The organism is Archaeoglobus veneficus SNP6 (genome assembly GCF_000194625.1).
In the GTDB taxonomy this organism is placed as follows: Archaea; Halobacteriota; Archaeoglobi; order Archaeoglobales; family Archaeoglobaceae; genus Archaeoglobus_C; species Archaeoglobus_C veneficus.
Genome location: NC_015320.1, coordinates 385833 through 439573, shown reverse-complemented (window position 1 = coordinate 439573; position 53741 = coordinate 385833). Strand labels below are relative to the sequence as shown.

70 protein-coding genes, 1 tRNA gene and 1 pseudogene (2 of these 72 cut by a window edge) are annotated in these 53741 nt (G+C 46.3%); 25 read left to right on the top strand and 47 right to left on the bottom strand.

The features are described from left to right. The 3 genes from ARCVE_RS02535 to ARCVE_RS02525 all read right to left on the bottom strand — a co-directional run. On the bottom strand, position 1 holds a 1-nt sliver of the coding sequence (locus ARCVE_RS02535; RefSeq protein WP_013683213.1) for an amino acid permease. 2240 nt of this gene lie to the left of the window's left edge; only 1 of the gene's 2241 nt is visible here; the start codon is cut by the window's left edge — 1 of its three bases falls inside, at position 1; its stop codon lies off the left edge, out of view. A gap of 117 nt (positions 2 to 118) precedes the next feature. Further along, on the bottom strand, positions 119 to 481 hold the full coding sequence (locus ARCVE_RS02530; RefSeq protein ID WP_013683212.1) for a NifB/NifX family molybdenum-iron cluster-binding protein: 363 nt from the start codon (positions 479 to 481) through the stop codon (positions 119 to 121). Then, a complete protein-coding gene (locus ARCVE_RS02525; protein WP_013683211.1) occupies positions 478 to 1335 on the bottom strand; it encodes an Mrp/NBP35 family ATP-binding protein in 858 nt (285 codons plus the stop codon). Before ARCVE_RS02525 ends, ARCVE_RS02530 begins: the two co-directional genes overlap by 4 nt. A gap of 308 nt (positions 1336 to 1643) precedes the next feature. Here ARCVE_RS02525 and ARCVE_RS02520 point away from each other — a divergent pair, with 308 nt between their 5' ends. Next, positions 1644 to 3125 carry a sodium:solute symporter family protein gene (locus ARCVE_RS02520; protein ID WP_013683210.1) on the top strand — a complete coding sequence of 494 codons (1482 nt, stop codon included), beginning with the start codon at positions 1644 to 1646 and terminating at the stop codon, positions 3123 to 3125. Between the two features lie 14 nt (positions 3126 to 3139). Here ARCVE_RS02520 and ARCVE_RS02515 read toward each other — a convergent pair whose 3' ends face one another. From ARCVE_RS02515 to ARCVE_RS02465, 11 genes are all read right to left on the bottom strand, one after another. After that, positions 3140 to 5014, bottom strand: a complete 1875-nt coding sequence (locus tag ARCVE_RS02515) for a DUF460 domain-containing protein (protein ID WP_013683209.1) — start codon at positions 5012 to 5014, stop codon at positions 3140 to 3142. Continuing rightward, the gene (locus tag ARCVE_RS02510; RefSeq protein WP_156785995.1) at positions 5011 to 5862 is read right to left on the bottom strand and encodes an RIO1 family regulatory kinase/ATPase domain-containing protein; all 852 of its coding nucleotides are present in this window, start codon (positions 5860 to 5862) and stop codon (positions 5011 to 5013) included. Before ARCVE_RS02510 ends, ARCVE_RS02515 begins: the two co-directional genes overlap by 4 nt. Before the next feature lie 23 nt (positions 5863 to 5885). Then, a complete protein-coding gene (cobA, locus tag ARCVE_RS02505; RefSeq protein WP_013683207.1) occupies positions 5886 to 6632 on the bottom strand; it encodes a uroporphyrinogen-III C-methyltransferase in 747 nt (248 codons plus the stop codon). After that, positions 6625 to 7515 (bottom strand): hydroxymethylbilane synthase, encoded by an 891-nt coding sequence (hemC, locus tag ARCVE_RS02500; RefSeq protein ID WP_013683206.1) that lies wholly within the window; start codon positions 7513 to 7515, stop codon positions 6625 to 6627. The genes cobA and hemC overlap by 8 nt, the downstream gene beginning before the upstream one ends. Then, positions 7497 to 8768 (bottom strand): glutamate-1-semialdehyde 2,1-aminomutase, encoded by a 1272-nt coding sequence (gene hemL, locus ARCVE_RS02495; protein WP_013683205.1) that lies wholly within the window; start codon positions 8766 to 8768, stop codon positions 7497 to 7499. The genes hemC and hemL overlap by 19 nt, the downstream gene beginning before the upstream one ends. A gap of 94 nt (positions 8769 to 8862) precedes the next feature. Continuing rightward, positions 8863 to 9810, bottom strand: coding sequence for a porphobilinogen synthase (gene hemB / locus ARCVE_RS02490; protein WP_013683204.1), 948 nt, complete (start codon positions 9808 to 9810; stop codon positions 8863 to 8865). Then, positions 9761 to 11065: a glutamyl-tRNA reductase gene (gene hemA / locus ARCVE_RS02485; RefSeq protein ID WP_013683203.1), complete on the bottom strand. Its 1305-nt coding sequence runs from the start codon at positions 11063 to 11065 to the stop codon at positions 9761 to 9763. The genes hemB and hemA overlap by 50 nt, the downstream gene beginning before the upstream one ends. Positions 11066 to 11147: 82 nt before the next feature. Beyond that, entirely contained in the window at positions 11148 to 11771 is a 624-nt protein-coding gene (locus tag ARCVE_RS02480) for a DUF1614 domain-containing protein (RefSeq protein ID WP_013683202.1), read from the bottom strand. Positions 11772 to 11810: 39 nt separating this feature from the next. Next, positions 11811 to 11993 (bottom strand): DUF5350 domain-containing protein, encoded by a 183-nt coding sequence (locus tag ARCVE_RS02475; RefSeq protein WP_013683201.1) that lies wholly within the window; start codon positions 11991 to 11993, stop codon positions 11811 to 11813. 206 nt (positions 11994 to 12199) lie between these two features. Continuing rightward, positions 12200 to 12568 (bottom strand): toxin-antitoxin system TumE family protein, encoded by a 369-nt coding sequence (locus ARCVE_RS02470; RefSeq protein ID WP_013683200.1) that lies wholly within the window; start codon positions 12566 to 12568, stop codon positions 12200 to 12202. Then, a complete protein-coding gene (locus ARCVE_RS02465) occupies positions 12565 to 12825 on the bottom strand; it encodes a hypothetical protein (RefSeq protein WP_013683199.1) in 261 nt (86 codons plus the stop codon). The genes ARCVE_RS02470 and ARCVE_RS02465 overlap by 4 nt, the downstream gene beginning before the upstream one ends. 407 nt (positions 12826 to 13232) lie before the next feature. On the opposite strand from ARCVE_RS02465, the gene ARCVE_RS02460 reads away from it, so the two are divergent. Beyond that, a complete protein-coding gene (locus tag ARCVE_RS02460; protein ID WP_013683198.1) occupies positions 13233 to 13460 on the top strand; it encodes an AbrB/MazE/SpoVT family DNA-binding domain-containing protein in 228 nt (75 codons plus the stop codon). Then, positions 13457 to 13831: a type II toxin-antitoxin system VapC family toxin gene (locus ARCVE_RS02455; protein WP_013683197.1), complete on the top strand. Its 375-nt coding sequence runs from the start codon at positions 13457 to 13459 to the stop codon at positions 13829 to 13831. The genes ARCVE_RS02460 and ARCVE_RS02455 overlap by 4 nt, the downstream gene beginning before the upstream one ends. Before the next feature lie 630 nt (positions 13832 to 14461). On the opposite strand, the gene ARCVE_RS11585 is transcribed toward ARCVE_RS02455, so the two are convergent. From ARCVE_RS11585 to ARCVE_RS11225, 13 genes and pseudogenes are all read right to left on the bottom strand, one after another. Then, positions 14462 to 14578 carry a DUF5646 family protein gene (locus ARCVE_RS11585; RefSeq protein WP_013683196.1) on the bottom strand — a complete coding sequence of 39 codons (117 nt, stop codon included), beginning with the start codon at positions 14576 to 14578 and terminating at the stop codon, positions 14462 to 14464. Between the two features lie 67 nt (positions 14579 to 14645). Next, positions 14646 to 14837: a type II toxin-antitoxin system RelE family toxin gene (locus tag ARCVE_RS11765; RefSeq protein ID WP_083809310.1), complete on the bottom strand. Its 192-nt coding sequence runs from the start codon at positions 14835 to 14837 to the stop codon at positions 14646 to 14648. A gap of 97 nt (positions 14838 to 14934) precedes the next feature. Then, a complete protein-coding gene (locus ARCVE_RS02445; RefSeq protein WP_013683195.1) occupies positions 14935 to 15156 on the bottom strand; it encodes a hypothetical protein in 222 nt (73 codons plus the stop codon). A 394-nt stretch (positions 15157 to 15550) separates the two neighbouring features. Further along, positions 15551 to 15739 (bottom strand): hypothetical protein, encoded by a 189-nt coding sequence (locus ARCVE_RS11580; RefSeq protein ID WP_013683194.1) that lies wholly within the window; start codon positions 15737 to 15739, stop codon positions 15551 to 15553. 79 nt (positions 15740 to 15818) lie between these two features. Then, positions 15819 to 15872, bottom strand: a pseudogene (locus ARCVE_RS11760) (PGF-CTERM sorting domain-containing protein); the annotation flags it as partial. 222 nt (positions 15873 to 16094) lie between these two features. Continuing rightward, entirely contained in the window at positions 16095 to 16331 is a 237-nt protein-coding gene (locus tag ARCVE_RS02435; protein WP_232215821.1) for a type II toxin-antitoxin system PemK/MazF family toxin, read from the bottom strand. A gap of 53 nt (positions 16332 to 16384) precedes the next feature. Beyond that, positions 16385 to 16570 carry a hypothetical protein gene (locus ARCVE_RS02430; RefSeq protein ID WP_013683192.1) on the bottom strand — a complete coding sequence of 62 codons (186 nt, stop codon included), beginning with the start codon at positions 16568 to 16570 and terminating at the stop codon, positions 16385 to 16387. 324 nt (positions 16571 to 16894) lie between these two features. Beyond that, positions 16895 to 17299: a DUF3368 domain-containing protein gene (locus ARCVE_RS02425; protein ID WP_232215820.1), complete on the bottom strand. Its 405-nt coding sequence runs from the start codon at positions 17297 to 17299 to the stop codon at positions 16895 to 16897. Positions 17300 to 17361: 62 nt separating this feature from the next. Then, positions 17362 to 17478, bottom strand: coding sequence for a UPF0175 family protein (locus ARCVE_RS11755; RefSeq protein WP_083809309.1), 117 nt, complete (start codon positions 17476 to 17478; stop codon positions 17362 to 17364). Positions 17479 to 17530: 52 nt separating this feature from the next. After that, on the bottom strand, positions 17531 to 17857 hold the full coding sequence (locus tag ARCVE_RS02420) for a type II toxin-antitoxin system VapC family toxin (protein ID WP_013683190.1): 327 nt from the start codon (positions 17855 to 17857) through the stop codon (positions 17531 to 17533). Next, complete coding sequence (locus tag ARCVE_RS02415; protein WP_013683189.1) at positions 17851 to 18075, bottom strand: hypothetical protein; 225 nt, start codon at positions 18073 to 18075, stop codon at positions 17851 to 17853. Before ARCVE_RS02415 ends, ARCVE_RS02420 begins: the two co-directional genes overlap by 7 nt. 360 nt (positions 18076 to 18435) lie before the next feature. Beyond that, the gene (locus ARCVE_RS11575; protein ID WP_232215819.1) at positions 18436 to 20712 is read right to left on the bottom strand and encodes a PGF-CTERM sorting domain-containing protein; all 2277 of its coding nucleotides are present in this window, start codon (positions 20710 to 20712) and stop codon (positions 18436 to 18438) included. A gap of 1075 nt (positions 20713 to 21787) precedes the next feature. After that, on the bottom strand, positions 21788 to 24568 hold the full coding sequence (locus ARCVE_RS11225; RefSeq protein WP_013683187.1) for a PGF-CTERM sorting domain-containing protein: 2781 nt from the start codon (positions 24566 to 24568) through the stop codon (positions 21788 to 21790). A gap of 405 nt (positions 24569 to 24973) precedes the next feature. On the opposite strand from ARCVE_RS11225, the gene ARCVE_RS02400 reads away from it, so the two are divergent. Together ARCVE_RS02400 and ARCVE_RS02395 are read left to right on the top strand one after the other, a co-directional pair. After that, a complete protein-coding gene (locus ARCVE_RS02400) occupies positions 24974 to 25240 on the top strand; it encodes an acylphosphatase (protein WP_048085495.1) in 267 nt (88 codons plus the stop codon). Positions 25241 to 25262: 22 nt separating this feature from the next. Next, positions 25263 to 25556 carry a hypothetical protein gene (locus ARCVE_RS02395; protein ID WP_048085493.1) on the top strand — a complete coding sequence of 98 codons (294 nt, stop codon included), beginning with the start codon at positions 25263 to 25265 and terminating at the stop codon, positions 25554 to 25556. A 60-nt stretch (positions 25557 to 25616) separates the two neighbouring features. On the opposite strand, the gene ARCVE_RS02390 is transcribed toward ARCVE_RS02395, so the two are convergent. Beyond that, positions 25617 to 26033, bottom strand: a complete 417-nt coding sequence (locus ARCVE_RS02390; protein ID WP_013683186.1) for a hypothetical protein — start codon at positions 26031 to 26033, stop codon at positions 25617 to 25619. A gap of 182 nt (positions 26034 to 26215) precedes the next feature. Here ARCVE_RS02390 and ARCVE_RS02385 point away from each other — a divergent pair, with 182 nt between their 5' ends. Then, positions 26216 to 26518 carry a hypothetical protein gene (locus ARCVE_RS02385; protein WP_052302954.1) on the top strand — a complete coding sequence of 101 codons (303 nt, stop codon included), beginning with the start codon at positions 26216 to 26218 and terminating at the stop codon, positions 26516 to 26518. Position 26519: 1 nt separating this feature from the next. On the opposite strand, the gene ARCVE_RS02380 is transcribed toward ARCVE_RS02385, so the two are convergent. Together ARCVE_RS02380 and ARCVE_RS02375 are read right to left on the bottom strand one after the other, a co-directional pair. After that, the gene (locus tag ARCVE_RS02380; protein WP_013683185.1) at positions 26520 to 26741 is read right to left on the bottom strand and encodes a DUF2283 domain-containing protein; all 222 of its coding nucleotides are present in this window, start codon (positions 26739 to 26741) and stop codon (positions 26520 to 26522) included. After that, positions 26719 to 26979, bottom strand: a complete 261-nt coding sequence (locus ARCVE_RS02375; RefSeq protein ID WP_013683184.1) for a hypothetical protein — start codon at positions 26977 to 26979, stop codon at positions 26719 to 26721. Before ARCVE_RS02375 ends, ARCVE_RS02380 begins: the two co-directional genes overlap by 23 nt. Positions 26980 to 27253: 274 nt before the next feature. On the opposite strand from ARCVE_RS02375, the gene ARCVE_RS02370 reads away from it, so the two are divergent. Together ARCVE_RS02370 and ARCVE_RS02365 are read left to right on the top strand one after the other, a co-directional pair. Further along, complete coding sequence (locus ARCVE_RS02370; protein WP_013683183.1) at positions 27254 to 27832, top strand: acylphosphatase; 579 nt, start codon at positions 27254 to 27256, stop codon at positions 27830 to 27832. Between the two features lie 84 nt (positions 27833 to 27916). Further along, positions 27917 to 28495, top strand: coding sequence for an acylphosphatase (locus ARCVE_RS02365; RefSeq protein WP_013683182.1), 579 nt, complete (start codon positions 27917 to 27919; stop codon positions 28493 to 28495). Between the two features lie 86 nt (positions 28496 to 28581). Here ARCVE_RS02365 and ARCVE_RS02360 read toward each other — a convergent pair whose 3' ends face one another. Continuing rightward, the gene (locus ARCVE_RS02360) at positions 28582 to 29481 is read right to left on the bottom strand and encodes an IS481 family transposase (protein ID WP_048085492.1); all 900 of its coding nucleotides are present in this window, start codon (positions 29479 to 29481) and stop codon (positions 28582 to 28584) included. Positions 29482 to 29694: 213 nt separating this feature from the next. On the opposite strand from ARCVE_RS02360, the gene ARCVE_RS02355 reads away from it, so the two are divergent. The 5 genes from ARCVE_RS02355 to ARCVE_RS02340 all read left to right on the top strand — a co-directional run bounded on the left by ARCVE_RS02355 (position 29695) and on the right by ARCVE_RS02340 (position 31285). Next, a complete protein-coding gene (locus ARCVE_RS02355) occupies positions 29695 to 29988 on the top strand; it encodes a UPF0175 family protein (RefSeq protein WP_013683180.1) in 294 nt (97 codons plus the stop codon). Continuing rightward, positions 29988 to 30515 carry a nucleotide-binding protein gene (locus ARCVE_RS02350; RefSeq protein ID WP_013683179.1) on the top strand — a complete coding sequence of 176 codons (528 nt, stop codon included), beginning with the start codon at positions 29988 to 29990 and terminating at the stop codon, positions 30513 to 30515. The genes ARCVE_RS02355 and ARCVE_RS02350 overlap by 1 nt, the downstream gene beginning before the upstream one ends. Positions 30516 to 30604: 89 nt before the next feature. Next, positions 30605 to 30766: a HEPN domain-containing protein gene (locus tag ARCVE_RS11680; RefSeq protein WP_013683178.1), complete on the top strand. Its 162-nt coding sequence runs from the start codon at positions 30605 to 30607 to the stop codon at positions 30764 to 30766. Further along, a complete protein-coding gene (locus ARCVE_RS11475; RefSeq protein WP_198002013.1) occupies positions 30754 to 30990 on the top strand; it encodes a HEPN domain-containing protein in 237 nt (78 codons plus the stop codon). The genes ARCVE_RS11680 and ARCVE_RS11475 overlap by 13 nt, the downstream gene beginning before the upstream one ends. Continuing rightward, positions 30926 to 31285: a nucleotidyltransferase domain-containing protein gene (locus ARCVE_RS02340; protein ID WP_013683177.1), complete on the top strand. Its 360-nt coding sequence runs from the start codon at positions 30926 to 30928 to the stop codon at positions 31283 to 31285. The genes ARCVE_RS11475 and ARCVE_RS02340 overlap by 65 nt, the downstream gene beginning before the upstream one ends. A gap of 69 nt (positions 31286 to 31354) precedes the next feature. Here the strand turns inward: ARCVE_RS02340 and ARCVE_RS02335 are convergent. Beyond that, positions 31355 to 31429, bottom strand: a tRNA-Ile gene (locus ARCVE_RS02335). A 156-nt stretch (positions 31430 to 31585) separates the two neighbouring features. Here ARCVE_RS02335 and ARCVE_RS02330 point away from each other — a divergent pair. Both ARCVE_RS02330 and ARCVE_RS02325 read left to right on the top strand, forming a co-directional pair. Beyond that, positions 31586 to 33589, top strand: a complete 2004-nt coding sequence (locus ARCVE_RS02330; RefSeq protein WP_013683176.1) for a DNA topoisomerase I — start codon at positions 31586 to 31588, stop codon at positions 33587 to 33589. Between the two features lie 24 nt (positions 33590 to 33613). Continuing rightward, positions 33614 to 34792, top strand: a complete 1179-nt coding sequence (locus tag ARCVE_RS02325; protein WP_013683175.1) for a TIGR04053 family radical SAM/SPASM domain-containing protein — start codon at positions 33614 to 33616, stop codon at positions 34790 to 34792. Here the strand turns inward: ARCVE_RS02325 and ARCVE_RS02320 are convergent. After that, positions 34789 to 35421: an RNA-binding protein gene (locus tag ARCVE_RS02320; RefSeq protein ID WP_013683174.1), complete on the bottom strand. Its 633-nt coding sequence runs from the start codon at positions 35419 to 35421 to the stop codon at positions 34789 to 34791. The genes ARCVE_RS02325 and ARCVE_RS02320 overlap by 4 nt on opposite strands. 171 nt (positions 35422 to 35592) lie before the next feature. Between ARCVE_RS02320 and ARCVE_RS02315 the strand changes: the two genes are divergently transcribed. Then, positions 35593 to 36834 carry an ATP-binding protein gene (locus ARCVE_RS02315; RefSeq protein ID WP_083809308.1) on the top strand — a complete coding sequence of 414 codons (1242 nt, stop codon included), beginning with the start codon at positions 35593 to 35595 and terminating at the stop codon, positions 36832 to 36834. 120 nt (positions 36835 to 36954) lie between these two features. Here the strand turns inward: ARCVE_RS02315 and ARCVE_RS02310 are convergent, their stop codons facing one another. The 4 genes from ARCVE_RS02310 to ARCVE_RS02295 all read right to left on the bottom strand — a co-directional run bounded on the left by ARCVE_RS02310 (position 36955) and on the right by ARCVE_RS02295 (position 40644). Beyond that, on the bottom strand, positions 36955 to 38592 hold the full coding sequence (locus tag ARCVE_RS02310; RefSeq protein WP_013683172.1) for a multiheme c-type cytochrome: 1638 nt from the start codon (positions 38590 to 38592) through the stop codon (positions 36955 to 36957). A gap of 135 nt (positions 38593 to 38727) precedes the next feature. Next, positions 38728 to 39372: a DUF5591 domain-containing protein gene (locus ARCVE_RS02305; RefSeq protein ID WP_013683171.1), complete on the bottom strand. Its 645-nt coding sequence runs from the start codon at positions 39370 to 39372 to the stop codon at positions 38728 to 38730. Next, positions 39359 to 39793 (bottom strand): nucleoside 2-deoxyribosyltransferase, encoded by a 435-nt coding sequence (locus tag ARCVE_RS02300; RefSeq protein ID WP_013683170.1) that lies wholly within the window; start codon positions 39791 to 39793, stop codon positions 39359 to 39361. Before ARCVE_RS02300 ends, ARCVE_RS02305 begins: the two co-directional genes overlap by 14 nt. Beyond that, on the bottom strand, positions 39781 to 40644 hold the full coding sequence (locus tag ARCVE_RS02295) for a hypothetical protein (RefSeq protein ID WP_013683169.1): 864 nt from the start codon (positions 40642 to 40644) through the stop codon (positions 39781 to 39783). The genes ARCVE_RS02300 and ARCVE_RS02295 overlap by 13 nt, the downstream gene beginning before the upstream one ends. Before the next feature lie 396 nt (positions 40645 to 41040). Here ARCVE_RS02295 and ARCVE_RS02290 point away from each other — a divergent pair, with 396 nt between their 5' ends. After that, positions 41041 to 41334, top strand: coding sequence for a hypothetical protein (locus ARCVE_RS02290; RefSeq protein WP_156785992.1), 294 nt, complete (start codon positions 41041 to 41043; stop codon positions 41332 to 41334). A 67-nt stretch (positions 41335 to 41401) separates the two neighbouring features. Here ARCVE_RS02290 and ARCVE_RS02285 read toward each other — a convergent pair whose 3' ends face one another. The 9 genes from ARCVE_RS02285 to rpl7ae form a co-directional block, all read right to left on the bottom strand. Further along, entirely contained in the window at positions 41402 to 42019 is a 618-nt protein-coding gene (locus ARCVE_RS02285) for a methyltransferase domain-containing protein (RefSeq protein ID WP_013683167.1), read from the bottom strand. A gap of 2 nt (positions 42020 to 42021) precedes the next feature. Beyond that, complete coding sequence (locus ARCVE_RS02280; protein WP_013683166.1) at positions 42022 to 42420, bottom strand: 30S ribosomal protein S6e; 399 nt, start codon at positions 42418 to 42420, stop codon at positions 42022 to 42024. 74 nt (positions 42421 to 42494) lie between these two features. Next, on the bottom strand, positions 42495 to 43031 hold the full coding sequence (locus ARCVE_RS02275) for a hypothetical protein (RefSeq protein ID WP_013683165.1): 537 nt from the start codon (positions 43029 to 43031) through the stop codon (positions 42495 to 42497). After that, positions 43016 to 43588, bottom strand: a complete 573-nt coding sequence (locus ARCVE_RS10740) for a phosphatase PAP2 family protein (protein WP_052302951.1) — start codon at positions 43586 to 43588, stop codon at positions 43016 to 43018. The genes ARCVE_RS02275 and ARCVE_RS10740 overlap by 16 nt, the downstream gene beginning before the upstream one ends. A 35-nt stretch (positions 43589 to 43623) precedes the next feature. Next, the gene (infB, locus tag ARCVE_RS02265; RefSeq protein WP_013683163.1) at positions 43624 to 45390 is read right to left on the bottom strand and encodes a translation initiation factor IF-2; all 1767 of its coding nucleotides are present in this window, start codon (positions 45388 to 45390) and stop codon (positions 43624 to 43626) included. 40 nt (positions 45391 to 45430) lie between these two features. Beyond that, positions 45431 to 45880 (bottom strand): nucleoside-diphosphate kinase, encoded by a 450-nt coding sequence (gene ndk, locus ARCVE_RS02260; protein ID WP_013683162.1) that lies wholly within the window; start codon positions 45878 to 45880, stop codon positions 45431 to 45433. A gap of 42 nt (positions 45881 to 45922) precedes the next feature. Beyond that, entirely contained in the window at positions 45923 to 46105 is a 183-nt protein-coding gene (locus ARCVE_RS02255) for a 50S ribosomal protein L24e (protein ID WP_013683161.1), read from the bottom strand. A gap of 10 nt (positions 46106 to 46115) precedes the next feature. Beyond that, the gene (locus ARCVE_RS02250; protein WP_013683160.1) at positions 46116 to 46331 is read right to left on the bottom strand and encodes a 30S ribosomal protein S28e; all 216 of its coding nucleotides are present in this window, start codon (positions 46329 to 46331) and stop codon (positions 46116 to 46118) included. A gap of 42 nt (positions 46332 to 46373) precedes the next feature. Then, positions 46374 to 46733: a 50S ribosomal protein L7Ae gene (gene rpl7ae / locus ARCVE_RS02245; protein ID WP_013683159.1), complete on the bottom strand. Its 360-nt coding sequence runs from the start codon at positions 46731 to 46733 to the stop codon at positions 46374 to 46376. A gap of 142 nt (positions 46734 to 46875) precedes the next feature. Between rpl7ae and ARCVE_RS02240 the strand changes: the two genes are divergently transcribed. The 6 genes from ARCVE_RS02240 (at position 46876) to ARCVE_RS02215 (ending at position 52728) form a co-directional block, all read left to right on the top strand. Further along, the gene (locus tag ARCVE_RS02240) at positions 46876 to 47292 is read left to right on the top strand and encodes a DUF134 domain-containing protein (RefSeq protein WP_013683158.1); all 417 of its coding nucleotides are present in this window, start codon (positions 46876 to 46878) and stop codon (positions 47290 to 47292) included. Positions 47293 to 47404: 112 nt separating this feature from the next. After that, on the top strand, positions 47405 to 48004 hold the full coding sequence (locus ARCVE_RS02235) for a phosphoribosyltransferase (RefSeq protein ID WP_013683157.1): 600 nt from the start codon (positions 47405 to 47407) through the stop codon (positions 48002 to 48004). A 2-nt stretch (positions 48005 to 48006) separates the two neighbouring features. Next, a complete protein-coding gene (locus tag ARCVE_RS02230; protein WP_013683156.1) occupies positions 48007 to 49551 on the top strand; it encodes an ABC transporter ATP-binding protein in 1545 nt (514 codons plus the stop codon). Beyond that, positions 49548 to 50594 (top strand): ABC transporter permease, encoded by a 1047-nt coding sequence (locus tag ARCVE_RS02225; protein WP_013683155.1) that lies wholly within the window; start codon positions 49548 to 49550, stop codon positions 50592 to 50594. The genes ARCVE_RS02230 and ARCVE_RS02225 overlap by 4 nt, the downstream gene beginning before the upstream one ends. A 2-nt stretch (positions 50595 to 50596) precedes the next feature. Further along, complete coding sequence (locus ARCVE_RS02220; RefSeq protein ID WP_013683154.1) at positions 50597 to 51520, top strand: ABC transporter permease; 924 nt, start codon at positions 50597 to 50599, stop codon at positions 51518 to 51520. 86 nt (positions 51521 to 51606) lie between these two features. Next, entirely contained in the window at positions 51607 to 52728 is a 1122-nt protein-coding gene (locus ARCVE_RS02215) for a BMP family ABC transporter substrate-binding protein (RefSeq protein WP_013683153.1), read from the top strand. A gap of 30 nt (positions 52729 to 52758) precedes the next feature. Here ARCVE_RS02215 and ARCVE_RS10735 read toward each other — a convergent pair whose 3' ends face one another. After that, a complete protein-coding gene (locus ARCVE_RS10735) occupies positions 52759 to 53106 on the bottom strand; it encodes a vitamin K epoxide reductase family protein (RefSeq protein ID WP_013683152.1) in 348 nt (115 codons plus the stop codon). A 154-nt stretch (positions 53107 to 53260) separates the two neighbouring features. Between ARCVE_RS10735 and ARCVE_RS02205 the strand changes: the two genes are divergently transcribed. Together ARCVE_RS02205 and ARCVE_RS02200 are read left to right on the top strand one after the other, a co-directional pair. Next, positions 53261 to 53587 carry a ribonuclease P protein component 4 gene (locus tag ARCVE_RS02205; RefSeq protein WP_013683151.1) on the top strand — a complete coding sequence of 109 codons (327 nt, stop codon included), beginning with the start codon at positions 53261 to 53263 and terminating at the stop codon, positions 53585 to 53587. Between the two features lie 80 nt (positions 53588 to 53667). Continuing rightward, on the top strand, positions 53668 to 53741 hold the 5' end (the start) of the coding sequence (locus ARCVE_RS02200) for a YlbF family regulator (protein ID WP_013683150.1). 283 nt of this gene lie beyond the right edge of the window; the window shows 74 of its 357 coding nt (coding positions 1–74); its start codon is at positions 53668 to 53670; its stop codon lies beyond the right edge, outside the window.

Here is a 53741-nt window from a genome sequence, read left to right as displayed (position 1 = left end):
CTCACGAAAGTAGGCTGCCGTGTTGAAAAAACTTTGTACCATCAACCAGAAATTAAAGGTCTTTTCAATTTTTTAATAACTATGATAAAAATATCAGGTAAAAACAAATAGAACTCGTTCAAAAGTGTTTGTGTTCTCTGCAAGCAGATTCTACACTCGTTTCTGCAAAGCTGCCGCTCAGAAACTGCTCCACGACGTCCTTAACCCTTCCGCTCGCTCCAGAGTAGACCTTTATCCCCAGTTGCTCCAGCATTATGATTGCTTTTGGCCCGAGATTACCACAAACGACGACATCGGCTTTAGCTCTCGCGATTATCTCAGGTGGTTTACCCACTCCTCCGAAGTGCTCGGAAGTGTTCGGTATAACCTCGACTCTTCCTGTTTCGGTGTCGTAGATTGTAAAGCTTGCAGCCCTGCCAAAGTGCTGGCAGACGTAGTCGTCAAGTCCTCCTTTTCCCTCAGTAGGGATGCAGATTCTCATTTCTCATCCTCCTCTTCCTTCTTTTCCTCCTCTTTTTCACCTTTAGCCTTCTCTTTCTCCTTGCTTTCTTTCTCGAGCTTCTCCTTAATCTTCTTCAGCTCCTCTTCGATTGCCTTCATGTTCTCGAGCAGTTCATCAACTATTTTCTCGAAAATCTCAGCAGATGGAGAATCTGTCCTGACGAAGGGTTTACCATCCTCTCCGCTCCTGAATATTGTGGTGTCAAGAGGTATGCTGCCCGCAAACGGCACAGCCATCTCCTCGGCCAGCTTCTTGCCTCCACCCGCTCCAAAGACCTCTATGGGCTTCCCGCAGTGGGGGCACAGCATCCCACTCATGTTCTCGATGACGCCTATAACCGGAACTCCGACGTGGATTGAGAAGTTAACAGCCTTCCTGACATCTTCGAGGGCTACGCTCTGCGGAGTGGTGACTATCACCGCCCCCTCAGGTTTCGCAACCTGAACTATGCTTATCACCTCGTCTCCAGTGCCCGGCGGGAGATCGATAACAAGATAATCGAGTTCACCCCAGTCAACGTTTTGCAGAGCCTCCTGAATGAACTTGTGTTTCACAGGCCCCCTCCAAACAACAGGCGTGTCGCGGCTCGGAAGCATGAAGCCCATTGAGAAAACCTTAACACCGTCAACCTCCACGGGCTTGAGCTTTCCCTCCTTAGAATCCACACCTCTCACGTCCTCAAGACCGAGCAGCTTTGGAATTGAGGGACCATGGATGTCGCAATCCAGCAAACCGGTCCTGTAACCCTTTTTACTCAGCGTGAAAGCGAGGTTTGCTGCAACGGTGGACTTGCCAACCCCACCCTTTCCGCTCATTACAACTATCTTTTTCATGTAGCCCTGCTGTGGCAACCGGCTTAAGAAAATTTTGTTTCCTTCGCCGAGACCTAACACCGAAAGGTGCTCCGAAATAGAGACCCATACATAACAAGGAAATTTTATCAAATGTTATTTAATTATGATAATTGTCTAAAATCGAAAGATTTTTAATTCAGGCATTTGTCGTGCTTGTCGTGCTCTGACATATCAAAGGTGGTTTGCATGTTTGGCCTGCCCGTCGAAACGCTGATAGTTGCGTTCGGATTGCCTGCCGTAGTAGCCGGGCTGCTATCGCTGTGGGCAAAGAGATTAGAGGTGAAGCCATGATAAAGTGGGCAATAGTAACGATTTACTTCGCCGCAATGCTGCTGCTCGGATGCGTTGCTTCGAGAAAGATAAAGAACGTCAGTGACTACATAGTCGGCGGCAGAAACCTCGGCTTCTGGATGTTCGTCATGCTCGTAATGGCATCAACGACGAGCGGCATGACTCTGCTCGGCGTTTCGGGCCTCGGCTTCGCTGCGGGCTGGCCTACAATATGGGAGCAGATATTCGTTCCCCTCGCGTGTGCTTTCTCCATAAGCATTTTCGGCTACAGGATATGGCTTGCAGCAAGAGAAAACGGCTATCTGACTGTCCAAGATTTTTTAGCACACAGATACGGTAGCAACGCTGTGAGAACTATCTCAAGCATAGTTGTCCTTGTTACGTGCATAATCTACCTCACGGGCCAGTACACAGCAATAGCAATCGTCCTGACGTGGCTCTTTGATATCCCGAGAAACTACGCTTTGGTCGTTGCTGCGGCGATAGTAGTGGTGTACGTAATTCTCGGCGGGCTTTATGCAGTTGCGTGGACGACCTTCGTTCAGGGAATGGCAATCATTGCAGGTATTCTGCTAACTGCCCCGTTCATAATATCTGCTGCTGGAGGAATAGAGCACATAAACTCGGTGCTTGCATCTATTGACCCAAACATGGTTGAACCGTTCTACCCCCAGATGCATCCGCCCTATGCTGGCTACGCGTTTGCGACTCCTTTCTTCATCCTCTCGTTCTTTTTCCTGCTCTCCTTCGGGCTTGCGAGTGCTCCGCACGTGATAAACAACGTGCTGACTGCGAAGAATGAGAAGGACTTCAAGTGGAGTCCGCTCGTAGTTTTCGTTATCTACGCGGTAATCATGTACCTCATAAAGCTCACGGGATTTGCAGCGAGAGCCATGCACGAGGAAGGTATAATTAAGGTTCCAAGTCCTGACTACGCGTACATAGCCGCTCTCGAGGCTGTGATGCCGGAAGCAATATTCCCTGTTTTTGCGGTCGTTGTTCTTGCAGCAGTGATGTCAACGACGGACAGGCTGATGCTAACAATCGGCTCAACGGTCGGGTGGGATATCTACAAAAATGTGCTGAAAAAGACCGCAAGCGACGCTGAAGTTACATTCGTAAGCAGAATTGCGATAGTTGTTACAGCAGTGGGAACCGTGTTACTCGCCCTGAACCCTCCAAAGCTCCTTGCATTCATAATATGGATGGGCATAGGGATAATGCTCTCAACCTTTGTTGCCCCAATCCTTCTGGGTTTGTACTGGCGCAGAGCTACGAAAGAAGGTGCTATTGCATCGATGGTCCTCGGCTTCGCAGCTTCGCTGCTCTTTGGCTACTGGCACAAATTTGTGTCGCCTCTTCCCGCCCACTTCAGCCTCTTCAGCTTCGCCATCTCGGTTTTCGCGATGGTGGCAGTATCGCTGCTTACCGGGCCGGTAGAAGCCCCACTCAAAGAAAAGGACTCCCAGGCTGCTTAATACTGACGCATCGACTAACGCATTGACCTCCTCTGCTTGTACTCGAAAATGAGCTGCTCGACCCTTTCGAGCTTTTTCCTGTTCATCTCCTCAACCTTCTTCCTGTAAATTTCCTCGAACCTGTCGGTTTTCAGAACTGCAACGTTGTCTGAAACCTTTATGTCCACCTCGTCAACGCCTATAACCGGCACCTCCATCTCCTCAAAGACTGCCATGGCCGTGTGAGAAACATTACTCGCGATGATAGCCTTAACACCCCTACTGCAAAGGTATTCTGCCTGCGCCCTGCCACCTCCGCCCGGGTTGTGAATGTAAATCACGTCTCCTTTCTCTATGCCGATTTCCCTTTCCAGCTTCTCTATCTCTTCCCTCGTGAACTTTGTCAGCACCTTTACGCCCTTCCAGCCACTGAATTCGAGGAGCTTCATGCTCCTGAGCTGCTCGACCCTTTCCTTCAGGTCTTCTATAATTCTGTCCCTCTCCTTAATCTCTGCCCTGAGCTCGGCTATTTCTGCTTCAAGCGACCTGATATAGTTGTCTTTTCTTATTCTCTCGTGCTCCTCTCTCGAAATGGAGACTATTCTCGCTCTCAGCCGCTCTATTTCCTCCCTCAGCTTCTCCACTTCTTCCTTCAGAATTCTGTTTTCCTCCTCGAGTTCCCTTATGAGGTTCTCCCTCTTTTCGCTATCTTCTCTCTGCTCCTTCGGAGGCTTCTCCTCTTTAACCTTCACTTCTTTCTTCTTACCGAGCAGTTCTCTGAGCGTTAATCCCTTGATTATTCCGGCCTTTATGGCATCCACATCATATCCAGAGGGGATCCTCTTTTCTATGTTCAGAAGCTTGTTCTTGTACGAGTTGTACGCCTCCATCGCCGCTGCAAGCGCATCCCTTTCGTGGTCGTTCAGGACTTTGTATTTTGAGGCGAGGGTCTTCTTCTTGTCAACACTCATATCCTCCTTGGGTGTGTATAGTACCGCATTGAAGCTTGCTCTCAGCTTGCTTACGAAATCAGGCGGGCTGCTTTTGTCCGTGGCGATGACGACTGGCTTTCCAAAGGAGAGAATGTAGTCCACGACCTCCGAAGAGCTCCACTCCTTCCTGCTGCTCACGCCAAGCAGGTTGCCAGATAGATCGAGGACGGCAATGGCTGTAGTCGTGCCCGGATCGACGCCCACGATGGTGTAGGCCTTCGTCTGCTTGAGTGGTATGAACTCTATGCGCTCCTTCTCCACCGCCTCAACCCTAACCTGCACATCCCTCGTTTTGAAGGAGTTGATGGGTACAGCTTCCTTAGGAGCGTTTACGAGCAGAACCCCTCTCGATATACCGCCGTAGCCCTTCTTTCTGTCCTCCACGTATTCGAATCCGAGCTCATCGAGTTTACTCTTTATTTCGTTGTACACCCTCCTGACCTCGTCGTGAATCCTCCGCCTGTACTTGTTCTGTCTCCATCCACCCTTTCCCAGGCTCCTGTTCCTCGAAACGACAATAAGGGTTTTGTCAACGAATACAGAGACCTCCTCGCCCACTCCAAAGCCTGCGAGCAGAGCACAGGCCTTCGCCTCGTCCATCGGGTTTCTTATGTCCATCCTGAGCCCGTACCTCTTTGCGAGGTAGGGCAGGCTGTGCTTTCCTGCAACCTGAACGAGCTTAGTCGTAGGAGGTATTTCCTTAAGGAACTTTATCAGCTCCTCCTTCGAGGAGAAAAGCTCAGAAATATTGTCTACGGAGACTATTGATGGCTTGTACTGCCTTATAAGCCTGAAGAGCTTTGCCTTCGAAACTATCTTCTCCTTCTCACCCTCATTGACAATAAAAAGAGCGTACTTCGGCCTCCCTCTACCATGTACCGAGCCTTTCACGATGTCTATGCCGAAGATACAGGTCATTTTTTAATATATTCCAGAACCGTGTTAATATCTTTTTCTATGCCATAAGCTCGTTTAAAGTAGTTGAGGATGTTTTCAACATCTCTTCTGAGCAATTCCTCTGCTTCGTCTTCCTTCTCGCTCTCCCCCTCACCTTCCCCTTCCTCAAGCAGAACACACTGGGGAAAGTCTATGAACCATATTCCTTCCTCGCTCACGAGGATGTTGTACTGGCTCAAGTCGCCATGAACAACTCCTCTCGAATACATCTTCCTCACTTCGTCGATTATTATCTCGAGAACATCCTCGGGATTCGTCAGCCTCACTCTGAAGAGCTCCTTCGCGTCTATGAGTTCCATGAGAATTGCATTACCCTCCCATGCATGTGGACGGGGGACACTTACGAAGCCGTAAAGTCTCCGCAACGCTTTATACTCGTTTCTTGCCGACCTTACAGTTAACACAGTAAAGTGGAGCGTCCCGTAATCCCTCTTCTCCCTGACCTTCTTGAAGCTCGGATAGCCCACGCGATGGAATTTAATGACCGCCTCACCGTACTTCTCAGAGTAACAGTTGTAAACTACACTCTCCTTGCCCTCACCCATGAGCTTGCCGAGCATGCTTACATGGTTGCGTTTTACAAGTCTCCAGAGAGAGTAAAGAGACAGACCGATGAAGGTGAACGTGGAGCCAAAATACGCGAGCTGCTTATTGACGACGAGCCTCTCATCACTCAAAGCTTTCAGAATTGCTTCAACTTTCTCGGGACTCATGTTCGCACGCTTTGCTATGAGCTCCGAAGGCACGAACTCGTAGTCCCACATATGGGCAAAAATGCCATCGAGAACCTTCCACTTCTGCTTGCTCATTTTTGAATAGAGAGATGCGAGGTCTATGGTATAACCCCCATATACGGCAGGAGCTTCTCCCTCAACTCCACAACTCCTCCGATAACTATAATGGCCGGCGCCTTAACGCCTTCCTTCTCCGCTATATCCGCTATGTCCTCAAGCCTGCCAACAACTACTCTCTGCTCCTCCGAGCAACCCCTCTCTATTATCGCCGCCGGCGTGCTGGGATCTTTGCCATGCTCCATGAGCTTTTTCGCAGTCTGGCGGAGAGTTGAGACACCCATCAGAATAATGATTGTGGCGTTCAGCTTTGCCAAAGCTTCCCAGTTCAGCCTCTCCCTTGCCTGCCTTCCGGTTATGAAAACAACCGCCGGATCGTAGCGGCGATGCGTGATTGGAATCGCCGCATAAGCTGGAGCCGCTATAGCTGATGAAACTCCCGGGACTATCTCGAATTTTATACCTCTATCTGCGAGAAATTCAGCCTCCTCGCCTCCCCGCCCGAATATGCACGGATCGCCGGCCTTCAGCCTGACTACAGTCTTGCCTTCCCTCGCGTACTTGGCGAGGAGTTCGTTTATTTCGTCCTGAGTGAGTTTATGTCTGCCAGCCCTCTTTCCCGCATCGATAACCTCAGCCCCACTTTTTCTGACGAGTTCCTTGATTCCCTCTCCAATCAGCTCGTCGTGGATAATCACGTCTGCCTTCCTTATCGCCTCTTCTGCCTTCTTCGTGAGCAGCTCGTCGCCACAGCCAGCGCCAACGATGTAGACTACGCCTTCAGCCAACGAGCATCCCTCCGCACTCCTTTTTGAGCTCCCTTGCAATAATTATGGCTTCTTCAATTGCCGTTTTCGGGCTAAGAGTTTCCTCAACCCTCACAGCCCTGCTGCCGTCGTGTGAAAGAACCTCGCAGTACAGCCTTATCTTTCCATCGAATTTCGCATAGATGCCGACGGGCACTGCACATCCAACGCCGAGCTCCTTCAGCACAGCTCTCTCAACTTCTGCCTCAACCGCAGTCCTTTTATGATTCATGAAGGAAACGAGGTCTTCTTCACCCTTCCTCGTCTCCACGGCTATTATACCCTGGTTTGCAGAAGGAACAAAGATTTCGGGGTTCAGGGACTGGTATCTGACCTTTTCATTGAGGCCAAGCCTTATAAGCCCGGCTTCAGCCAGCAGAATCGCATCGTATTGTTTTTCTCTCAGCTTTCTCAGCCTCGTATCCACGTTCCCTCTCAGGTTTTCGATTTTCAGGTCGGGGCGGTAGCGCTTTATCTGGGCCCTTCTCCTCAGGCTTGATGTGCCAACAACGGAATAGCTTTCGAGTTCGTCGATGGTCAAACCTTCTCTCGTCACGAATGCATCACACGGACTTTCTCTCTCGAGAACGGCTGCAATCACCCCGTTTATCTTCGAGGGCACATCTTTGTAGCTGTGAACGGCGATGTCTATGTCGCCATCGACGAGAGCCTCATCGATAACCCTCACGAAGGCCCCCATGCCCTTGAACTCGTGCAGAGGTCTGTCCTTCATTATGTCGCCGGGAGTCTTGATTATCCTGATTTCGACCTCGTAGCCCTCTGCCTTCAGGTGAGCGATTACCTTCTCCGTCTGAGCCAAAGCGAGCTTGCTGCCCCTTGTCCCAACTACAATTTTCTCAGGCATGTTCCAACTGCCTCGATGGTCTTTTCAACATCCTCTCGGCTGTGTGCAAAGCTGACGAAACATGTTTCGTACTGCGAGGGCGGGAAGAAAACCCCCTCCTCGAGCAGCTTCCAGAAGAACTCGATGAACCTCTTACCATCGAGTTTCAGGGCATCGCTGTAGTTCTTCGGAGCTTTTCCGAAGTATATGCAGAACATCGAAGCTATGCTGCCGACCTCGTAGCTCAGATTCGAGTCCGCTATCTGGTCTCTTACGCCATCTGCAAGCTCCTTTGTTATGGAGTTGACGTAGTCGTGAACCTTATTCTCCATCAGGAATCTGACAGTAGTGTAGCCAGCCGTCAGGCTGAGGGGGTTTCCGCTAAAGGTTCCAGCCTGATAAACGCCTCCAGCCGGAGCTACGTTTTCCATTATCTCCTTCCTTCCGCCGAAGATGCCTATAGGCAATCCACCGCCTGCTATCTTGCCAAGCGTGGTTAAATCGGGCTTAACGCCGTAGTACTCCTGCGCTCCACCCAAAGCCAAACGGAAGCCGGTAATTACTTCATCGAATATGAGCAAAACGTCGTTTTCAGCAGTTACCTTCCTTACCTCCTTAAGATAGTCCTTTTCGGGAAGGATGAGCGTTGAGTTGCCCATAACGGGCTCGAGGATGAGAGCCGCAACGTCATCGCGGTTCTTCTCGATGACCTCTACGAGAGCTTCGATGTCGTTGTATGGAGCCTGCAGCGTGTGCTTCACGAAGTCCGCTGGAACGCCAGCGGAATTAGGAATGCCGTGAGTTGTTGCACCGCTTCCAGCTTTAACCAATACGGCATCGTGCGCTCCGTGGAAGCTGCCCTCTACCTTTATTATCTTGTTCCTGCCAGTGAAGCCCCTTGCGAGTCTTAAAGCTGCCATCGTTGCCTCACTGCCCGTGTTGACGAAGCGCAGCATTTCAATGCCCGGAAAGAGTTCCGTTATCAGCTTCGCGTACTCCACCTCAAGCTCTACTGGCGTACCGTAGAGCCATCCCTTCTCGAGCTGCTCCTCGATGGCTTTCTTAACTGCCGGATTTGCGTGGCCGAGGATGAGGGGGCCGTAGGCCATGCAGTAGTCGATGTACTCGTTTCCATCAACGTCAACGATTTTAGAGCCATTAGCACGGGCAGTGTAGAACGGGAACGGCTTTACTGCTCTAACAGGACTGCTCACGCCGCCGGGCATCAGCCCTATCGCTTTGTCGTAAAGGGATTTTGATTTATCAAATTTCATACCGCAAAGACGGGCATGCTGTTTTTAAAGGTTAAGAAGTGAGCAGTCCGAAATGAGAAATAGGAATGCCAAAAAACAGAAAAGAGAATCAAATCTACCCGAGAAAATCAGCGATCTCCATTGCGTGATACGTAATAATCAGGTCTGCTCCTGCTCTCTTTATCGATACGAGGATCTCGTAGGCAATCTGCTTCTCGTCGAGCCACCCCATTTTTCCAGCAGCCTTGACCATTGAGTATTCGCCACTCACGTTGTAAGCTGCGGTTGGATAGCCGAATTTGTCCTTAACCTTCCTTATCACGTCGAGGTACGATAGTGCTGGCTTGACCATTACGATGTCTGCCCCTTCCCTTATGTCCAGTTCAACTTCTCGAAGTGCTTCGCTGCTGTTGTGAAAGTCCATCTGGTAGCTTCTTCTATCGCCGAAAGCGTAGCCGCTTTCCGCTGCTTCGCGGAAGGGGCCGTAGAAGCTCGATGCGTACTTCGCAGAATAGCTCATTATGGCAACATCCTGAAAGCCCTCCGCATCAAGCGCATTTCTGATGGCCTTAACCATACCATCCATCATGCCTGAAGGTGCCACGATGTCTGCCCCTGCTTCTGCGTGGCTTACGGCCGTCTTTCCGAGAATTGGCAGGGTTTCGTCGTTCAGGATGATTCCGTCTCTCACAACACCGCAGTGACCGTGCGTGGTGTACTCGCACAGGCAGACGTCCGTAACGACGACTGCATCGCTGTGTTCGGCTTTAATTTCTCTCACAGCCTTCTGAACAACTCCATTTTTATCAAAAGCAGATGAGCCGACCTCATCCTTGTAAGAGGGAATGCCAAAAAGTATGAACGCCTTTATACCCTTCTCCATGGCCCTGCCAACCTCTTCGGCAACTCCACCGAGGGGGATACGATAATAACCGGGCATCGATGGAATTTCTTTCTTCGCGGAGATGTTCTCGTCAACGAAAACAGGCATTATCAGGTCTTCAACGCTGAGCCTACTTTCTCGGACAAGCGGTCTTAGCGAGTCTTTCCTCAGTCTTCTCATCCTGAGCCTTGGAAACTCCAAGTTCATCACCTCCAAAGAGGTATTCGGCTGCCTCAATGATTGCCACATTGCCGCTTCTCGCCGCCTTTCTCAACCTTATAGTTGGCTTCCTGAGGAATTTCTTAACGAATGAGTTGGCAAATTCCTCTAATATGGGCAACACGCTTTCGTCAATACCGTACTTAGCAGCGAGCTTGTTGTAAAGTTCAAGGATTTCCTCCTTCTTTACCTCCTCCGCCCTGCTGTACATGGCAGAAATCGCAGAATCGGCCTTCATCTCCTTGAGCATTAGCTTGAGATGTTCGAGCTCTTCGGCAATTATCTTTTCAGCTTTCTTTGCTTCCTTCAACCTCTTCCTCAGGTTCTCCTCGCTTATCTCCCTCAGGTGTTCGATTGTGTAAAGCTCGACGCCTTCAATTTCCGCAACGTCCTCCTCAATATCTCTCGGCATTGCGATGTCTATGAGAAGTATCCCCTCCCCTCTGACGGCAATTACTCTCTCGATCATCTCACGGGTGATTATGTAGTCAGGCGAGGACGTTGCCGTGATTACGACGTCGCTCTCGACGATGTACCTCTCGAGTTTGTTAAACGGTACGGCCTTTCCACCCACCTCTGCTGCGAGCTTTTCAGCCTTTGAAAACGTCCTGTTGGCAATCAATATCTCGCACTCCTTGTGCGCCAGAGCTTTAGCAACAAGGCCGCCCATCTCTCCTGCTCCAACAACGAGGACTTTCTTACCCCTGAGAGTCCCGAGACTCCTTTCGGCAAGCTCGACAGCTGCAGAACCTATGGAAACGGAGCCTTTGTTTATCCCTGTGAGCTTCCTCACCTTCTTTCCAACCTGAATCGCCTTGGAGAAAACCACATCGAGAACTTCACCGATTCCACCAAACTGCTTGCTCAGGTTGTAAAAGTCCTTCACCTGCCCTAAAATCTGATCCTCACCAACCATCATCGATTCAAGACCAGAAGCAACTCTGAGCAGGTGTTCGAGACACCTGTCGTCTCTGTGAATCTCCATTACTCTCTCCGATACATGCATGAACTTTGCGAAGTCTCTGAGCGTCGATTCCGTGTCAGAACCGACGACATAAACTTCAACGCGATTACACGTCATGAGGATAGCGCATTCAGTGATGTTGGGGTACGAGAGGACGCGTTCTATGAGTGCACGGCAATCGCCATGCCACGCCCTTTCAATCTCCTCAAGTGAAGCTTTTTTGTGGGAAACCACGAGGTTTGCTATCTCCATTATTTCACCCGGGCTTTAAGCATTAAATGAGGTACTTAACCCAATATAACCTTAACTTTTTGGCCATCATGTGTTCGGTTTTTTAAAGCTTTCTTTTAACTCCTCTAATTTCTTCAGCCAGGGAAATGAAGAGATCAAGAAATACGGCCGATATGCCAACGAGATATATTGCATCGAACATTCCCGCACCGCCCAGCGTGACGACTCCTCCAGCGAACATCCTGCTGAGCTCGGGCAGGTTTGCTATATCTGCTCCCACAATCATTCCGAGCGTTCCTGAAACGTATGCAAGGGGAGCGGGCTGTCTGGGCGACATATAAAGAGAGTAGAGCGATGCAACGATTACAGGAGTGGCCATGTCAGTTATGCCCACGCCGAAGTGACCCGGAACGGCATGCCTGTTGCAGACGTAAGACAGGAGAGCTACGCCTGCCAATACCCTGTACAGGGGCACCTTCCCGGATGAGATGAGACGGGCAGAAATGAGGAGGGGGAGAAAGAATCCTGCTGGGTCTGCGTACACATCCATCTGGTTAAAGGTGGCCACGTGCATGGGGTGGACAAACATTTCGAGGACTGGCGGCAGGAGCAGGATTGCAAATGCATCGGATCTATCGAAGCCAGCGTTTTCAAGGGCTCCAACAATGTGTCTCAGGACAACGGCAAGAACAAGAATAGCTGCCCCAAGCAGTACAAAGTAAATCATCAAGAATGGCTACGTAAAATTTTATAAAAATTTAACCGGTTACTGCTTTACTCCGATTATGGACTTCGGTGACCTCGGCAGCCTTCTTCTCCTCTTTCCGTCGGACGTGTACTTCTGGTTTGGTCCTGGCTTCTTGTAGTTCTGGTACTTGCCCGGAACGAGTCTCGTCTGTCCCTTCCTTCCCTTTATTTTGATCCAGGTGGTGGTGCCAGTTTTACCCATGGCACAGCCTTTTCAACTCACTTTAAAAACATTGCGGTGACTGGCGACTGGCTGAAAAAAGAAACTTTTTCAAGCAAAATTAAGAAAAAGGGAAGTTTAAAGTTCAGAGCCTCTCAGCATGTACGCTAATGCAATCAGGCCGGCGATGGTAAATACTGCTCCGTAGTTGATTAATCCTGAAATCAGCAAGAATTACCAGAATTTTCCTAAGCTTTCAGAATTTTACTTTCTATCTTTTTAAGAGCTTCTGCAAATGTCAATTCTTCTGCTGGTTCAACCTTATTTCCTCTGTGCAGGTGGTGTGGGAAAGTTTCAATTTCAGGGTGATGAGGGGCATTGTCCCATCTCAACAGCAATTTTCTATCCTTATCCTGCCAGTGATAGGAATAATCCGTCTTACGAAGATTTCTATCCACATGCTCGAAAACGTGGAGTTCCGAATTATCAATGAATTCTACTACAAACCTGATAAACCCGCTTTCCGTACCACAAAACTCCCTCAGTACTCTAATTTCCTTTGTGACTGAGCTCGTTAACGCCAGTTTCTTTAAAAACTCAAAATAATCTTCTATCATACGATTGCCCTGAGAAGCAACTCTTTTTCTTTCTTCAGCTCATCGTACAAATCTTTAGAAGACTTCCACTCGAAAAAATCCATTTCGTCACCAAGCTCACCTTTGACGAATCTATCGTAAAATTCATCAGTTTTCATTCCATATTTTTTTTCAAAATATTCAATGTTTTTTGACAATTCTTGCAAAGTACGGTTTATTTCTTCTATCCTACGTTGAATAGTTTTTGTAATAGTCACTTTAATATCTGTTTCCTGCATCGTTAAATTAAGGTCGAGGAAAGTATTTAACGTTTCTGGAGAAGTCTACAGCCACAATCTTATCCCCAGCTGTTAATCCTTTCTAAGAGCTTTGAAGTATGCTTTAGCCAATTTTCTACGACCAAATCCGAAGTATTTCTAAAGTATTTCTGACAAAAAAAAAGTAAGAAAAGGAAATTAGGTTTAGCACCTCCTCAGGTAGGCGATGTAACAGGCCAGTGATGGTAAATACTGCTCCGTAGTTGATTAATCCTGAAATCAACAAAACTACCGGAATCCACTGAGTTTCCAGGATTTTTACATTCTATTTTTTAGCTCTGTCCCCACTACAACACTGAGTTAACCGATGATTAACTTTGGTGGGAAATTTTAAATATTAATTCCACTAAATTTCTCTGGGTGGGAAAATGCTGATCAAGGTGGATTCAAGAGGCAGGTTATACATCCCAAAGAAGATTAGGGGAAAACTCGGCAATGAAGTGTACCTTGTCGAAATGGACGACGGGATTGTGATAATTCCAAAACCCAGAGACCCTGTAAAAGAACTCGAAGAAATAGGTAAATCCTTACCAGACAAATCGATTGAGGAACTCAGAAAAGAAATAACAGAGCAGGCGATGGAGGAGATTGAATGATCTACGCCGACACCGACTTCTTTTTAGCCCTGCTAAAGCCCAAGGACTGGCTGAAGGGGAAAGCCAAAGCCATTCTCGACAGATACGAAGGTCAGATAACCACTTCGGTGGTCACCTTTATTGAGCTAATGCTGTTAGCAAAACGCTACAACTTTGATCCGGTTAAAATAACCAGAAGTGTTATGGCAATCTGCAACATCGACGACGAAAGACTGCTAAAAGCTGCAATTTACATCAAAGATTACAATGTTAAAGTTTTCGATGCCTTTCACGCAGCCCACTGCAGCGGAACCGTAATCAGTTCAGATTCCGTCTTCGATAGACTTGGAATTAGGAGGGTAAAGCTCGAGGGTGAAGAACCAGATACTTAACGATGTCTTTCTGTCAGAACAAAGACTATAGCAGCAGTATCCAGATAAGTGCTCATCATAAGCCCATTTTCCGGTACCTTTTTAGAGTTTTTAGCATCAATTTTCCACTACAAACTCTCTTACAAATAAACATTATAATTATAAAGCATGGCCTGGGTGTTGTTACAGGTGCCTTGGTTGGAATCAGGGTTCACGCCAACCCTCGACGAAACTGCCACAGCATACACGAGCAACCACCGGGAGAAATGGAAACTTCTAATGGATGTACTATTTGTAGGTTTTTCCCTCTAAGTTTGAGTTTTAGAATTTTTATGACTCTATCCTTCCAACTAACCGAATAGATTACCCTGTAATCGCCCAGACGGACACGATAGATGTCCAAGCTCTCAGTATCTTCCAATTTGATTATATCAAACTTCTGTCCTGGAACGGACTCATACTCCAAAACATTCCTAAACTCCGAGAATCTTCGATAATGGGCTTTAGGCAAAGTCCGAAGACCTGTCAGTGGTCTTAACCCGGTATGACATTGTTATCCTTCAATCAGGTTCAGGAATTCATCAGCGTCGATCCAGTTCTCTGGATTTTCATCCTTAGCCAGCTCAAGTAGCTCTGCAATCCCCCCCTCAGTTATATCCTGATCTCTCTGGACTGGAATGACATAGCCTCCAACCTCTGAATCTCAACCTTAAGCCTCTCCAGCTCTTTCATGACATACTCAACATTCTCAGCATTGACTTTTTCCATTTTCTCACCACTTTAACACAGACCAAATGCAAGGTTGGGCGAGCATCCTAAGCTTTTAATAAACCATTTACTGAGAATGAAGTACAAGCCACTTGTAGATGTCTTTTCGGTGTCCAAATGCAATTAAAATAACTTCCTTGGTCTCCTCCCTCACATGGTACAGGAGTCTGTATTTTTCCTTTATTCTGATTGATCTGTATTTTGAGAGAGTATACTTTAAAGGCTTTCCAGCATTGGGATTTTCCAATAGCTTTTCAATCCTTCTTTACAAGCTCTTCCATAAGTTTTTATCTTTTCTGAACTTCTTGATGTGTTTTTCAAAGGTTTTGGTGTAAAGAGTGAATATGTCATTAAATTCACTTTAAAAGCTTCTTAAACTCATCCACCGATTCTACCTTCACGATGTTGCCCTTCAGGATGTCTTCCTCACTTTTCTTTATTTGCTCCATTAAATCTCTATCACCAAGAACTTCAAGAGTTTCAATCAGCGATTCAAGTTCAGCGATGAGTTTTTCAAAATCTTCCTTTTTTATTATTACGTTGCCATCAGCCTCCTTTATTCTCAGAACCTCTATCATATCAGTAATTCCATCCTCATGCTAAATAATTTTTCCTGAGTAATCGGAGAATCGACTGGCAAATTCAAAATAAGGCAAAAATAAAATAAGGAAGAGTGGTTCAGCAAGTTTTTGAAGAAAGTTATTTGATGACTCTCCATGCTCTAATAATTCAGCTCTTGGGATCTTCCTTCTACAAAAACTCTATGGCTTTATGCCTACCTGTTTGATGAATCAATCTCGGTTTCGAGATTTTCCTGCCTACGCACCTTATCTTCTCCCCTCAATCCTCTGGCTCGACATATCCTTAACTCTATAGCTCCATCAGGATGTCATTAACGAAACTGACGTCAAGAAAAGCTTTAAGGCGTCTGAAATCTCATCCACCCAAACTCCATCCTTACCTTTGATGAATTCAATGATTTTTTGCTTGGTCTCGTGCAACATCTCGAAGCTCAATCACCCCTAATCCCCGCAGTTCTTCAGCATAGAATTTTATTGCTTCTCTTATCGCTTTAGCCTTCGAAATTTTCAGTTTTTCAGCTATAATGTTCAATTCTTTCTCAACCTCTGTAAGATTAACCGGATAAACATACCTTCGCATGGTATAAATTGGTATAAACCGTGTAAAAGCTCATCGGCCTTGAAATCGGTTACTAAACAAAAAATAAGAAAAAAAGAGTTTAGCGTCTCCTCAACAGGTAAGCAACTGCAAGCAGACCGGCGATGGCAAAGACCTCAAAGCTGGCTGCTTTTCTGGTGTTGTTTCAGTAACCGCGGGTGAGTCGCGATGTGTTGCGATGGTTTTTAAATAGTTAAATAGTGTTGTAGCCTTCATTTGACGTGGCTGTTACTGTAGAATTTCAACGGGCTTTGCCGTTTCGACTGGTTGGTTTGGTGTCACATAGATACAGAGATCCGATCATATCCTGAATATCTTTCCTAACCTCTCGTTGATTTCAACTCTTAAGCGTCTGCCCGACTTCGCCAAGCTCACCGATTACAAGTTCTTTTAGAATTGTTGCAACCTTATCAAGCTTTATAACCGAATCAACTTTCAAGCCTGTGAGTTTAAACTCCGGATGGCCCATTCTAACAACAACATCGCCATCTGATGGTGTGTCTGGAATTTTTGATGAAATGAAAGCAACCAAGACATCCCTCTCCCCTTCATGAACGACTAAAGCTGGTCTCAATTTTGCTGCTGTTAGATCTGTAAAAGGGAATGGAACAAGGACGATTTTGCCCTTCATTTGTATCTAACTCTCAGATCTTCAATCCTGTAAATATCCGGTTCGTTCTCAAGGAATTTCAGAGACTTCTCAGAGAGTTTCATCATGGAAACTATTTCCCTCTCCTGCATAAGTTCGTCAAGCTTTTTTGATATCTCAAGTATGTGCTTTTTTATTTCTTTCAGCTCAACTTCAACGCTCATACTTTTAAGTGTGGTATACGATTATTAATTCTTTTGCATTGAGGGGTTTGGGACAAAATTCACAGAAACCCATTTCCCTGGTAACAATCACATAAACCCTTGAGATTCTCCCGGGCACATCTGCTTTGGCTGTCTGCCCAATTGTTTTTCCACGAAAGCGAACATGGTTAAGCTGTGATCTGGCACGGTTAGATGGTTCAGTATCATCCGAATTTTCTCTATCTCGAGATGTGTGATAGCCAACTTTCACAATTCTGAATGACAGCAAAAAATAAAAATTAGCAGCAGCTATCAACGCAAACAGACTGCAAATACTCAACCCCTCTATTCCAAATCCCCTGCCAAATCACTCTTCACCCAAATTTCTAAAAATCGTCTGATCAGTCTCTCATCCAGATAGTATCCTTTGTTCAGGAATTTTTGAATAAAAGGTTTTACTTCCACAATAATTCCTCTTTTTTTCGCTATTTTCAGCAATCCCAATGATCCTATAAATTTTAAACCGAGTTTCTCTGCTACTCTTCTTCCTTTGCCATCGTCGATGAGTACTGGCAAGTTTAATTCTAAAGCTAAGGCCAATGCCTCAGCTTCTCCTTCGTCAACAATCAACTTTAAAGCCTTAGCTAAATTGTCATCTTTAAGCTCAGCAACCCTCAAAATTTTGAGTGAAGAGAAAAACTCCTTCTCCTTTTTGAATAACTCCCTCTGAACACTTTTTGGGATTACCACTATCAAATAAATCATCAAGAATAAAGATAGCTCCAGATTTCTTTAGAATTAGAGGAGACGTATTAGAAACTATCTGCATTCTTTAACTCCTTCTGTAGTTCTTCTTCGTCCCAATTGATTACGCTCACTTTTTTCTCGCTCAGAACTTTCATGAAGTCTTCTAAGCATAAGTCAGCCAAATCTGAAGCTTGCTTTAACGTTAGTTTCCCCTCTCTGTAAAAATTTGAATTATTAAATTATCTTAAGTTTAAGGTTTGAAATTTTTCCAATGTCTATGAAATCCCTATCATTTGTTACCAATTCTTCGTCCCTGTTTATACATATGGAGGCTATAAGTAGATCCGCAAAGGTTTTAGCTTTACCCTCTCTTACAAGTTCACTTTGAATTTTATGAGCCAGTATAAAGTCATCTGTGTTTGGAAATAGAATTTTACCGTGGAATTTCTTGTAATATACGATTTTCGGAAATTCTACAAACGTAACTGCAGTTATGTTGTCTCTCACTTCTTCTCTATTTCTAATACGTTCAATGACTACATTAGTGTCCAGTACTACCATTTTAATCTTTCCTTTTCTTTTTCCCTTAGTTTTTCTATGTTATTTTCGATTTCAAGCTCCTCCGTTAAATCTTCAGACCTTATCCCTAACATCTCCCTTATTTCTTTAACCGGTATCTCTTTTGAAGACGTGACCTGAGCCACTGCCTGAGCTATAGCTCTTCTGAGTTTTTCTTCATCAATCCAGTCTGGTACCCGGATTGTAATCGTCCTGACCATAAACTCCTTTAATTTCGATAAGATTTAAAACATTTCTCTCATTTTGTCATCTTCTTTAGCTCTGAATTTTCTCTTGTTTCCCCGTATTGCCTGTAGATCTGATTTACACGTTACCCGGTTTTCACCAATTGGTTTCTCTTTTCTCTGATTATTGATTTCATGGCTTTTCGTCCTGACACACCAGGCAATCGTATTTCATCGAGTTTCACACATGCCCCCCGACGATTGTGTTCAGCTTTATGCTGTCGCAGGTAGCTTTTCGATCGCTGGATAGGAGATGTAGATTCTCCTGAGAGAGAATAAGCAAATTTAGAAACAGGATTTACAAAAATAAGAAAAAAGAAAAGGAGAAAATCAGGTTCAGCGCCTCCTCAGCAGGTATGCTACTGCCAGCAGGCCAGCGATGGCGAACACTGCCTCGAAGCCCGGTACTGGCTTTTCTGGCGTAGTTTCAGTAACTGCAGGTGTTGCTGTGGTTTCAACTGGCGTTGCAGTGGTCTCTACTGGCGTGACGGTGGGTGTTGTTTCGACTGGCGTTGCGGTTTCGACTGGCGTAATTGTTTCTTCGGGTGTTGTCGTTTCCTCGGGTGTAACTATGTAACCACCACCGCCAGCTCCAGCAGAAGGTGCAACCCTTATGGATGCTGTGGCGGTCAGGGTGTTTCTTTCAGCGTTTGTGTACGTTGCCTTCACATTAATCGTTCCAGCGTAAACTACGAACACGTTGAACGTTGCTATTCCATTCGACCCGGTAAGCTTTGTTGTTGCCGGAACCAATCCGGATATCGTAACTCTGCTGTTCTGAAGAGGATTGCCGGCAGCATCAACCACTTTAATCGGGATGGTTAAGCTTCCGATGCCCACGCTGCTCGGAGCGATTATCCTTATACTCGGTATTGAGACTATTTCGGGGGATGGATCGTTCACGACCAGCGCATTGACGGTTTCATTTGTCACAAGAGTTGCATTTACAGCAATCTGTGTAGCATCAGGTACCGATGAAGCAACTGTCAGATAAATTGCGAGCTTGTAAGTTGTGTTGTCAGGAACTATTGCAGCAGATGGATTTAGATTGCTAAGATTCACAGATATTGGGAACCCACTGAACGAGTTGCTGTATCCGAGCAGCGTGCCGTCGGTTGCATTTCTAACTGTAACGTTCACTATGTTTGTAATTGTACCGGCACTCATGCCCGTTATGTTGAACCACTGCAGCAGCGCTCCTGTTGGATCGTTCCTATTTTCAGCATACGTTATGATGTATGCGAGGTACGTTTCACCGGGCTTTACGTAAGTCTTTGCTGAGTCGTTGACCGTTGTTATTGCCACAATTGAGAACGGCCCGGTAGTTGAGGAAGCTCCTGTTCCGTTGCTTACCACAATATTCCGCGGAAGTACCTCAGCCTGATAGTATATTCTATTTTCTGGAATGTCGCTGCTGAGGTTCATTGTCAGGAAGAAGCGGGTAGTTGCCGGAACTGAAACAGACAGACCTGTAAAACTTGCGTTTATGTCCGTTGCAGATATGCTGGCAATCAGCGTATCGCCGGAATCGAATACGTTGTCTCCATTGTCGTCTTTCCAGAGAGCAAACTGGCTTATGTCGTCTGCTGTCAGGGTTGTGGCTGATGTTGCGTTAAAGGTGATTGCCACGAGATTCGTGGAAACGCCGGGAGTGATCGTTATGTTGCCCACAACCACGAGGTTCTGTCCCTCATACGCATGCGCATCCGTTGGATGAGCTACAGCATCCAGAACGTTTATCGTCTCCACATCGGGATCGCTCGTATAGACAACCATGCTCTCGTTGTCTTTGAGTGTTGCGTTGAACGAAATGTTCCTGCCGTCCACAAGCCCGGTGGTGTTGACCGTTACCCAGATAGAGAGCTTGTAGGTTGAATTATCCGGAACGACTTCATTCAGGGGAATACTAATCGGGAACGCTGTAAATGTATCGTTGTAGCCTAATACAACACCAGTAGTTGCGTTTGTAACCGTAATGTTTACGATGTCATCGATGTTTGCAAGGTTGCTGACAGAGTTGTTCCATCCGGTTATGTTGAGCCACTCTAGGATCGCTCCATCAGTGTCACTCGTTCTTTCGTAGTAGGTGATATTGTACGCTAAATAGGTCTGACCTGGAACGACTGTTGTAGCTGGTGAGTCTTCCTCAACCTTCTTAATTGTTAGCAGTAAGGACTCGGTAGTGTCTGCAGAATCTCCAGTCCCCTCCTTTATAGATATGTTCTGGGCAAAAACCTTTAGCCTGTAATTATCGCCATCACTCGCCCCGCTTACGTTCATCGTTAAGAAGAAGCGTCCGAATGTATTAGCCGGTATGAAAGAGTCTGGATCCGAATCCAGATTTGTAAAGCTCGCATTCAACGTATTTCCGGGTATGCTTGCAACAAGCTGATCTCCGGGGTCGAACTTGCCGTTCGCGTTGGTATCGTTCCACAGGCTGAAGTTTGTTATGCTGCTTGGATTCAGAGTTGCACTCGTTATGTTGAACGTTACGGCCGTTAGATTTGTTGCTACGGTGTTATTGGCCGGATCCACAATTAGATTTGCAATCACGATGTTGTCCTGGTTTTGTGCAGCATACTGATCGGTTATATCCATTGTCGCATTTAACACGTTGATTGTTTCCGCTGCTGTGTCGTTTACCCATTCAGTATTCGGGTATTCAGTAGTACCAGTTACATTTGATACATAACTTAAACTTGCATTAAATGCTATTTGCTTACCATCTATTAAACCTGTGGTGTTTAATGTTATATTGACGTAGATGACAGTATCTGCAGTTATTGTATAGTTCCTGAGATCAATGTTTATCGGAAAACCGTCCTGGATATCACTTCTTGATGCATTACCGATAAGGCTCCAATCAGACGTGTTCCATAACGAAATATTAACTATGTCATCAAAGCTTACATTATTGTCGTTCCAACCTAAAGCTGAAGTGTTCCATCCAGAAATGTTAAACCATGTTAGGTTAGTTTTCCCAGTAACACTTGTTTCTAGATATGTAAAGTTATACGCTAAGTAAGTTTCACCAGGAACAACCAAGTTTGCTCCATCAGCGTCGTATATACCTGTCACATTTCCAGCGTTAGCAACCCCCATCACCGCAAGTAACACGAGAAAAGCCATTCCTATCCTGATTAATCCTTTATTTCCCATACATCACTTCCCCCTTGCTTCAATTTACCACACTACTTAACTCCCGCCGTCGGACTATATAAGCCCTGCCTTTTCGGCATGGGCTAAACCCTCTTAGTCTTTATAAGTTATTCCATATAAATTTTTCTCTTGTTATTTTTGATATCTTTTCCTGAGATTATTTCTCAAGGTTACCTCCACTTCAACAAACACTAACAAACATTCAACAAATCGTAAAATCGTAGAAATTACCTCGTCTCCTTAGATACCCAGACGTGTCAGACGTGTGTAGGCTCGATAAAAGTGAAGCTGGATAATGCCTAATCTAAATCCTCAATACCCCTTCAGCTTTCGAATTTTGACACTTTTCCCACGGCTCGCATCAACTGATTAGCATAAGCAATTAGCAAGAACCGGCATTAACTGTACTCTCCTGCCACCTTGTGGATTGATTCTGCAAGACAGAAAAAGGCATCTCTCGGACAGAAAAACCGATACAGAACTGCTAAGCCCAAGAAAACAAAATAAGAAAAAAGGGAAAGCTGGGAGTTTAGCGCCTCCTCAGCAGGTATGCTACTGCCAGCAGACCGGCAATGGCAAACACTGCCTCGAAGCCGGGCTGCTTCTCTTCCTTGGTCTCAGTTGGCACTGGCGTGGCGGTCTCCTCAGGTGTGGTAGGTGCTGGTGTTGCAGTAGTTTCTACCGGTGTCGGGGTTGTTTCTACCGGTGTCGGGGTTTCTTCAACAGTCTCTACTGGTGTGGCAGTCTCCTCAGGTGTTGGTGTGGTCGTGAGCTCCTCAACGATGCTGACTGTCTTGATTACGAGGATGTCGTCGTCGGCATCGTAAGTCCTAGCATATGCATCAGTCGGATCAATGTCATAGTAGTCGTCGATGTTTCCACCAGACTCAGTACCAAGAGTATCTCTTACGTAAAGCTTGTATTCGCCAAGAGTGAGACCCATAGTCTCAAAGATTGCTACTGCCGTTCCGTTCTCGTCAGTTGATACCTTCTGCTTGTACTCGTCCATTGGAGCCTTCAGGATGACATATATGTTGTCGTATCCGCTGTCTCTGTTCGTCTTAATTGTAATCACGAGCTGGTCGCCCTTCACTACCTCACTCGGCGCATCGACGTCGAGCGTAGGCGCTACGACCTCTACAGGTATGCTAATTTCGTCAGCCTTGTCATCAGAGTTTGCATAGAATACCTCGACCTTCAGTGTGTAGAGTCCCGGCTTGAGGACCATGCAATTAGTTCCGTACGTGCTCACAAGTTCATCGCTCGATGAGTTGTAGTACGGATCGATTGTTATCGTCGCGACTCCATCATCAAGCTGTGAGACGTACAGGTCACTATCGTCCTCAGCATCGACCTTAATACCCTGACCACTGAAGGTTGCATTGACGTAGACATCATCATCCTCGTCAGCGCTAATGTAAATGTCGATGTCCTTGCTCTCACCCTGCACGATTGTAACATACTCCGGAGCTTCAACTATGCCGACATCAGTTACTGTAACCATGAATACTACCTGCGCATCCTCAGTTGTGTCAATCCATGTGCTGTTTGCTGGTGCATAGAGGTACAGTGTGTACGTTCCAGTGTCTGCAGTATCTTCAACATCTATTCTGACGTTGAACTCGTTGTCATCACCCACAATAACACTCTTTGTTGTGTAACCAGCAGCGGTTGGATCAAACTGATCATCGTCCGGCTTTTCAGCAACTCCGACAAATGTATTCTTATCACTTGCATAGATGTAGACGTAGTCAACAGTAGTTGTACCGTTTATTCTGAAGTAGCCACCCTTAACCACACTTGTGTCGCTGATTGTTGCCTGGAGACTCTGCCTGACAACTCTAACGTCCGCAGAAGTCTTAGCGACTTCATTGCCGTTAGAATCTACGATCTTTGCTTTGATTGTGTAAGTTGTCAGAGAGGCATCCGGCTTGACCGTAAACTCTTTCTCAAATGAACCATCCGTGCTTGTGTAAACGATGGCACCACTCGTACCAACACCAATTACAAGGTCACTGAGATCTCCATAAAGTACAACCTTCTGGCCGCCCTTAAGGCTCGTAGTACCCTTGATTGTTATCTTTTCGCCTCTCTCATAGGTATACTTGTCGAGGTTGAGGGTTATTTCTGGCTTCTTAACGTAGAATGTTACTTCAGCCTCCTCATAGCAGTCGGCAGTTGTGTAAACTCTTGCAATTGCCTTGTAGTCCGTGTCCTTCTTCCAGTCAAGCTGGAACGTCAGATCCTTGCTGAACGAGCCATCGCTCGCGATTGTGTCATCTACAAGAGTGTCAACCAAGTACTGAGCGTCATCCCAGTTGGCTGATGTGTCATTGAATATCTTTATGGTAACATTGTTCCTCGGACTCAGGTCGTAGTCACTGCCACTCTCTGCAGCATTTGTTGTACCATAGAATGAAATCTCCTCACCGAGCCTGACAGTGTCTTTCTCTATTTCAAGGTTTATCGTGAGGTCTGTAATCTGGAACTCTATACTCTCTTCAGTTTCACCAGACTTTACAGTAAGCTTGTACGTACCGGAAGTTGCATCGTAATCGTTGAATAGCACATCTGTCTTTATACCAATCTCGAACTTGTGAGTGCCAGACTGTACGCTTATCAGGTTGTCATTGTCCGCAGCACCATTTTCAAGAACAAAGTCTGAGTAGTTGCCACCCACAATCTTGCTCGTGTTGTACGGACCAGTTACATTGTAGTATGCCTGAGTTGCTCCATAGATGTACCCTTCAATAACAACCAAGTCGCCCTTTGCTACCGGCGTTGTGGGGTTCTTAAGCGTAAGGGTAATCTCCGGCTGGTTTACTTCTTTCGGATTGACAACGATCTTGTAACCAGATGTGTCGTTAACCCAGTCACCTTCGTTAGTCACACTGTTCACTGTCGATTTAATATTAATGTTCATCTCATTAGTATCAGTAGTAGTGCTTGCAAACACGGAAATCGTATAGTTAGAGGGTTTAATTCCAAGTGCCAAGGTGTCCCATGAAATTTCGGCGTAACCAGAGACCGTCTCAGTTATTATGACATCATTGGTGTCCAAGTCTATGAGCTTAACAGTAGCTCTGTCGGGAACGTCTACAGAGATCTTGAGGACATCTCCATAGTCAAGTGAGAGGATATTTGTAGTGTTGTTCTGAGTAATGTCATAGACAGTAAGTGTAATCTGAGGATACGTTGTGTTCTTGAACTCTACATCAGCATCTGTAAAGGTTGCAGCACTCGCTGTAGCCATTGCCATCAGTAGTACCAGTAGTGTCGCTATCCCTATTTTCAAACTTTTCCTACTCATACTCTACCTACCTCCTCTTTTCGAAATAGACGCGTTGCCTTACACCTTCCACTATATAAACTCTACTTTTTGCTGGCGGCGAAGATAGCTTCGGCAGGCAACGAAATACTTTGTAAAGCCCGCCTTCAGCTACCCGCCGCCACCTTACCAATATAAAACTAAAACCATATTTAAATCTTTTGCTGTTTTTGGCTGTGGAGATGTGTAGGAGAGGATATGCATGCAGGCGGCGTTGCTGTGCATGGCTGAGTGATGCAGAACTTATCCAGTCTGGGTTTGCAGCAAAAAGAGCATTATAAAACATTATAAAAACGGATGTATCGGAAGTTAAGGAAGACAGATTATCGAGTTACAGCAGCAGGCTATCAATCAAAATCTATTTAATCGCCCTATCAAACTAAGAGCATGAAACTGAGGATAACAATCAAAGGTAAGGTTCACGGAGTTGGATACAGGGTCAAGCTGATAAATATGGCTTTGGAATACGGAATTGACAGATTTGGAGTTTTCAACGTTGAAATCGATGGTAAGCAGGCTGTAACATGTTTAATAGATGCTCCAGATGAAATCGTTGAAATAATAAAGCAGAGGATTAAAGCAGAAAAACCGGAGAAAGCAGTAGTGGAATCAGTAGATTTCGAAGATTACAAGTACGAAGTCCCCCCCAATTGAAAGATGTATGCAAGCATTTCAGATGGAACACTGGGGTAAGGCTATCCCTATAATGCTTGAAATGATGGATAAGCAGGATGAAACGATAAAGGAGATCAGAGAAGTCAAGATAGCTGTGAGAGAAGAGGGAGAGACGACGAGAAAAGAATTGGGGTCAATAATAAAAGAAGAATCTGAGAAAACAAGAGGGGAAATAGGAGGGAAAATAGACTTACTTCGCTCAGACATGAAAGAATACATGGAGTCAAACCTCAAGGAGATTCACTCAAAGATTTCGGAGATTGAGAGAGCCTTGAAGAGAGCGGGAATTATGTAGTGAATATTACGTAATTTACCGGGTTTTTCACAAGGGCAATAAAAAATAAAATTACTCAAACTATCCTTTAGCCTGTATGTACACCGTGTATTCACCCTCTTCCGCATCTTCATCAACGCTTATGTGCACGTTAACCTTCACCTGTGACGGACTCTCATCACTACCAGCGGGAACGTTCAGCTTATTCGAGGACGATATCGAGTTTCCGTAAATATCGTGGAATGATACGCTGATTGCATCCGGATCTGGCCCTTCCACGACTTTCTCAAAGTAGATATCCGCACTTTCTCCGGTGTTTTCTATTGTTACGGTTCTGACGTAGCTTGCTCCCTTGGCAACGGTAACAGAGAAACTTCCGGGGCTAACCGAGAGGTTCGTCTCGCTCACTTTAACGTCGCTTTCCAGAGAGAAATAGTACACTGCAGCCATCGCAGTTCCCATAACAACGAAAACAAGTATCGCTGCCAGCGCCCTCATGCTTGCAGCCTAAAAATACTAACATAAAAATTTTTCTAAATTTATTAGAATGTTATTTTAATGTTGTCATTACAATTACGATTTCCTTAATTCAAATGGTAATTTAATGCTTTGTTCTGAAAGAAAGGCCTGATGAGGCTTTGGTTGAATCAATTAATTTTGAAGATTATGATGGCTTTGTCATGGACATTGAAAACTACCACAGGTTTTTCTCCGCACAGCAGCTGTACAGGATAGCAAGCTATGGAGCTAAAATGTTAAAAAAGCAGGATGAAACAATCAAAGAAATCAGAGAAGTCAAGCAAGCCGTGAGAGAAGAGGGAGAGAAGACAAGGACTGAGTTGAAGAGTGAAATCAGGGGTGTTAAGGAAGAGATAGCAAATCTGAGATCTGATCTGAAAGAATACATGGAGACAAACCTCAAAAGAATATACGGTGAAATATCCGAAATTAAGAAAGTCTTGAAGAAAGCTGGAATTATGTAGTTTACACTTCTAAAAGTTTTATCGGAACACCACTGTCTGCGATTTTGTTTATAACTTCCGGAAGGAACCTCTTCCTGAAATCAAGTATCTCTATCCATACCGGCTCATTATCCTTAGAGAACCCGACTATCAGGTCATCTACCTCCTCTTCATACTCCAGTTTCTTATCCGATACAACAATTATAAGAGCATCTGAGTCCTTATCGTACAGAATTTTTTTCATACCTCGCCCTCCTGACTACCATAACTGTAACCACCACAATTTCATTTCCTACTTCCTCGTATATAACTCTTAGTGCAAGTCTGTCATCCAGTCTCCTGTATGCGGCCTTTCTCCCATATTTTTCATAAGTTATGAAGTCGGGACTTCTAACAACCTCTTCTACAAAATTCTCAGGAATATTAAATCCATGCTCCTTCAGCAGCTTCAGTTTATCCTCAGCATGCTTGGTAAACCGCATACGGTCACCTCTTAATTTCTGGCTTGATTTTTATAAAGCATAAATTGTATAAATTTTCTGCTATTTTTGCTTTGCGAAGAGCGTGATGTTCGCATGGTATAGCAGGGCTATCGATGGGCTATAGATCAACAGCATAAACACAGAACAATGTTCAACAACATGCAAGGCCGTGTAAAACATCTTACATCGCTAAAAAAAGGTTTCAACATGTGGTCAGAGCAAACCAATCCGAAGCAATCGAAATATATTTAATTGCCCGAACAAACTCTGGTTTATGAAAATCAAAATAATAATAAAGGGTAAGGTTCACGGAGTTGGATACAGGGTCAAGCTGATAAATATGGCCTTGGAATACGGAATTGACAGATTTGGAGTTTTCAACGTTGAAATTGATGGTAAGCAGGCTGTAATGGTTTTGGTAGACGCTTCCGATGAAATTGTTGAAATTGTAAAACAGAGAATTGAAAAGGAGAAGCCTGAAAAAGCGGTTGTTGAATCAATAAGCTTTGAAGAATACAGATATGAAGTCCCTCCGATTGAGAGAAGCATACAGACATTCCAGATTGAGCACTGGGGGAAAGCAATTCCAGTTCTGTTAGAAATTAGAGATAGTATCAGGGAAGAAGGTGATAAAACGAGGAAAGAACTGGGAGCTAAGATAGACTCAGTTGGGAAAAAGGTGGATAAAGTTGGCGAAAAGGTAGATAGTGTTGGAGACAGAGTAGATAGAGTTGGAGAGAAGGTAGACCTGCTTCGCTCAGATCTGAAAGAGTACATGGAGTCGAATCTCAGGAGAATACAGGAGGAAATAGCCGAAATTAAAGGGGCTTTAAAAAAGGCTGGGATAATGTGATAAAACATTTTAAGGCTTATTTTAAGGCTTTCAGCCAATCAAAGCAATCGAAATTTATTTAATTGCCCGAACAAACTCTGGTTTATGAAAGTCAAGATGATCATTAAAGGCAAGGTTCACGATGTTGGTTACCGCTTATTTCTGCTTGAAGAGGCCGATTATCTGTTTATTCCTAAATTTGATGCCAGAAATGTTAAAATCGATGGTAAGGAAGCCCTAATTGTTTTAGTTGAAGGAGATGAAAAGCAGCTTAGGGATTTTATCGAGTACGTCAAAACTAATAAGCCCGAAAAAGCTGTTGTCGAAGAAATAAGGGTTGAAGAGTATGAGGGAAGGGTTAGAGACATAGAGAAATTCAGGGCAAGCCTAAATACTGCCCAGCTATCAAAGATAGTTCAAGTTGGGTTGAGTATGCTGGAGAAGCAGGACTTGATGCTGAAAAGACAGGATTCGATGATAGAGAAGCAGGACGAGACGATTAAAGAGATCAGAAACGTCAAAGAAACGATCAAAGTAGAATCCGAAAAGACGCGAGATGAACTGGGAGGAAAGGTGGATTTACTACGTTCAGATTTGAAAGAATACCTCGAATTAAACCTCAAGGAAATTCATTCAAAGATTTCTGAGATTGAAAAGGCCTTAAAGAGGGCCGGAATAATGTAAAACCATTAATCGAAACCTTACTAAGAACGAGCTGCTATGTTGGAGGAAGTTGTGAACAAACAAATGTGTGATATCCCGAAATAATTTCACTCCTCAAACAACCACCTCCCGTACTCGAAAACCCTTTCAGCAGGCAACTTCCTGAGAAAAGCCTGATAAGGTGTCTCCAGTTCATCAAAATTCAGGCTCATGTGTGGCTTGACAAAGTTGTACCAATAAACAAACTCGTCAACAGAATCAAAAAGACTAAGCTTCTGCTCCATCAAGCCAAAGAACCTCTCGATCTTTCCGTTTGTTTGAGGATGACTCACTCTCGCCAGAATATGCTTAACTCCATTCTCAGCCAGAAAATCCTTAAACCTGTGCTTAGCCTTCTCTCTGCTCTTAGCTGCAACGAACTGAATTCCGTGGTCGGTCAGTATTTCATCAGGAATGCCAAACTCAGCGAATCCTTTCTTGAGAACTTTTATTGTGTTCTCTGCAGTAGCAGAATCAAAGATGCCGTAGCAGGTGATAAAACGGGAAGCGTCGTCCATGAAGGCTATTATCCACTTATTTCCAAGCTTTTTCCAGTCTCCTTGCCACAAACTCATGGAATGTTTTCTCTCAAATCTTACCCACCTTCTTTGCTTCTTCTTGTTCATGTTCTCCTCCACAAGGTTGTTTTTCAGCATGATCTTGTAGATGGTGTTGTGGGGAATGTGGATGCCATAATCTCTTTCTATCAGTTTTTCAAGGGTTACAGGGCTCAGTTTGTATTTGTGGTAAGCTTGCAAAACGATTTGCTCTATATCTGGATCTATTAACTTTGGTTTCCTTCCTGCTTTTTTTAGTTCTGGTATCTTTCCTGTTTCTTCGTATTGTTTTTTAAGCTGATAGATCCTTCTTGGCGTTACTCTCATCACAGCGGCTATTTCTCTCACTGGAGTTCCTTTGTTTAGTTGTCTGATTATCCACCTGATCTTCTTGTTCGTTAGTTTTCTCACAAGAGTTGGATGTTGGGTTGTGAAATAATTTTGGGATAAGACAGTGAACAAACAAATGCATTCAAGATTTTTATTCTGAAGAAAAGTTCGTTCGTCGCCCACAATAGAAACCTCAGAATGCCGAAATGCCACGTCCGCAATCATCTATAAATGACCTGCGAAATAAAATAAATAAACCACAACACTTATGTATTCTGATAGCATACAAATAATATGAAGGTCAAAACGATCAGACTCAGGGAAGACAGGATTATAGAAATAGATAGAATAGCAAAAGAGGAAGGCAAACAACCTTCGGAAGTTCTTCGGGAAATTATTGAAAAAGGGCTCAGGGAGTATAAGATAGAGAAGGCTATAGAGAAGTACCAGAGGGGGTTAATTTCGCAAGGTGCTGCTGCGGAAGAAGCAGGATTAACTCTTCAGGAATTCCATCAGGAGTTAAGGAGAAGAGGATATACGCTTAGACTGGATGTCGGGCTTATTGAGACCGAACTGACAGATCTCTAATGGCAGTAGCGGATTCTTCTCCCCTCATCTATCTGGCAAAGGTGGAGAAGCTGCGTCTTTTGAGAGAACTTTATGGCTCGCTTAAAGTTCCAGAAGCTGTGTATCGTGAAGTTGTTGTGAAAGGTGAAGAAAAAGGGTTTGAGGATGCCTTAAGGGTAAAAAATGAAATTGGTAGATTTCTATCTGTGCACAAGCCCAGAGAAGAGACGATGTATGATATCAGAGGACATTTAAAGAAACTTGGCTTTCAGCTGGGGAGGGGGGAAATTGAATGTATAGCATTGTGCTTGGATGCAAATGACAGATTTCTCTTATCCGATGACGAAGATGCAAAAAGATTTGCACGGATTTACAGGATTGAGTGTAAGGGAACGATATACATACTTCTGAAGTCATATAAGGTCGGGCTTTTGAGCAGGAAAGAATGTGCTGAGACATTTGAAAGGATTGTAGAGAAGGGTTTCTGGGTTGACGCAGGAGTTGTCAACCTTTTCCATAAAACTCTTGAAAGACTGAGTTCTGATTGAATACGTTAGCGAATATCCGTATTGCCTTTGTTACGAATTCTATATAGACCAAAAGAATTTTAACTTGTCATACATTAAAGTTTCTTTAAATGCCAGAAAGAAGTCGAGACTGGATTAGACAGGCAAAGAGAGATTTTGAAATGGCGGAAGAAGCTATGCGCGACGGATTTTACGGAGTGGTCATGCTTTGCTGCACAGCAGGCTGCCAAAAAAAGCTGTTAAAGCTGTGTTTCAGAAAATGGGTTCCGTAGCATGGGGACATTCTGTCTTCGACTTGTTGAGGATGCTCGCTACAAAAATATCGGTTCCAGACGACGTCTTAAACTGTGCAAGGGCTCTGGACAGATACTATCCAAACGGATTCGATTCCGGCAGTCCTTTTGAGTATTTTACGGAGGAGGATGCAAGAAATGCGATCCTTTATTGTAGAAGAGTCATTGAATTCTGTGAGAGTATTCTGGCTGAAGAGGGATGAGCTGATTAAAGAGCTGCACAGGGTTGCTAAAGAGGTGGGAGAGAAAGACGATAAAGTCGTCAAGATAGTTCTTTTTGGCTCTCTGGCTGAAGGGAGGGCAGTTCCGGGGAGCGACGCAGACGTACTGATACTGCTGAGAGAAGATAACAGGAGATTCATGGATAAAATCCCAGAATATCTCGAGAAGTTTTCCATCGACTTCCCTGTTGAGGTGTTTCCCTATACAGTATCCGAAATCAATCCGCTTGTCGAGGAGGCGTTGAAAAAAGGAATCGTACTCTTTGAGAGGAAATGACCTAAACCCTGATTACCCCACCTTCCTCAGCTTATTTTGCACCAGAAGCCCACAGCAACCAAAAATAAGTGGGCCCGGAGGGATTCGAACCCTCGACCGTCCGGTTATGAGCCGGACGCTCTGACCTGGCTAAGCTACGGGCCCTTGCCAATGAGCCGGGCTGACCGGCGTTGAACGGGGTTCGATCCCTGCGAGACAATGTGACACCTCTGGCTTATAAATCTTATTCATGGATGCCTGGGGAAGTCGTAACAACAACAGCATCAGAAAAGTACAAATCTACAGCAACAAACGAGCGCTATGGGCTGGTTGATAATTACGGAAAAACACAACACTGCGAGAAGAATCGCGTCCATCCTGTTTAACGACGTAAAACAGCTCAAGAAGTACGGAGTTTCCTATTACCACTCACCTTCATCGAATGCCTACGTTGTTGGCCTGAAAGGGCATATTGTCGAGCTCGATTTTCCGAAGGAGTACAATAGCTGGAAGAACGTTCCCCTTCGCTCTCTCCTCCGTGCCGAACTCGTAAAAGAAGTGAAGGAGAAGGGGATAGCCAGACTGCTGAAAGAACTTGCCAGGGAGGTCGATCGCGTTACGGTTGCGACGGACTACGATAGAGAGGGTGAACTCATAGGCTTCGAGGCCCTTGAGATCGTAAAGCAGGTAAATCCAGATGTTAAGGTTGATAGGGCGAAGTACAGCGCAATAACGCCGGCAGACATAAAGAAGGCCTTCTCTAACCCAAGCAAGGTGGATATCAATCTGGCGAAGGCTGCGGAAACGAGACAGCGCATAGATTTGATATGGGGAGCGGTTTTAACGAGGCTCATCTCCATCTCCTCCGGCAGGATGGGCAGAGACTTTCTCAGCGTTGGCAGAGTGCAATCTCCCACACTCCGGCTCATCGTTGAGAGGGAGAAGGAGATTGAAAACTTCAGGCCCACACCTTACTGGGAGATCGTTGCAGAATTCTGTAACGGTGAGTGCTTTACAGCAAAACACGTCGAAAGGTTCACAGACGTGGCAAAGGCAAAGGCTGCCTTTAAGAAAATAGGCAATACAGCAGCCGTAAGAACATTCGAAAAGAAAGAGAGAAAAGAAGCAAGGCCCACTCCTTTCAACACCACTGAGTTTTTGAGAGAGGCTTCGAAATTCATGAGCCCCGACAGGGCCATGAATGTCGCTGAGACTCTCTACATGAACGGCTACATATCTTATCCAAGGACTGACAACACAATATATCCGCCAACCCTCAACCTGAAGGCAATAGCCACATCCTTTCTGAATTCCGATTTCGAAAAAGAGGCAAAAATCGTTCTCTCCCAGCCCTCAATCAAACCCTCGAGGGGAAAGAAGGAGAGCAAGGATCACCCGCCGATATACCCAACTGCCGTGGCGAAAAAGGGCGAACTGAGTAAGGAAGAATGGACGATCTACGAACTCGTCGTAAGGCGATTCCTCGCAACACTCGCCCCGGAAGCAATATGGGAGGTAAAGCGCGTAGAAATCGATGCGAACGGAGAGCTTTTCAGAGCTACAGGCAGAAGATTGCTCAGCCCCGGCTGGCGAGCAATATACATCTATTCAAAGGCCGAAGAAGTAAGCATCCCCGATCTAACCGTAGGACAGATTCTGAGGATTAAGAACAAAGAACTCCTCGAAAAGGAGACAAAGCCGCCGGGCAGGTACACGACGGGCAACCTCATCAGAATAATGGAGAAGCTCGGCCTGGGAACGAAATCGACGAGGCACGAGATAATAAAGAAGCTTTACAGCAGGAAGTACGTCTATGGCAACCCCCTTCGCCCCACCCAGACTGCCTTTGCTGTTATTGAGGCACTCAAGAGCAATGCAGAGACGATAACACTGCCTGACATGACATCAAAGCTCGAGAAGGACATGGACGCGATAGCAGAAGGAAAGCTGAGCGATGAAGAGGTTGTTGAAGAGTCAGTCAGGTTCCTCGACGAGATTCTGAGCAACATAGACGTCAAAGAGCTTTCAAAGAGTCTCAGAGAAGGAGTAAAGAAGGACAAAGTGGTAGGAAAATGCCCGGAGTGTGGAAGGGAACTCGTTATAAGAAAAACGAAGGGCAAAAAGAGGTTCATAGGCTGCAGCGGATACCCGGCATGCAGCTTTACCCTTCCGCTGCCTCAGAACGGCACGCTGTATATCACGGCAAAGGAGTGCGAGAAGCACAGCATAAAGAAGATAAAGATCAGGACGAAGAAGGGCTACTGGGACCTCGGCTGTCCCTACTGCAACTACCTCGAGTGGAAAGCGAAGCAAGATAAAGCTTAAATCCTTCTGTACAAAGCACTGGTTATGCATAACTTTGACATCAGGGAGAAGCCCTTCATAATATTCTGGGAGCTTACAAGAGCATGCATGCTTGCCTGCAAGCACTGCAGAGCGAGAGCACAGAAGGAAAGACACCCCAACGAACTGACGACCGAGGAAGCTTTCAACGTCATTGAGCAGATAACCGAGTTCGGAAAGCCTTACCCCCTTGTTGTCATAACCGGCGGCGATCCTCTGATGAGAGATGACGTCTTCGATATAGTCAGCAAAGCGACTTCGAAGGGCATAAGGACCGCCATAGCTTTCAGCGGAACCACACTTGCAACGAGAGAGAAACTCGAGAAGATGAAGGATGCAGGCATTGCGAGAATAGCCATAAGCCTCGACGGCAGCAGGGCAGAGATCCACGACTATTTCCGTGGAATAAGGGGGACATTTGAAACGAGCATGGAAATCTTGGACATGGCTAAGGAACTCGAAATTTCGAGGCAGATAAATACAACCGTCACAACTTTCAACATGTCAGATCTGCCAAAACTCGTAAAAATATGCATCGAAAAGGAGGTTGCACTCTGGGATGTTTTCTTTGTCGTTCCGACAGGGAGAGCCAAAGCAGAATACATGCCCACCGCCCAGCAATTTGAGGACATTCTCAACTGGCTTTACGATGTTGGCAAAGAAACCCCGCTCAACATTAAGAGCTCCGCTGCTACGCACCTGCGAAGGATCGAGTACATGAGGGACAAGGGCATCCAGCCGGAGTTTGGAGAACTTTACTACGAACTGAGGGCAAAACTTGACGAAATTGAGGATGAGCTGGGAATAGAAGGTAACAGCAAGCCCATAGTTGCAGGAGCCCACGGAAGGAGCCTTGCAGCAGACGGCATAAGAAGGATGATGGGCATAACAGATGGCAGAGGCATGTTCTTCATAAGCCACGTCGGCGAGGTATATCCCAGCGGCTTCCTGCCCATCGTTGCTGGGAATGTAAGAGAGACGAGTTTAAAGGAGATATACTCTAAATCGAAGATATTTCAGGACTTGAAAGATCCGGAAAAGCTGAAGGGGAAGTGTGGCAGATGTGAGTTCCGCTACCTCTGCGGGGGATCGAGGGCAAGAGCCTACGCAATGACTGGCGATTACCTTGCTGCAGAGCCGAGATGCATATACAAGCCTGGCAAATTCGAACTGATAAAGCCCTAAGAGAGGATGTTGAGGATTATCGCCTCAACCTCTCCTGCATCGAGTCCTCTTATCTCATCTATGCTCAACTCCCCTTTCTTTCCCAGATCTGCATCAACGAACATCCCCTCGCTTACAACATCGCCAAACCTTCTCGGCGGGAGATATGCTACAACCGCATACCTTCCCGGCTTAAACGCCTCGCTGTTCGTAACTACATCGAGCCTGAAGTTGCAATCAAATGTGCAGAGCCACAGGCCGCCAATCTCAACCCTGTTGGTTATCTCGCCGCTGAAGTATCTGATCGCTTCGTAAGCCCTGCTTATCTCGCCTCTCGTCATGAGTACTGGCAGGCTTTCAACGTATTCGAGCCAGTAGTTTGCCTGAACGTAGTTAAAATCCTTCTCTGCGTTTTTTATGGCATTCCTAATCTCCCAGGCCTTCTTTACGAGGTTTGAGAATTCAGAAAGCTGTGCAAGCTGTTCAGGAGGCATGTAAGAGTACTTGACTACCTGAACGTAGCTCTGCATTGTCTTCAGCTCTTTGAGGAATTCCTTGCGTCTCTGAACCTTGACGTTCTGCATGAGCTTCTCGAGTTCTGCAATTGCTTTTTCAGCCATCCTTATCCTGAAATCCTGCGAGGTGTCCATGTTTGGTTGTTGGCAAGGGGCTAAAAAAAGGTAGCGGGTTTTGTGTGCTGGATAGGAACTATACCGAAGCTCATCGACTATCCCTTTCGACAAGCAAAAGCGCTTGGTGTTATTGTATAGTACCGTCCAAGCAAACCTAAATCCTTATTAAAAAATAACATACTCTAAAGTATGATGCCTCAAAGTATGTTTGTAAACAGAACGTTTGAACTGGACTTTCTCAGGCAGAGATACGAATCCGGCAGAGCTGAGCTTATTGTCGTTTACGGAAGAAGGAGAGTAGGGAAAACGAGACTACTCCAGGAGTTCGTTAAGGATAAAAAGCACATTTATCTGATTGCAGACGTTTCCGAGAACATTCTGGATTCATTTTCCAGAGTTGTTTCGAGACAGTACCGCTTTGTCAGATTCGATAACTGGGATGACTTCTTTGAGTTTCTGAGCGCAGTAGATGAAAGAGTCGTGGTTGTTCTGGATGAGTTTCAGTACCTGTACAAGGTGGACAAAGCCTTCCCAACCATACTGCAGAGGTGGTGGGAAGTTCTCAGGAACTCGAAAATAATGATGATCCTCTGCGGCTCTACTATTTCGACTATTTACAAAATTTCTCTGGGCTATGGAAGTGCACTCTATGGCAGAAAAACAGCTGAACTGGAAGTAAAACCGTTGAAATTCGCAGATATAAAGGAGTTCTTTCCCAACTACTCCGCAAGGGAGCTCGTAGAAGTTTACGCAGTTCTTGGTGGAGTGCCAAGGTATCTGGAAGAGTTTGAAGACACGGACATCATGACAAACATAAAAAATAAGATTTTGAGCAGAACAAGCTTTCTTTACAACGAGCCGATGAATTTGCTTTTTGAGGAGTTCAAAGATTATTCCCGCTACTTTGCAATTCTTAACGCCATTGCAGAAGGGGCAACCAGATTTGGAGAAATTTCAGACAAGAGCAGAGTTCCACAGAACAAGCTTCCCAAGTATTTAATGACTCTGGAGCAAATTGGAATTATTAAAAGAACAATTCCTGTCACGGAAAAGAAGTCGAGAAGAGCAATATACAGAATTGCAGATAACTTCTACAGATTCTGGTTCAGATACGTGTATCCCAACAGGAGCTTTCTCGAGATGAATGAGATCGATTACGTTCTGGATCTTATAAAAGATCAGTTCAATGCTTTCGTGGGACAGGCTTTTGAAGACGTTGCAGCGGAGTTTTTGGTTTCCAGGTTAAGGTGTCCGGTGGGTAGGTGGTGGTATAAAGACGTTGAAATAGACCTTGTTGGGCTGGGAAAGGAAACGTACTTTTTTGAGGTGAAATGGAAAGACCTGAGTTATGGAGAAGCTGCGAGAATTCTGCGAGAATTGGAGGAAAAGCCGAAGAAGTTAGAGTTGGCGGGGAAAAGAAATATGGACTAATAGCGAGGAAGATTGATGGAAAAAAGAAGTTAATAGAGCTTGGTTATTTGATCTATGACCTGGAGGATATTACAGAGACTTAGGTGTTTCACTTCGACAAAAAAGTAAAAATTAGCAAAATTATTCTACGACAGCTTCGGCCGACGATACTGCTATTGTCTTTTCAACGCTGGCAAAATCTGCTAAAAACTTCTCCACATACTCCGTATCGTCTTTCTGCAGATCAGCGATAAAGGGATATGAAGCCGGCTGGTAGAGCAGTTCTGCATAAACCCTGTACGGGCCACTGCCCGATGTTTTCACGATGTATTTAACCTCGTCACCCCCTCTAACAAAGTTCAAGTCTTCCGCAGCCTTGCCGTGAACTGCTATATCCTCGCTTGCCGTTGTCTTGTCGAAGCCATAGGGTAGCAGTCTGTTGTCTTTGATGTACCTCGCTCCTTTCAGCAGCGTGTAGGTAACCTGCCCTTCCGTATCAACCATCACCGATTCGTACACCTCCACTTCATCGCTCCTCGTTATTACGTCGTAATGCTGCTCGTAACCCTTCCCTTCGTCCGAATCGCATCCAGAAATGCGGCCATCGCTGTCGGGTTTGCCGGACTCGAATACCACGTTTCCATCTTTATCAACAACCTTCAAATGTATCCATGCCCTTCTCGATGGAAAACCAGTCGGGAACTTGTGCCCGGCTTTGTTTTCAACCTTCACAATAACTTCTATCTCGTCTCCCTTTTTAGCTGCGCTCTCTATGGTAAGAGTGGCGGCAGTTCTCAACTGCTCCATCGTTCTTTCAGCTCCAGTGTAGCAGCCTAAAGCTTGAAGCATCGGTACGTTGCCTCCAGCAAAGTGGTGTTTGCCAAATGGTGACCTTTCGGGAAGCATATTTGGATTCATGGGCCGCGAAGATATCCTGACACCATCAGTTTTGGGCATATGACAATCCTGACAGCTCTTATTCACGCTGCTGTGAAGCAGCTCCAGGTAAGCAGTCTGTTCGGGGAAAACACCGGCAACACTACCGTTAGAGTCGAGGTAAGGCGTATAGAGCGTATGACACACAGCACACAGCTCCGACTCCTCGACATGGCTGCCAAATTCAGGTGTGTAGCCAACGTGGTTCTTCATCATCAGCGCCATTGCAGGCTCTTTAAAGGGGCCAAATATCGTTCTGTCGGGCTTTGGTGTTTCCGTGTCTATAACATAGCCACCGCTGAAACTCTCTTCCTTACCAAAATTCACATCCTGAATCTGGTGGCAGAGTGTGCACGACACACCATCCATCGCAATTTCGTGCAGCTCGCCATCCTTAAGAAATCCGTCCAGAACAGCAATTGTTTTCCCGTCAACCTTTGCCTGAACCTTCGCCATGGGCATATGGCATGCTGCACACTTCTCCTCAATCACTTCTCTCAGATGTGGATTCCTGCTCACCTCCGAGCTCACCTTCGCCTGCCAGAGTGCGTCCCTTGCGCTGTTTGACATCATGGTTTGGCTCCAGTCATTGACTATGGATACATCGTTTCCATCTCTGTCCACCAATCCATTGTGGCAGAACTCGCAGTTGCCCGATGCTGCGAATAAAGAGGTGGTTGCAGTCGAGAGCGTTCTTTCCTCGGCTTTTTCATAAAGTGTTTCCCTTTCAATGGGCTTCACAGTTGGTTTTACTGTTTCCGCCTTCCCAACAGGTTCTGGCTTTTCAGCACATGCGGCCATTAAGAGTGCAAGAATCAGTACGAGAACCGGTATGAGGCGCATACTATTTTTTATTTGCTACTTCCAACATAAATCTTTCTTGTGTTTGTAAACACACACTAAACATTCAACTGGTGAGAGTATAGAAGTATGTCAGAATAAGCTGGGAAAATAGAAGTTGATGACGTATCTCAGCAATCATAAGGTCAGCGCATCCAGCAAACTCCTCCAGACGTCAGGATGAGTGTAAATCAAATCCGTATTTTCTTCGTAGCTCACGTCAATGTCTGGTTCAAAATCCGGAACAAATACATCAACATGCATCTTCTCCACTATCCTTCTGTAACCGGAGTTGGGTGTTGCAAAGCAAATAACTCGTTCAAAGTGGTTGTTTCTCTTCTGCCATGCTTTTGCCACATCAGCAAGCCTACTCCACACCTTTTCAGCTATCTCATCACTCCATTTGTAGCCATAGCGCTCAATCCACGGAAAGAATGGTGCATCATAGATCAGATTGTGCCCCCTCCAGCGGAAGTCCCAGTATTCCCTCGGCTCTAAAGCGAGAGGCTCGGAAACGGAAACAAGATAAAGGTCATACGTTTTCTCAAGCTCAAGAAGTCTGCAATGCAGTTCATCGCGAGGGGGATCATAGGGCTTTTTAGCCGTGCAGGGAACGAGCAAAAGTACCTCCCTTTTCGGAGCCACATGCTCATTGGCAATGAACTCCAGCCAGCTCTTAACCGGCTCCTCCTCCAGAATTCTGAGAACGTCTTCTGGCGAAGGAAGGAAAAGCTTTGGATTCAATCCGGGATTGAGTTTTAACGCTTGTTCAAGGCTTAACATCTCTTAAGGCCTCCAACAGCCTCCCTTTCAGCTCTTCAAACGTTGAAGCCTTTATCAGCCTTACGGCAACTTCAATCATGAGATTTAGCCCCTCTATAGATGAGAATGTCCTGTAATCCGTCTTTATCCCTATAATGGGCTTTCCCATTGCGTACGCGTAGCCGAGCTCGAAGGCTGTCCCGGAATCTATGCACTCGCCGTCGAGGACTGCGACAACCGCGTCGCAGCCCTTCAACGCAGATAGATCCATCTCAAAAATTCTCCTCTTCTCTTCCTCGCTTCCGTCAGATATGAACGGGTTTTCCTGAGCCATCCATACCTCAAACCCGTTATCTCTGAGAAACTCGGCAACCTTTATATTGAACTCCCTCTCCGCCTCACAGAAGAAGGGGGCTGCGAGAAATACCTTCAATCCTGCCATAACACCACTCTACCTCTCCTCCTTACCATACCCACTTCCTCGAGAGCCTTTATAATGTCTTCAGTAATTCCCTCCGCCTCAATTGCTACATCAATAGCTTCCCCCTCTATAAACCCCTTTTCGAGGTCTTTGAGTGCATCGATATCAGTCTTAGGGTTCTCAGACAAGAAGGACATAAAGCTCTCGATCATACTCGCAATGGAGGCAAGAAGAATAAACTCATCCCAGTACTGAATCTTAAAGTCCTCGTCGAAGTTTACGTTACCTGCGACGCTTACAGCATCCACGTACACCTCCCAAGCCTTGAACAGTTCAAGCTCGTACAGTGTTCTCGCCCCATCTTTGTACTCCTCAAGCTCAATTATAAGCTCCGGATCTTCGGGCAGCTTGCCCTCAACGAACTCCCCGATCTCTATTCCGTTCATCTCGAGCATATCGTATATCTCGAGTATGAGGTTGCGCTCCTCCCAGAGACCGTCCGCAAACTCGGCAGGATCTATACCTGCTTCTCTGAGCCTACTCAGGTCTACCTCGCTCCCCACAAGCTCGATGCACTTCTTTACGAGAGCATGCCTTTCAGGATTAACCTCAGAGAGAAACCTTTCCTCAAATTCCTTGATTGGGAGAGGTTTAGTGAGTATTTTCCTGAGTATTTCAATATACTTTTCCCACTTCTCAACTTCCTTAAAGCCGTAATTCTTTAATTCGCTGAATTTGCCCTTTAAGTAATACCTCTCCTTCAGGTTCCAGTCGATAAACGGCTTTACATCACACCTGATCTTCGCCTTTCTCAGATGAGAAACGATCTCCATTGCATCATCATGATCGTACTTGCCGAGGCGTACCCACATAATGTTAGATTTTTACTGCAAGTATTTACTATTACCGATATTGTCTCCACTGCTGTAGATTTCACAATATAAATCATTACATTTTGCAATCACTTACATTTTTTCGTCATTCATACAGATATTATTATACATATTTCTTAAAATTGCATTCTAATATTTAATCCACGGAAGACTACAATCAACTCAGTAGTAAACTCTATTGAGAAATTATAGAATAGATCAGTAAGAAGATTAAAAAATCCAGAAAATATCTGACTCCCATTTTCGTCTACGAGTATTACAAAAAGAACTTAGGTGGAGTTGAAGATTATGTTAATTATAGAATGCGTCCGATGCAAACATTTTTATCCTACCAGGAGTGGGGAGTGAGTAGCAAGATAAAGGAGAGTGGAAAATTTGCAGCTTATTGCGGAAAGCATACGGTTTTCGAACCCCGTACCGAGCCCGGGTGAGAAGGTTAGAATAGAGGCAAAGATTTCGAACGCAGACGAGGAGCCGTGTAGCTTCGTAGCTGTCTTCTACTGGGCCCCCGAAATAATAATGTCTCCCCAGCAGGCGGCCATGTACGCAACACCGGAGTACGAGATACACAGACAGGACGTGGAGCTGAGGGGCAGAGAAAGCATCTCAATATCCTTCGAGTGGGAGGCAAAGGAAGGTTTTAAGTGCGTGTTCTTCTACGCAAAATAGATTCATTAAATTATTCTTAATATTTTGCCTAACTTAATTATTTTTAGCATTTCAGGGAGACAACAAATCAGGGCACCTTCCCCGAAATAATCACCACAAGCTTGCTCCAGAAAAAGTATGGTCCCATCTCCACATATCTAATATCCTCAAGCCCGGCTTTGTTGAACCAAGCAACACATTGCTGGGTTGAGGGGAAAAGCATTATGGATTCGGCAAATTTTCTCGCGAGAAAGCTGTCGGGCTTGCGGGGAGCAAGTATGACTATTCTACCCCCGCTCTTGGTAACTCTTGCCATCTCCTCAATTCCCTTCTGAGGATTCGGCCAGTACTCTATGCTTCCAGCCGAAATTGCTGCATCGAAGCAGCCATCTCTGAAAGGCAGATTTTCCGCATCTCCTCTCAGAAAAGTCGCACTGGGGAATCTCGCAACTGCTTTTTCCATCTGCTCCGGAGTCAAATCGACTGCTACAACGTTCTCTTCTCCAACTCTCCTCACGATTTCAGCAGTCGTAAAGCCCGTTCCGCAACCAACCTCAAGAACAGTATCGCCGGAGTGGACTTCGGCCATGTCAACGACGGTCTTTCGCATCTCGTCGGAGTAGAAGAAGGGGTTAACTCGATCGTAAATCTTCGAAAAGTACTTATAAAAAATCCTCGCCCTCTTCTTGTCCTCAAGGACGCCCATGGTTATTCCTTGCTTTCCTCAGTCTTCTTGAAGAACTCTTCAAGGGGCACCTTGCCGTGGGTAACAACTTTCATGTTTATCTGGACAATGTCCCTGCTGATCACTCTGCCCCTGACGAGCTTCCTCCTTCTCAGACCCTTCTCCTTTGGTCTGAATCCAACTCCACCGGAAAGGAGGATTTTCTTCCTTCCACTTCCAGGGATGTCAGGGCGTATCGGCACGCCATCTCTGTCACTTCCGCCCGTTATCTGCAGTTCGTAGTCCGGCGGAAGTTCAACCAATGTACCGTTGACCACGTCACCTACCTGCTTTCCTATGAGCTTGTTAGCATTTGCTCCACTCACGACCTTCTGATAAGCCTTTCCGGTTGCAGGATCCGAAATGACGACCTTGAACTCCATTGCTACCACCTTTTCAGCGCCAGCCCAAAGGATTTATAAAGCTATTGGGTACTGCCCTGCTGCGCAGGAGTGACTCAGTCAATCCGATCAAGCAACTCGTTCAGAACTTCCCTGTCTCTCCTCCATACCTTCTTTATCCCGTAATCCCTTCTGAGTCTTAAGGGAACGCAGCAACACGTGCAGCAGTTGCAGATTGCATAAACCTCACCCCTGCACTTCACGAGGCTTTGAACGAGCCCTCTTCTGCTGCACTCGTCGATTATCTTCTTCGCTTCCTCCTTGCTTATCTCCTCGTACTCCTCCCTTCTAACCTCGGTAAAAACGGCGTAGCCCACTCCAATGACTATGTCCGTCCTTATCGGGTTATCGCAATTCCTGAAGACCTTTCTGCACTTGCAGTCCCCAACAGCGATGCTCGTTGCCGAATCTATAACCTTCTTTGCCTCCTCCGGAGTTAGAATCCAGGCAGCATGCTGGGTCACTGCATACCAGTTCATCAGAGCCCTTACAAGCCGTCCAACAACTGGCAGCCTCGTGAACTTCGCCCCAAGCATGTAAAACCTGATTACAAGCTCCTGATTCGCGGAATAAAACCTCAGCACGTGGTGCATGATCCCGCCCGGTAGCACCTCACACCCACGAGCATCATCGAGATGCCGAGAATTAACCCGGCAACACTCTGCAGAACCGTGTGAGCGCCAACGACAGGCCTGTTGAGCACCATAATTGCTGGAATTACGTAAAGGATTGCGAGGCGCCTGTCCAACGCAGTGAGATAGGTAACTGGAGCGGCCGTGAACGTTACATGTCCTGAGATGTTCCAGATGTAGGAAATAGCTGTGTAGGGTACTGACACTGCAATCAGGCCAAGAGCTCCGCAGATGACTTCTCTGCCGTATCCGAGCTTTCTCCAGAGAGCAACGGAAAGTGTTAGGCCAAGCATCATGCCCGCTATTGCGGAAAAGTCTTCAAGGTACTGCGGAAAGCTCGAAGAATGTGCGTAAACCTGCTGCAGGAGGAAATCCATTGTTTCTATGCCGATAGCGTAGCATGCGGAGATTACGGCGAGTCTTCCGAAAAGGTGTCGGGAATCATGGGAGGAATTTTTCCAGTCGTAAAAGACAATTAAAACGGCTGAAAGCAACAGGAAATACTTTGGGTTGAACACATCCTGATAAATTAACATTAGCTGATAAAACAGGCTCATTTGCCCCAGAACGGGTTTTCCTTTCTTTTTATCTCGAGGAACTCCTTAAACGCCTTCTTAGCCTCTTCGCTGAGTGTGTCCATCAAATCCCTTTCCAGAATCTTGGCATGTCTCTCCGGCACGTCAACGTAAAGCACTTCGTCACCTTCAAGGTGTCTGCCTATCGTCACTCCATCGATGGCGACTGCGAGTTCTTCTCCTTCTTTGGCCACGCTGACGTTTTCTCCTTCCTTCTGCATGCTTCTAACGACACCAGCCGGGCTTCCGTCGGGCTTTATCAGGCGGACGTCCTTTCTGAGCTCACCTGCGAGAATCTTTACTCCAACTACCGCCGGCTTGCTCCGCCTGAAAATGAACTCCTTGAGGAGCTTGATCTTCGCGGGCTTGACGAGTGCTTCAATCTTCTGCCTCTCCCTCGCAAGTTTTTCCTCCTCTCTCCACTGCTTAACCTTGTCGAGCAGAGTGTAAATTATATCCTCCTTGAATATTCTGACACCATACTTTGCCGCTTCTTCTTCAACACCCGGTAGTAGCTTTACGTTGAACGCAAGAATTACGCGATTAAGTTCGTCTCTGTTTGCCGAAGCTTCAACGACATCCCTCTTGTCAACGTCTCCAACCTCTGCCTTCTTTATTGGTATTTCAATCTCCTTAAGCTCGTTAATTAAAGCCTCAAGAGAACCAAGTGTGTCTGTTTTAAGCACGACGCCCTCTTCGTCGGTCTGTATGCTTATCTCCTCGTACTCTTTCTTTACTCTCTCTCTGAAGTTCTTTATGTCCTCCTCGCTCTCAACTGCCTCGAACTCGCTGCCAGCAAGAACGCCCTCAAGGTTCGGAGCTACGAGTTTGACTCCTGCAGCGGCCGTAACGCTCTTCACACTCTGAAACTTGCTCTCAACACGCATCTCTTTGGCAGGCCTCGGCTTGAGGATTCCCTTAACGTGCGTAACGATTACGTCGTCCTTTCCGGCTATGGCGATTGTGTCTCCAACCTTCAGCGTCCCGTCGTAAAGTATGACGTCGCACGTTATGCCGAGTCCTTTCTCCTCCTTCACCTCGAGAATTGTTCCTTTCGCCTTCCCCTCAACTTGGAGGCGCAAGTTCTCTTCGAGGTATTTCTGAGCCAAACCGACAAGAATCATTAGCAGCTCAGGAATGCCTTCTCCGGTAATAGCCGAAATCGGAACTATGGCAACAGTCCTCGTGAAATCCTTTATTCTGTCGAATCGATCTGCAGAAAAGCCGAAACGGTACAGATCTCCTATCAGCTCGTATATTTTATTCTCAAGTTTCTGCTTCGTAAAATCATCCTGCTGGGCCCAGGACTTGAGGAAAGGAGCATATTCACTACTCTGCCATCCAGGGATGCGGTCTATTTTGTTAGCTGCAACAACAAAGGGTGTCTTGAATGTTCTTAGAATAGATACTGCTTCTTCCGTCTGGGGCTTGAATCCCTCGTTTACGTCAACTATGAGGATTGCGAGGTCAGCGAGAGCCCCGCCCCTCCTTCTGAGATTTGTGAAGGCCTTGTGGCCAGGAGTATCAATAAAAAGAAGGCCAGGAATCGTTACCTTTACGTTCCAGATGTCCTTGCATATCTGCTTTATCAGATCGATTGGGATCTCCGTTGCACCTATGTGCTGGGTGATACCTCCAGCTTCCTTAGCAGTTACTCTCGTTCTTCGGATTTTGTCAAGTAACGTAGTCTTTCCGTGGTCTACGTGACCGAGCACTGAGACTATTGGTGTTCGGAGCTGTTTCATGGTCTGCTATACCTATATCCGCTATACCTGTTATACTTTGCTACTCGTAAAGCCACTCTTCACCGGATTTGGAGTAGTCTATCAGCTCCTCTGCGTCGAAGAAAAGGGAAATCTCCCTCTCCGCAGACTTCAACGAGTCCGACGCGTGCACGACGTTTCTGCCTATGTCGAGGCCGAAGTCGCCCCTTATTGTCCCCGGCGAAGCTTCTACAGGGTTCGTCGCTCCAACGAGAGTCCTGACAACCTTAACTGCGTCCTTGCCCTCAACAACCATAGCCACGACAGGGCCGGAGGTTATGTAGTCAACGAGGCTCTGGAAGAACGGCTTTTCTGCGTGCTCTGCGTAGTGTTCCATGGCAAGCTCTTCCTGAATCCACATCATTTTGAGTCCGACGATCTTCAGGCCCTTGCGTTCGAGTCTGCTTATTACCTCGCCAACCAGTCCTCTCTGCACGCCGTCGGGCTTGACCATTACGAACGTGCGTTCCATATATGACACCCCTGTCCACTTTTTTACTGCTACACTAACTAACTACTGCTTCTTCTGGTAAAACTTCGTCCACTTGAGCTTTCTCGGGTTTCTGCCCAGCTTCAGCATGTTCTTCTCGCACTTGTTGGAGCAGAAGTAGAGAACCCTGCCGTCCCTTCTGACGTACATTTTGCCGGTGCCTATTTCAATCTCTTCACCGCAGAAAGAGCAGATTTTTTTCTCCATGATCCCACCTTTATCTCACCAAGAGCTTCTTGGCTTCCCTTGCAGTCTCCTTAATCATGAGCACGTCTCCTACCCTCACCGGCCCGAAGACGTTTCTCGTGATAATCCTACCCTTGTTCTCGCCAGCGAGTACCCTGACTTTGACCTGCGTTGCTTCGCCATGCATTCCAGTCCTGCCTATAATTTCTATAACCTCTGCAGGCTGGATGTCTTCCTCTTCCGCCATAAACATCACCTACTTCGTAAATTTACGACGTTATTCTTCAATTTATTTCTTCAATCCTTCAAGCTTGCTAACGATCTGCGAGAGTTCCTTCTTCGCTTCTCCCTCGTTTATGATTGCCGCTGCGGAACAGTCAACCTCAATTCCGACAGCCTGGCCAAGGGTGCTCTTGCTGTTGATGTAAATGTATGGTACGTTCTTCTCCTCGCAGAGCAGTGGCAGATGTGCTACGATTTCCGGCGGGTCAACGTCTGTGGCTATGTATACAAGCTTCGCCATACCTCGTTCCACTGCTTTTGTCGTCTCGTTTGTCCCTTTTTTCACTTTCCCCGTCTCCCTCACCTTTTCAAGCAAGGAGAGAGCTTCATTCTGCAAATCCTCAGGAACCTCAAACCTCACGTACATCTTTACACCTCCTTCCTTGCGTCATCACTCATCGGCTTCACACATCAAGGCGGTTACGTTTTAAATCTTTTGGTGAGCCGAGGGCAGAGTATATATTTGTAGCGGAGGAAAAGGTTATCTTCGAGAAATCTTACTTCTGTTTGTGCCCCGGAGAAAAAAGTGCAGAAAAGTCTTTCTCGAACTGCCAGCCTGTGAGGGAACAGTAGAGTTTACTCCGGATGAACTCGAAGCTCTGAGGCTTGCGGACATCGAAGGTCTGACGCAGATAGAGGCAGCGGAGCTAATGGGCGTGTCGCAGCCAACGTTCCACCGAATTCTCAAAGAGGCGAGGAGGAAGGCCAGTATGGCCGTTCTTGGTAGAGCGGACGTGAGGATAGTGGGAGGAGAAAACGTCATGCGCATTTTCCGCTGCTTCAACTGCGGTCATGAATGGGGTGAGCCCTTCGGAACAGGCAGACCAGAAAACTGTCCCGAGTGCGGGAGCGCGAACATACACAGAGGTGTGTGCCGGGGCAGGGGAAGAGGTGGCAGAAGGGGTAAAGGTAACTGCGGAAGATAATCGTTACGGATGATAGTTACGGATTTGCATGTTCCTGAGACTGGCGATAGAAGTGATAAAAAGTGATAAATCCTGGAGTAAAATGTTTAAAACGACAGGATAACGGCATGGCATGGGTATAACCACAGTGCTGCTCACATGGGATCACGTTTACAGGCTGTGTCTCAAGCTCGCTGGGGACATAAGGAAATCAGGATTCTCGCCAGAAGCGATTGTAGCCGTTGGCAGGGGAGGATGGGTGCCGGCGAGGATTTTGAGCGATACTCTTGACATTAGAAACCTCTACAGCGTAAAGGCGGAGCACTGGGACGTTGCGGAAAAAAGAGAAGATGCAGTGATTACACAACCTCTGAACGCTGACATCTCTGGTATGAACGTGCTCGTTGTGGATGACGTTACGGACACGGGCAAGACCATGGATGTTGTGGTTCAGCACGTAAAGGAGCTTGGAGCTAATGAAACCAAGACTGCTGTGCTTCATCACAAAAATACCTCCTCGTTCAGGCCAGATTTTGCAGCAGAAATTCTCGACGAGTGGATATGGATTGTATACCCTTGGGGCGTTTTTGAAACGATTCTTGGATTTCTGCCCAAAATACCCGCATCAAACGTTGAAGAAATTAGGGAACATCTCAAAATCAACTTCAATCTCGATGTTGATCCAGAAATTATCAACAGAGCGCTTGAAATCTATAGCGAGACGAGGGGTTAGCCTTGAGCAGGGAAGTCCTCCTCGAAATGCGAGGAATCGTCAAGAGATTTCCGGGAGTTGTTGCCAACGACGGTGTCAACCTTACAGTTTACAGGGGTGAAATCCACGGCCTGCTTGGAGAGAATGGAGCGGGCAAAACGACTCTAATGAACGTGCTCTACGGCCTCTACCAGCCCGACGAAGGGGAGATAATATTCGAAGGAAAAAAGGTGAGGTTCAAGTCTCCAAAGGATGCCATAGAAGCTGGAATAGGGATGGTTCACCAGCACTTCATGCTCGTGCGAAGGATGAACGTCCTTCAGAACATTGTGCTCGGCTACAGGACGCCAAAAGATCCTCTGATTGATGAAGGATGGGTCAAAGAAAAGATTAACGAGCTTTCCAGGACGTACGGTATTGGTGTTGACGCTGACGAAGTTGTTGCAAACCTCAGCGTGGGAGAGGAGCAAAGGGTTGAAATTCTCAAGGCCCTGTTCAGGAACGTAAAGCTGCTAATTCTTGACGAACCGACAGCCGTTTTAACCCCTCAGGAAGTCAAAAACCTTTTCTCAGCCCTTAAAGCCATGACAGATAAGGGTCTGACGGTTATTTTCATAACCCACAAACTCAAGGAGGCGCTGAGTGTTACTGACAGAATTACAGTGTTAAGGAGGGGCAAAAACGTTGGAACGATTGAAACCTCCAAGACAGACGAGAGAGAACTTGCCAGAATGATGGTCGGTAGAGAAGTCGTCATGGAGATCAGGAAGCCAAAAGTGGAGCTGGGCGAAGAGGTTCTGAAGGTGGAAGACCTGTGGGTGGAGGACGATAGAGGGTTGATGGCTCTAAAAGGCATCTCCTTCAGCATAAGAAAGGGAGAGATTCTCGGAATAGCTGGAGTTTCAGGAAACGGTCAGAAAGAGCTTGAAGAAGCTATAGCTGGACTGAGAAAGCCCAGGAAGGGCAAAATCATTCTGAACGGCAGAGACATCACTAACCTCAGCGTTGAAGGTTACACGGCGAGCGGTATTGCGTGCATCCCCGAAGACAGGATTGGTGTGGGGCTTGCCCCATCACTGAGCGTTGCTGAGAACCTCATGCTCAGAGACTTCAGGAACTTCAGAAGGGGATTTACGCTCGATTTTAAGGCTATGGAGGAGCGGGCAAAGAAACTCGTAGAGGAGTTCGCAATCAAAACACCCTCGCTGGATGTGCCCGCAAGTACACTTTCTGGAGGCAACATCCAGCGCCTAATCCTTGCAAGGGAGCTTTCGAGAAACCCCAAGCTTTTAATCGCTTCCCAGCCCTCGAGGGGGCTCGACATAGCTGGAATCGAATACGTCAGGCAGAGATTAATCGATGCAGCAAAAAGTGGCAGCGCCATCCTTTTGATATCTGAGGATCTGGATGAGATCCTCCAGCTCAGTGACACAATCGCCGTTATTTACGAGGGAGAACTAAAGGGGATTATCCCGCGAGAGAAGGCAGACATAGAGGAAATTGGATACCTGATGGCCGGAGGAACTCTTGAAGGTCTTGAAATCACACCCGGAGGCGTAGCAACGTGATAAGGATAGAAAGAAGACACGAAACCCCAGGATGGCTCGTGTATGCCGTACCATTCATCTCAATAGCAGTTTCTCTGCTTTTCGTCGGTTTGCTGCTGCTGACTGTTGGCGTGAATCCCGTTGATGCATACATGACGATGTTTTCCCGGTCCTTCGGCTCAAAGTTCGGACTGACGGAGCTTTTTGTCAAAACTGCCCCAATTATACTAACTGGACTTGCAGTAGCAATCCCTCTTAGAGCCGGTTTGTGGAACATTGGTGCTGAAGGACAGCTTTACATGGGGGCTTTCGCCGCAAGCTTCATTGCCCTTTACGTTTCACTTCCCCCACCACTTGTGCTGCCTGCAATGGCTTTCGCCGCCTCCTTCATGGGTTTGGTGTGGGCCTCCCTTCCCGGTGTCCTTAAAGCCAAGTTTGAGCTGAACGAGATAATCTCGACGCTTCTCCTGAACTATGTAGCAATTTACTGGGTCGATTATCTCGTTTACGGCCCTATGAGGGGCAAAGAAGTGTACAACTTCCCATACTCGGACATCTTCCCGGATTTTGCTATACTTCCGAGATTTTTTGGAACGAGGTTTCATGCAGGAGTGTTCATAGCCATAGCAATTGCGGTCCTGCTCTACTACGTGGTCAGGAAAACGGGTTTCGGGTTTGCCGTCAAGGTTGTTGGCGCAAACCCGAAAGCTGCGGAGTATGCAGGAATAAACAGGAAGAAGATTATAGTCTATACAATGCTGATAGGTGGAGCTGTTGCGGGACTTGCGGGCATGATAGAAGTGGGCGGGATACACATGAGACTCAGGAGCGGACTGTCGCCGGGCTATGGATATGCAGGTATTCCCGTTGCCTTGCTTGCCAAGGGCAACCCACTTGCAGTAATCCTCTCAGCGTTTCTGTTTGGATTCCTGTACGTGGGCGGTTCAGCGCTGCAGACCACGTATTCTATTCCTGTTTCAATCGTCTACGTCTTTCAGGCTTTGATTGTCCTCTTTATAATTGGCGGTGAATTCTTCACGAAGTATACGATAAGGAGGGGATAAATTTGGATTTCATAGCCTCGCTCATAGCCGCATCAATAAGGGCCGGCACGCCATTGCTTTTCGCGACGCTCGGTGAAATAATAACTGAAAGAAGTGGCGTGCTGAATCTCGGTCTCGAAGGAATTATGATTACGGGCGCAATGACGGGATTTGCCGTAAGCCTGCTGACAGGTAACCCCTGGCTGGGTGTCCTCGCTGCCGGGCTTGCGGGCATGGCGATGGCTTCAATCCACGCCTTCTTTTCAATAACGCTGAAAGCCGACCAATCGGTCACCGGCCTGATGCTCGTTCTGCTCGGTATTGGCTTAACGGGATTTCTCGGCAGGAACTACATCGGGCAGGTCGCTGAATACATTCAACCCGTGAACATTCCATACCTCTCTGAGCTTCCCTTTGTTGGTGAGGCGTTTTTCAGTCATGATCCTCTCGTTTATGCTGCAATGCTCCTCGTACCGCTAACGTGGTTCTTCCTTTTCAGAACGAGGCACGGTATGGAGATAATAGCCGTTGGAGAGAGTCCTGAAGCGGCTGACACCCTTGGAATAAGCGTCGAAAAGCTGAGGTATGCAAGCGTGCTGATTGGGGGCTTCCTTGTTGGCATCGCTGGAGCGCATTTAAGCCTCGCGTACGCAAAACTATGGACAGATGGCATGACCGCAGGTAGAGGCTGGATCTGCTTGGCCTTAGTGATATTCAGTGGATGGATGCCCCAGAGGGCCATACTTGGAGCTTATCTCTTTGGCGGACTCGATGTGCTGTCGTTCAAGCTTCAGGCTGCCGGTGTTGGTGTGTCCTATCATTTACTGAAGATGATTCCGTACGTTGTAACAATTCTCGTGCTTCTATTCAGCGTGATGAGAAAGAAAGAAAAGTTTGGTGCTCCGTCGGCACTCGGTAAGCCGTACATAAGGGAGCAAAGGTATTGAATTTCCAGTTGAATTTTTTCATTAATTTTGATTTATAATACTTTGGATGAAAAGACTTATGTTGTACCTACGTTGTTGCCTTCCACATGAGGAGACTATTAATAGTAGCAGTACTGATGGCCGCGCTGCTCATTGCCGGGTGTGCACAGGAGGAGAAGGCAACGCCCAAGCCGACCATTACGCCAGCAGAGGAGAAGAAGCTCAAGGTTGCATTCGTTTACGTAAGTCCAGTGGGTGATGCGGGCTGGAGCTACATGCACGACCAAGGAAGACAGTACATCGAGAAGGTTTACGGCGTACAGACAGCCTATTCTGAATCCGTCAGCGATGCTGATGCAGAGAGAGTTATCAGAGAATATGCAGAGCAGGGTTACGATGTAATTTTCACGACATCCTTCGGATTCATGGATCCAACCATAACCGTTGCCAAGGACTTCCCGAACATCGTGTTCATGCACTGCAGTGGTTACAAGACGGCTGAAAACGTTGGTACCTACTTCGGAAGAATGTATCAGGCTCGCTATCTGACAGGTATCGTTGCCGGAGAGATGACCAAGACCAACAAGATCGGATACGTTGCTGCCCACCCGATTCCTGAGGTCATCAGAGGTATCAACGCATTCGCTCTGGGTGTCAAGGCCGTAAACCCGGATGCGAAGGTTTACGTTGTATGGACTGGCACATGGTATGACCCCGCAAAGGAGAAAGAAGCTGCACTGAGCCTTATCGAGGAAGGATGTGACGTTATAGCCCAGCACCAGGACTCTCCAGCTCCACAGCAGGCAGCCCAGGAGAAGGGAGTATACTCCATTGGATACCACAGCGACATGTACGAGTTTGCCCCCAAGGCTCACCTCACAGCAGCGGTATGGAACTGGAGCGTAATCTACGCTTACGTCATTGAAAACGTAATGAAGGGCACATGGAAGAGCGAGCAGATATGGTGGGGTATTGACAAGGGTGTAGTGGACATTGCGCCATTCAATCCGATAGTGCCTGAAGACGTGCAGAAGAAAGTGATGGAAGAGAAGGAGAAGTACCTCAAGCACGAGGTGCCAGAACAGTACCCATTCGTTGGCCCAATATATGACCAGAATGGTAACCTCGTGAAGGCTGAAGGCGAAGTGATGAGCGACGAAGAGCTGCTTTCAATGAACTTCTTCGTTGACAACGTTGTTGGAGAGATTCCTGCAGGAGGCGGGGAGTAACCTCCCTTTTACTCTTTTTTAATTTTTTTACTAAGTATCGGAGAACCTAATTGCAGCTTTCTTCTCCAGAGTGGTCATAGCAATCATGGCAAGTCCAGCAGTGTGCGCGATGGTGCAGTAAGGGCAGAACGTTCCGCTGGCAAGTTCGATCGAAACGAGAAATACTACACCCACCAATCCAGCGATAGTCCACGCAGGCCTGAATTTATCTCGCTCTACGGCAAGCGGAGATGTAGCAAACCAGAGCAGACCGAATACGGCAGGAACGTTGGTGCACGAGCCTGCTAAGCACACTCCTTCGAAGTGCTCAAGATAGAGAATGTACAGACTGTCGAGAATTCCAATGGTTGCCAGCGAAAGGAATATTCCGTTCCTCATAGTCCGTCCAAAACGGCTAAATCTTGTACTATAATGATTTCTATTTTTCTGAAGTTAATAAATGGATTGCGACTGACCAAACTGCATCCATCGAATCCCACAGATGCAAAGATCATAAAAAAGGTCATATACTGCACCCTCAAGCCTTCTACAAATGCTGAAAAGGGAAAAGAAGCTCGAAAAGAAGATAGCTCTCCGGAGAATAAAAATCCTCCTCGACAAAGCCCATGAAGTTAAGTTCGAGGACTACGAGCTGGCGAGGCGCTACGTGGAACTTGCGAGGAGGATTGCAATGAAGTACAGGCTGAGAATACCGAGGGAGGAGAGGCTGTTCTGCAAGAAGTGTCTGTACCCCTACAGGTATGACAGGATCAGGGTAAGGGTTGCGAAGTCAAGGGTGATAATCACGTGCCTGAACTGCGGCTTTGTCAGAAGAATTCCAATCAGACCGGCGAGAGTGATAAAAAAGCCTGAAAAATAAAATAAAGAAATAAATCACGGAAAAGTTAAAATAGTTGGAGATAAAAAGAGCTGGAAACGAAAAGGTTAGGTGAATTGAAGATGGTATCGGACTTTGTTAAGGAAAAGGCGCTGGCTCTTGCCAGTGCAATACAGGAGACGGAAGAATATAAGGA

Coding starts and splice junctions, on each gene's coding strand:
- ARCVE_RS02400 (WP_048085495.1), top strand. CDS start 24,974: ATGAAACTGAGGATAACAATCAAAGGTAAGGTTCACGGAGTTGGATAC.
- ARCVE_RS02395 (WP_048085493.1), top strand. CDS start 25,263: ATGGAACACTGGGGTAAGGCTATCCCTATAATGCTTGAAATGATGGAT.
- rpl7ae (WP_013683159.1), bottom strand. CDS start 46,733: ATGTACGTGAGGTTTGAGGTTCCTGAGGATTTGCAGAATGAAGCTCTC.
- hemA (WP_013683203.1), bottom strand. CDS start 11,065: ATGGAGATAGCAAACCTCGTGGTTTCCCACAAAAAAGCTTCACTTGAG.
- ARCVE_RS02455 (WP_013683197.1), top strand. CDS start 13,457: ATGATCTACGCCGACACCGACTTCTTTTTAGCCCTGCTAAAGCCCAAG.
- ARCVE_RS02415 (WP_013683189.1), bottom strand. CDS start 18,075: ATGGTCAGGACGATTACAATCCGGGTACCAGACTGGATTGATGAAGAA.
- ARCVE_RS02460 (WP_013683198.1), top strand. CDS start 13,233: ATGCTGATCAAGGTGGATTCAAGAGGCAGGTTATACATCCCAAAGAAG.
- ARCVE_RS11680 (WP_013683178.1), top strand. CDS start 30,605: ATGCCAGAAAGAAGTCGAGACTGGATTAGACAGGCAAAGAGAGATTTT.
- ARCVE_RS11580 (WP_013683194.1), bottom strand. CDS start 15,739: ATGCGAAGGTATGTTTATCCGGTTAATCTTACAGAGGTTGAGAAAGAA.
- ARCVE_RS02385 (WP_052302954.1), top strand. CDS start 26,216: ATGGACATTGAAAACTACCACAGGTTTTTCTCCGCACAGCAGCTGTAC.
- ARCVE_RS02510 (WP_156785995.1), bottom strand. CDS start 5,862: ATGAGCAAGCAGAAGTGGAAGGTTCTCGATGGCATTTTTGCCCATATG.
- ARCVE_RS02285 (WP_013683167.1), bottom strand. CDS start 42,019: ATGGGCGTCCTTGAGGACAAGAAGAGGGCGAGGATTTTTTATAAGTAC.
- ARCVE_RS02310 (WP_013683172.1), bottom strand. CDS start 38,592: ATGCGCCTCATACCGGTTCTCGTACTGATTCTTGCACTCTTAATGGCC.
- ARCVE_RS02320 (WP_013683174.1), bottom strand. CDS start 35,421: ATGGACACCTCGCAGGATTTCAGGATAAGGATGGCTGAAAAAGCAATT.
- ARCVE_RS02350 (WP_013683179.1), top strand. CDS start 29,988: ATGGCAGTAGCGGATTCTTCTCCCCTCATCTATCTGGCAAAGGTGGAG.
- ARCVE_RS02315 (WP_083809308.1), top strand. CDS start 35,593: ATGATGCCTCAAAGTATGTTTGTAAACAGAACGTTTGAACTGGACTTT.
- ARCVE_RS02275 (WP_013683165.1), bottom strand. CDS start 43,031: ATGCACCACGTGCTGAGGTTTTATTCCGCGAATCAGGAGCTTGTAATC.
- ARCVE_RS02515 (WP_013683209.1), bottom strand. CDS start 5,014: ATGACCTGTATCTTCGGCATAGACATCGTGAAAGGCTCGGTACATGGT.
- ARCVE_RS02205 (WP_013683151.1), top strand. CDS start 53,261: ATGCTGAAAAGGGAAAAGAAGCTCGAAAAGAAGATAGCTCTCCGGAGA.
- ARCVE_RS02295 (WP_013683169.1), bottom strand. CDS start 40,644: ATGTGGGTACGCCTCGGCAAGTACGATCATGATGATGCAATGGAGATC.
- ARCVE_RS02445 (WP_013683195.1), bottom strand. CDS start 15,156: ATGATAGAGGTTCTGAGAATAAAGGAGGCTGATGGCAACGTAATAATA.
- ndk (WP_013683162.1), bottom strand. CDS start 45,880: ATGGAACGCACGTTCGTAATGGTCAAGCCCGACGGCGTGCAGAGAGGA.
- ARCVE_RS10735 (WP_013683152.1), bottom strand. CDS start 53,106: ATGAGGAACGGAATATTCCTTTCGCTGGCAACCATTGGAATTCTCGAC.
- ARCVE_RS02390 (WP_013683186.1), bottom strand. CDS start 26,033: ATGAGGGCGCTGGCAGCGATACTTGTTTTCGTTGTTATGGGAACTGCG.
- ARCVE_RS02325 (WP_013683175.1), top strand. CDS start 33,614: ATGCATAACTTTGACATCAGGGAGAAGCCCTTCATAATATTCTGGGAG.
- ARCVE_RS02355 (WP_013683180.1), top strand. CDS start 29,695: ATGAAGGTCAAAACGATCAGACTCAGGGAAGACAGGATTATAGAAATA.
- ARCVE_RS02525 (WP_013683211.1), bottom strand. CDS start 1,335: ATGAAAAAGATAGTTGTAATGAGCGGAAAGGGTGGGGTTGGCAAGTCC.
- ARCVE_RS02520 (WP_013683210.1), top strand. CDS start 1,644: ATGATAAAGTGGGCAATAGTAACGATTTACTTCGCCGCAATGCTGCTG.
- ARCVE_RS02330 (WP_013683176.1), top strand. CDS start 31,586: ATGGGCTGGTTGATAATTACGGAAAAACACAACACTGCGAGAAGAATC.
- ARCVE_RS02420 (WP_013683190.1), bottom strand. CDS start 17,857: ATGGTAGTACTGGACACTAATGTAGTCATTGAACGTATTAGAAATAGA.
- ARCVE_RS02480 (WP_013683202.1), bottom strand. CDS start 11,771: ATGATTTACTTTGTACTGCTTGGGGCAGCTATTCTTGTTCTTGCCGTT.
- ARCVE_RS11475 (WP_198002013.1), top strand. CDS start 30,754: ATGGGTTCCGTAGCATGGGGACATTCTGTCTTCGACTTGTTGAGGATG.
- ARCVE_RS02465 (WP_013683199.1), bottom strand. CDS start 12,825: ATGCAGGAAACAGATATTAAAGTGACTATTACAAAAACTATTCAACGT.
- ARCVE_RS11225 (WP_013683187.1), bottom strand. CDS start 24,568: ATGAGTAGGAAAAGTTTGAAAATAGGGATAGCGACACTACTGGTACTA.
- ARCVE_RS02380 (WP_013683185.1), bottom strand. CDS start 26,741: ATGAAAAAAATTCTGTACGATAAGGACTCAGATGCTCTTATAATTGTT.
- infB (WP_013683163.1), bottom strand. CDS start 45,390: ATGAAACAGCTCCGAACACCAATAGTCTCAGTGCTCGGTCACGTAGAC.
- ARCVE_RS02250 (WP_013683160.1), bottom strand. CDS start 46,331: ATGGCGGAAGAGGAAGACATCCAGCCTGCAGAGGTTATAGAAATTATA.
- ARCVE_RS02430 (WP_013683192.1), bottom strand. CDS start 16,570: ATGAGCGTTGAAGTTGAGCTGAAAGAAATAAAAAAGCACATACTTGAG.
- hemL (WP_013683205.1), bottom strand. CDS start 8,768: ATGAAATTTGATAAATCAAAATCCCTTTACGACAAAGCGATAGGGCTG.
- ARCVE_RS02215 (WP_013683153.1), top strand. CDS start 51,607: ATGAGGAGACTATTAATAGTAGCAGTACTGATGGCCGCGCTGCTCATT.
- ARCVE_RS02235 (WP_013683157.1), top strand. CDS start 47,405: ATGGGTATAACCACAGTGCTGCTCACATGGGATCACGTTTACAGGCTG.
- ARCVE_RS02340 (WP_013683177.1), top strand. CDS start 30,926: ATGCGATCCTTTATTGTAGAAGAGTCATTGAATTCTGTGAGAGTATTC.
- hemC (WP_013683206.1), bottom strand. CDS start 7,515: ATGCCTGAGAAAATTGTAGTTGGGACAAGGGGCAGCAAGCTCGCTTTG.
- ARCVE_RS02280 (WP_013683166.1), bottom strand. CDS start 42,420: ATGGAGTTCAAGGTCGTCATTTCGGATCCTGCAACCGGAAAGGCTTAT.
- ARCVE_RS02300 (WP_013683170.1), bottom strand. CDS start 39,793: ATGGCAGGATTGAAGGTATTTCTCGCAGCCCCCTTCTTCTGTGAGGCG.
- hemB (WP_013683204.1), bottom strand. CDS start 9,810: ATGAGAAGACTGAGGAAAGACTCGCTAAGACCGCTTGTCCGAGAAAGT.
- ARCVE_RS02370 (WP_013683183.1), top strand. CDS start 27,254: ATGAAAATCAAAATAATAATAAAGGGTAAGGTTCACGGAGTTGGATAC.
- ARCVE_RS02375 (WP_013683184.1), bottom strand. CDS start 26,979: ATGCGGTTTACCAAGCATGCTGAGGATAAACTGAAGCTGCTGAAGGAG.
- ARCVE_RS02365 (WP_013683182.1), top strand. CDS start 27,917: ATGAAAGTCAAGATGATCATTAAAGGCAAGGTTCACGATGTTGGTTAC.
- ARCVE_RS02305 (WP_013683171.1), bottom strand. CDS start 39,372: ATGTTAAGCCTTGAACAAGCGTTAAAACTCAATCCCGGATTGAATCCA.
- ARCVE_RS02475 (WP_013683201.1), bottom strand. CDS start 11,993: ATGGGTAAAACTGGCACCACCACCTGGATCAAAATAAAGGGAAGGAAG.
- ARCVE_RS02470 (WP_013683200.1), bottom strand. CDS start 12,568: ATGATAGAAGATTATTTTGAGTTTTTAAAGAAACTGGCGTTAACGAGC.
- ARCVE_RS02530 (WP_013683212.1), bottom strand. CDS start 481: ATGAGAATCTGCATCCCTACTGAGGGAAAAGGAGGACTTGACGACTAC.
- ARCVE_RS02255 (WP_013683161.1), bottom strand. CDS start 46,105: ATGGAGAAAAAAATCTGCTCTTTCTGCGGTGAAGAGATTGAAATAGGC.
- ARCVE_RS11585 (WP_013683196.1), bottom strand. CDS start 14,578: ATGGAAAAAGTCAATGCTGAGAATGTTGAGTATGTCATGAAAGAGCTG.